This window comes from Photorhabdus tasmaniensis (assembly GCF_011189505.1).
GTDB classification, from domain to species: Bacteria; Pseudomonadota; Gammaproteobacteria; order Enterobacterales; family Enterobacteriaceae; genus Photorhabdus; species Photorhabdus tasmaniensis.
The window spans coordinates 1-57671 of record NZ_PUJU01000009.1; the positions used below are offsets into that span (position 1 = coordinate 1).

53 protein-coding genes, 1 tRNA gene, 2 other RNA genes and 1 CRISPR repeat array (1 of these 57 running past the window's edge) are annotated in these 57671 nt (G+C 42.2%); of the genes, 34 read left to right on the forward strand and 22 right to left on the reverse strand.

Features of this window, described 5'->3' with window-relative positions; translation table 11 throughout:
- The 6 genes from C5471_RS05585 to C5471_RS05610 all read right to left on the reverse strand — a co-directional run.
- A partial coding sequence (locus tag C5471_RS05585; RefSeq protein WP_278250145.1) for a contractile injection system protein, VgrG/Pvc8 family occupies positions 1-412 on the reverse strand: 412 nt, incomplete at its 3' end.
- A gap of 645 nt (positions 413-1057) precedes the next feature.
- Positions 1058-1894 (reverse strand): siderophore-interacting protein, encoded by an 837-nt coding sequence (locus tag C5471_RS05590; protein WP_339959205.1) that lies wholly within the window; start codon positions 1892-1894, stop codon positions 1058-1060.
- A 137-nt stretch (positions 1895-2031) separates the two neighbouring features.
- The gene (locus tag C5471_RS05595) at positions 2032-3081 is read right to left on the reverse strand and encodes a histidine kinase (RefSeq protein WP_339959206.1); all 1050 of its coding nucleotides are present in this window, start codon (positions 3079-3081) and stop codon (positions 2032-2034) included.
- Between the two features lie 247 nt (positions 3082-3328).
- Entirely contained in the window at positions 3329-3487 is a 159-nt protein-coding gene (locus C5471_RS05600) for a DUF2474 domain-containing protein (protein ID WP_133813203.1), read from the reverse strand.
- Positions 3468-4475 carry a cytochrome d ubiquinol oxidase subunit II gene (gene cydB / locus C5471_RS05605; protein ID WP_133813202.1) on the reverse strand — a complete coding sequence of 336 codons (1008 nt, stop codon included), beginning with the start codon at positions 4473-4475 and terminating at the stop codon, positions 3468-3470. The genes C5471_RS05600 and cydB overlap by 20 nt, the downstream gene beginning before the upstream one ends.
- Positions 4465-5802 (reverse strand): cytochrome ubiquinol oxidase subunit I, encoded by a 1338-nt coding sequence (locus C5471_RS05610; RefSeq protein WP_133813201.1) that lies wholly within the window; start codon positions 5800-5802, stop codon positions 4465-4467. The genes cydB and C5471_RS05610 overlap by 11 nt, the downstream gene beginning before the upstream one ends.
- Before the next feature lie 130 nt (positions 5803-5932).
- Here C5471_RS05610 and C5471_RS05615 point away from each other — a divergent pair, with 130 nt between their 5' ends.
- Entirely contained in the window at positions 5933-7354 is a 1422-nt protein-coding gene (locus C5471_RS05615; protein WP_133813200.1) for an aminotransferase-like domain-containing protein, read from the forward strand.
- A gap of 186 nt (positions 7355-7540) precedes the next feature.
- Here C5471_RS05615 and C5471_RS05620 read toward each other — a convergent pair whose 3' ends face one another.
- Both C5471_RS05620 and C5471_RS05625 read right to left on the reverse strand, forming a co-directional pair.
- On the reverse strand, positions 7541-8353 hold the full coding sequence (locus tag C5471_RS05620; protein WP_242688591.1) for a hypothetical protein: 813 nt from the start codon (positions 8351-8353) through the stop codon (positions 7541-7543).
- A 124-nt stretch (positions 8354-8477) separates the two neighbouring features.
- Positions 8478-9284, reverse strand: coding sequence for a hypothetical protein (locus C5471_RS05625; protein ID WP_133813199.1), 807 nt, complete (start codon positions 9282-9284; stop codon positions 8478-8480).
- Positions 9285-9762: 478 nt separating this feature from the next.
- On the opposite strand from C5471_RS05625, the gene darG reads away from it, so the two are divergent.
- Complete coding sequence (gene darG / locus C5471_RS05630; protein WP_133813198.1) at positions 9763-10830, forward strand: type II toxin-antitoxin system antitoxin DNA ADP-ribosyl glycohydrolase DarG; 1068 nt, start codon at positions 9763-9765, stop codon at positions 10828-10830.
- A 153-nt stretch (positions 10831-10983) separates the two neighbouring features.
- Here darG and ychF read toward each other — a convergent pair whose 3' ends face one another.
- Complete coding sequence (gene ychF / locus C5471_RS05635) at positions 10984-12075, reverse strand: redox-regulated ATPase YchF (RefSeq protein ID WP_133813197.1); 1092 nt, start codon at positions 12073-12075, stop codon at positions 10984-10986.
- 137 nt (positions 12076-12212) lie between these two features.
- Entirely contained in the window at positions 12213-12803 is a 591-nt protein-coding gene (pth, locus tag C5471_RS05640) for an aminoacyl-tRNA hydrolase (protein ID WP_133813196.1), read from the reverse strand.
- Between the two features lie 286 nt (positions 12804-13089).
- On the opposite strand from pth, the gene C5471_RS05645 reads away from it, so the two are divergent.
- On the forward strand, positions 13090-14799 hold the full coding sequence (locus C5471_RS05645; protein WP_133813195.1) for a phage tail protein: 1710 nt from the start codon (positions 13090-13092) through the stop codon (positions 14797-14799).
- A 142-nt stretch (positions 14800-14941) separates the two neighbouring features.
- Entirely contained in the window at positions 14942-15217 is a 276-nt protein-coding gene (gene ychH / locus C5471_RS05650) for a stress-induced protein YchH (protein WP_133813194.1), read from the forward strand.
- Positions 15218-15340: 123 nt separating this feature from the next.
- Here the strand turns inward: ychH and prs are convergent, their stop codons facing one another.
- The 3 genes from prs to lolB form a co-directional block, all read right to left on the reverse strand.
- Complete coding sequence (gene prs, locus C5471_RS05655) at positions 15341-16288, reverse strand: ribose-phosphate diphosphokinase (RefSeq protein ID WP_133813193.1); 948 nt, start codon at positions 16286-16288, stop codon at positions 15341-15343.
- Positions 16289-16362: 74 nt separating this feature from the next.
- The gene (gene ispE / locus C5471_RS05660; RefSeq protein ID WP_133813192.1) at positions 16363-17229 is read right to left on the reverse strand and encodes a 4-(cytidine 5'-diphospho)-2-C-methyl-D-erythritol kinase; all 867 of its coding nucleotides are present in this window, start codon (positions 17227-17229) and stop codon (positions 16363-16365) included.
- Entirely contained in the window at positions 17229-17852 is a 624-nt protein-coding gene (gene lolB, locus C5471_RS05665; RefSeq protein ID WP_133813191.1) for a lipoprotein insertase outer membrane protein LolB, read from the reverse strand. Before lolB ends, ispE begins: the two co-directional genes overlap by 1 nt.
- A 242-nt stretch (positions 17853-18094) precedes the next feature.
- Between lolB and hemA the strand changes: the two genes are divergently transcribed.
- From hemA to kdsA, 5 genes are read left to right on the forward strand one after another with little or no spacing between them, the layout of a single operon-like run.
- Positions 18095-19357 (forward strand): glutamyl-tRNA reductase, encoded by a 1263-nt coding sequence (gene hemA, locus C5471_RS05670; protein WP_133813190.1) that lies wholly within the window; start codon positions 18095-18097, stop codon positions 19355-19357.
- Between the two features lie 31 nt (positions 19358-19388).
- A complete protein-coding gene (gene prfA / locus C5471_RS05675) occupies positions 19389-20471 on the forward strand; it encodes a peptide chain release factor 1 (protein ID WP_133813189.1) in 1083 nt (360 codons plus the stop codon).
- On the forward strand, positions 20471-21319 hold the full coding sequence (gene prmC / locus C5471_RS05680) for a peptide chain release factor N(5)-glutamine methyltransferase (RefSeq protein ID WP_133813188.1): 849 nt from the start codon (positions 20471-20473) through the stop codon (positions 21317-21319). Before prfA ends, prmC begins: the two co-directional genes overlap by 1 nt.
- Entirely contained in the window at positions 21303-22112 is an 810-nt protein-coding gene (gene sirB1 / locus C5471_RS05685) for an invasion regulator SirB1 (RefSeq protein WP_133813187.1), read from the forward strand. The genes prmC and sirB1 overlap by 17 nt, the downstream gene beginning before the upstream one ends.
- A gap of 58 nt (positions 22113-22170) precedes the next feature.
- Positions 22171-23025 (forward strand): 3-deoxy-8-phosphooctulonate synthase, encoded by an 855-nt coding sequence (gene kdsA / locus C5471_RS05690; RefSeq protein WP_133813186.1) that lies wholly within the window; start codon positions 22171-22173, stop codon positions 23023-23025.
- Between the two features lie 89 nt (positions 23026-23114).
- On the opposite strand, the gene dauA is transcribed toward kdsA, so the two are convergent.
- Complete coding sequence (dauA, locus tag C5471_RS05695; RefSeq protein ID WP_133813185.1) at positions 23115-24830, reverse strand: C4-dicarboxylic acid transporter DauA; 1716 nt, start codon at positions 24828-24830, stop codon at positions 23115-23117.
- A 678-nt stretch (positions 24831-25508) separates the two neighbouring features.
- Between dauA and C5471_RS05700 the strand changes: the two genes are divergently transcribed.
- The 13 genes from C5471_RS05700 to luxE all read left to right on the forward strand — a co-directional run bounded on the left by C5471_RS05700 (position 25509) and on the right by luxE (position 39483).
- Complete coding sequence (locus C5471_RS05700; protein ID WP_133813184.1) at positions 25509-26201, forward strand: SDR family NAD(P)-dependent oxidoreductase; 693 nt, start codon at positions 25509-25511, stop codon at positions 26199-26201.
- 239 nt (positions 26202-26440) lie between these two features.
- Complete coding sequence (locus C5471_RS05705; RefSeq protein ID WP_133813183.1) at positions 26441-26689, forward strand: acyl carrier protein; 249 nt, start codon at positions 26441-26443, stop codon at positions 26687-26689.
- A gap of 81 nt (positions 26690-26770) precedes the next feature.
- A complete protein-coding gene (locus C5471_RS05710; protein ID WP_133813182.1) occupies positions 26771-27691 on the forward strand; it encodes a hypothetical protein in 921 nt (306 codons plus the stop codon).
- Entirely contained in the window at positions 27684-28433 is a 750-nt protein-coding gene (locus C5471_RS05715) for an ApeI family dehydratase (protein ID WP_479687633.1), read from the forward strand. The genes C5471_RS05710 and C5471_RS05715 overlap by 8 nt, the downstream gene beginning before the upstream one ends.
- A complete protein-coding gene (locus C5471_RS05720) occupies positions 28423-29607 on the forward strand; it encodes a beta-ketoacyl synthase N-terminal-like domain-containing protein (protein WP_166295708.1) in 1185 nt (394 codons plus the stop codon). Before C5471_RS05715 ends, C5471_RS05720 begins: the two co-directional genes overlap by 11 nt.
- An 86-nt stretch (positions 29608-29693) precedes the next feature.
- Positions 29694-31445, forward strand: a complete 1752-nt coding sequence (locus tag C5471_RS05725; RefSeq protein WP_133813179.1) for a carbamoyltransferase family protein — start codon at positions 29694-29696, stop codon at positions 31443-31445.
- 215 nt (positions 31446-31660) lie between these two features.
- Positions 31661-32536, forward strand: coding sequence for a class-II aminoacyl-tRNA synthetase family protein (locus C5471_RS05730; RefSeq protein WP_133813178.1), 876 nt, complete (start codon positions 31661-31663; stop codon positions 32534-32536).
- Between the two features lie 75 nt (positions 32537-32611).
- Complete coding sequence (locus C5471_RS05735) at positions 32612-33604, forward strand: hypothetical protein (RefSeq protein ID WP_133813177.1); 993 nt, start codon at positions 32612-32614, stop codon at positions 33602-33604.
- 219 nt (positions 33605-33823) lie between these two features.
- On the forward strand, positions 33824-35266 hold the full coding sequence (gene luxC / locus C5471_RS05740) for a long-chain-fatty-acyl-CoA reductase LuxC (RefSeq protein WP_133813176.1): 1443 nt from the start codon (positions 33824-33826) through the stop codon (positions 35264-35266).
- A 12-nt stretch (positions 35267-35278) separates the two neighbouring features.
- Complete coding sequence (locus tag C5471_RS05745) at positions 35279-36202, forward strand: acyl transferase (protein ID WP_133813175.1); 924 nt, start codon at positions 35279-35281, stop codon at positions 36200-36202.
- Between the two features lie 34 nt (positions 36203-36236).
- Positions 36237-37319, forward strand: a complete 1083-nt coding sequence (gene luxA, locus C5471_RS05750) for a luciferase subunit alpha (RefSeq protein WP_133813174.1) — start codon at positions 36237-36239, stop codon at positions 37317-37319.
- Between the two features lie 14 nt (positions 37320-37333).
- Complete coding sequence (gene luxB / locus C5471_RS05755; RefSeq protein WP_133813173.1) at positions 37334-38308, forward strand: luciferase subunit beta; 975 nt, start codon at positions 37334-37336, stop codon at positions 38306-38308.
- 62 nt (positions 38309-38370) lie between these two features.
- A complete protein-coding gene (gene luxE, locus C5471_RS05760; protein WP_133813172.1) occupies positions 38371-39483 on the forward strand; it encodes a long-chain-fatty-acid--protein ligase LuxE in 1113 nt (370 codons plus the stop codon).
- Between the two features lie 323 nt (positions 39484-39806).
- Here the strand turns inward: luxE and C5471_RS05765 are convergent.
- The 3 genes from C5471_RS05765 to C5471_RS05775 all read right to left on the reverse strand — a co-directional run bounded on the left by C5471_RS05765 (position 39807) and on the right by C5471_RS05775 (position 40240).
- A non-coding RNA gene (locus C5471_RS05765) (RtT sRNA) lies at positions 39807-39932 on the reverse strand.
- A 46-nt stretch (positions 39933-39978) separates the two neighbouring features.
- Positions 39979-40104, reverse strand: a non-coding RNA gene (locus tag C5471_RS05770) — RtT sRNA.
- A 46-nt stretch (positions 40105-40150) separates the two neighbouring features.
- Positions 40151-40240: transfer RNA gene (locus C5471_RS05775), tRNA-Ser, on the reverse strand.
- A 324-nt stretch (positions 40241-40564) separates the two neighbouring features.
- Between C5471_RS05775 and ghrA the strand changes: the two genes are divergently transcribed.
- Together ghrA and C5471_RS05785 are read left to right on the forward strand one after the other, a co-directional pair.
- On the forward strand, positions 40565-41506 hold the full coding sequence (gene ghrA / locus C5471_RS05780) for a glyoxylate/hydroxypyruvate reductase GhrA (protein ID WP_133813171.1): 942 nt from the start codon (positions 40565-40567) through the stop codon (positions 41504-41506).
- A 72-nt stretch (positions 41507-41578) separates the two neighbouring features.
- Positions 41579-42118, forward strand: a complete 540-nt coding sequence (locus C5471_RS05785; RefSeq protein WP_133813170.1) for a TorD/DmsD family molecular chaperone — start codon at positions 41579-41581, stop codon at positions 42116-42118.
- A gap of 66 nt (positions 42119-42184) precedes the next feature.
- On the opposite strand, the gene C5471_RS05790 is transcribed toward C5471_RS05785, so the two are convergent.
- Both C5471_RS05790 and mdtH read right to left on the reverse strand, forming a co-directional pair.
- The gene (locus C5471_RS05790) at positions 42185-42748 is read right to left on the reverse strand and encodes a lipoprotein (protein ID WP_133813169.1); all 564 of its coding nucleotides are present in this window, start codon (positions 42746-42748) and stop codon (positions 42185-42187) included.
- Positions 42749-42785: 37 nt separating this feature from the next.
- Complete coding sequence (gene mdtH, locus C5471_RS05795) at positions 42786-43991, reverse strand: multidrug efflux MFS transporter MdtH (protein WP_133813168.1); 1206 nt, start codon at positions 43989-43991, stop codon at positions 42786-42788.
- Positions 43992-44179: 188 nt separating this feature from the next.
- On the opposite strand from mdtH, the gene rimJ reads away from it, so the two are divergent.
- The 4 genes from rimJ (at position 44180) to C5471_RS05815 (ending at position 48697) form a co-directional block, all read left to right on the forward strand.
- Positions 44180-44764: a ribosomal protein S5-alanine N-acetyltransferase gene (gene rimJ, locus C5471_RS05800; protein WP_133813167.1), complete on the forward strand. Its 585-nt coding sequence runs from the start codon at positions 44180-44182 to the stop codon at positions 44762-44764.
- A gap of 283 nt (positions 44765-45047) precedes the next feature.
- Positions 45048-45495: direct repeats of the CRISPR family, unit length 28 nt; unit sequence GTTCACTGCCGTACAGGCAGCTTAGAAA.
- Positions 45496-45501: 6 nt separating this feature from the next.
- Positions 45502-45936: a DUF29 domain-containing protein gene (locus C5471_RS05805; RefSeq protein ID WP_133813166.1), complete on the forward strand. Its 435-nt coding sequence runs from the start codon at positions 45502-45504 to the stop codon at positions 45934-45936.
- 68 nt (positions 45937-46004) lie between these two features.
- Positions 46005-47543 carry a murein biosynthesis integral membrane protein MurJ gene (murJ, locus tag C5471_RS05810; RefSeq protein ID WP_133813165.1) on the forward strand — a complete coding sequence of 513 codons (1539 nt, stop codon included), beginning with the start codon at positions 46005-46007 and terminating at the stop codon, positions 47541-47543.
- A 386-nt stretch (positions 47544-47929) separates the two neighbouring features.
- A complete protein-coding gene (locus C5471_RS05815) occupies positions 47930-48697 on the forward strand; it encodes a thioesterase II family protein (protein WP_133813164.1) in 768 nt (255 codons plus the stop codon).
- A gap of 78 nt (positions 48698-48775) precedes the next feature.
- Here the strand turns inward: C5471_RS05815 and argS are convergent, their stop codons facing one another.
- Positions 48776-50506, reverse strand: coding sequence for an arginine--tRNA ligase (argS, locus tag C5471_RS05820; RefSeq protein WP_133813163.1), 1731 nt, complete (start codon positions 50504-50506; stop codon positions 48776-48778).
- Positions 50507-51289: 783 nt separating this feature from the next.
- Between argS and C5471_RS05825 the strand changes: the two genes are divergently transcribed.
- The 5 genes from C5471_RS05825 to cutC all read left to right on the forward strand — a co-directional run bounded on the left by C5471_RS05825 (position 51290) and on the right by cutC (position 55440).
- Positions 51290-51436: a hypothetical protein gene (locus tag C5471_RS05825; RefSeq protein ID WP_166295702.1), complete on the forward strand. Its 147-nt coding sequence runs from the start codon at positions 51290-51292 to the stop codon at positions 51434-51436.
- A 676-nt stretch (positions 51437-52112) separates the two neighbouring features.
- On the forward strand, positions 52113-52667 hold the full coding sequence (locus C5471_RS05830) for a cytochrome b (RefSeq protein ID WP_133813162.1): 555 nt from the start codon (positions 52113-52115) through the stop codon (positions 52665-52667).
- A gap of 24 nt (positions 52668-52691) precedes the next feature.
- Positions 52692-53270 carry a YceI family protein gene (locus C5471_RS05835; protein WP_133813161.1) on the forward strand — a complete coding sequence of 193 codons (579 nt, stop codon included), beginning with the start codon at positions 52692-52694 and terminating at the stop codon, positions 53268-53270.
- Between the two features lie 663 nt (positions 53271-53933).
- The gene (locus C5471_RS05840; protein ID WP_133814216.1) at positions 53934-54524 is read left to right on the forward strand and encodes a VOC family protein; all 591 of its coding nucleotides are present in this window, start codon (positions 53934-53936) and stop codon (positions 54522-54524) included.
- Positions 54525-54693: 169 nt separating this feature from the next.
- Positions 54694-55440, forward strand: coding sequence for a copper homeostasis protein CutC (gene cutC / locus C5471_RS05845; RefSeq protein ID WP_133813160.1), 747 nt, complete (start codon positions 54694-54696; stop codon positions 55438-55440).
- Between the two features lie 52 nt (positions 55441-55492).
- On the opposite strand, the gene cmoB is transcribed toward cutC, so the two are convergent.
- Complete coding sequence (cmoB, locus tag C5471_RS05850; RefSeq protein ID WP_133813159.1) at positions 55493-56464, reverse strand: tRNA 5-methoxyuridine(34)/uridine 5-oxyacetic acid(34) synthase CmoB; 972 nt, start codon at positions 56462-56464, stop codon at positions 55493-55495.
- The gene (gene cmoA / locus C5471_RS05855) at positions 56461-57219 is read right to left on the reverse strand and encodes a carboxy-S-adenosyl-L-methionine synthase CmoA (protein WP_133813158.1); all 759 of its coding nucleotides are present in this window, start codon (positions 57217-57219) and stop codon (positions 56461-56463) included. The genes cmoB and cmoA overlap by 4 nt, the downstream gene beginning before the upstream one ends.
- A 287-nt stretch (positions 57220-57506) precedes the next feature.
- Between cmoA and C5471_RS05860 the strand changes: the two genes are divergently transcribed.
- Positions 57507-57671, forward strand: partial view of a type II toxin-antitoxin system Phd/YefM family antitoxin gene (locus tag C5471_RS05860; RefSeq protein ID WP_133813157.1) — the 5' portion only. The gene runs 87 nt beyond the window's last position; only the first 165 of its 252 coding nucleotides appear in the window; its start codon is at positions 57507-57509; its stop codon lies beyond the right edge, outside the window.

The following is a 57671-nucleotide window of genomic DNA, read 5'->3' on the forward strand; positions in this document are numbered from 1 at the left end:
TATCCTGCTGCTGAAAAATCCGGGCATTCTGACGCAGGGTGGTGCGCCACATATCGGGGCGCACCGTCATCTCATAGCGGGTCTGATGTTTGCCCGTGTTGCCCTGTACAAAGCAGGCAACCATGCCGGTGACGGTGCGCTCGACTTTGCCGGCGCGCAGAATGGTCAGGGTGGCGCGGGTATCGAGGACGGCGGCGAAATCAATCGCCGGGTCGGCACTGGCTAAACTGACCGTCAGGCTGAAGGGGGTTGACAGGGCTTCGGTGAGTGAAAACCGGGAGACGACAAAGGTCTCAGGCGGTAATCCGCCCGCCGTGAGGGTAAATTGCAGGCCGCTGGCGCTTTGAGTCGCTAGCCGGTCGGCAATGTGTTTGGCACTGGATAGTTTGGATAGATTTTTCTGGAATGACATCACGTCCCCGTTAATTATTCATAAGGATAGATACCGCCCGGACCTTTTGCCCGGCGACGTTTTGTGTGTAGTCATAAATAATCAAGTGGTGAAATGGACCATCTTGGAAAAATTGATAAAAAAATAATTAAACCATTTAGAACAATACAGGTTGCTTAGTCTGTTGCTGAAAGTCTTATGGATAACCTGCATTGAACAGGCAACCGGGGTTGTTATGTCATCGATTACCTTAAGGGAGAGTAAAGATAAAAATAATCAATCATTTTATCTGTTTAATATCCCACTAGAAAAATATAATAAAAAATGTACGGTGTCGCGTTTGTTTGATTGGCTAATATCCGATTAATTTTAAAAATGTGACATAAATCACGAATTTTTTGTGCGGTGCGGTTGTAACGCAGTGAGCGTTTCAAGCCTAACAGGCGAGAGTGGCTTGGTAGTAAAAAGCCAAAGGACCTTTTATTAACTCGACCTAATGATGTTTATATGGCAGCCAAAACCCAAAAGTGGAAAGCGGGTATACCTGTTGCCCTATCCCAATGGTTGTAGATCATTCTCATGGTATAGATCACACCGTCAAGGTTTCTGAAAAAATCTCCCGGCGTGATCCTCTGCCTATTATGATTGGCCGAAATTATGCACTAATCATAGCGCAAAGCTATCCATCACTTCATGGCGCAGTTCGTGATAACCTTCCTCATTAAAGCCATGTCTCCAGTAAGGGATGGCATATAGCTGGTGGCGTTCATAACCTTTTTCACGGCGAACATAGCGACGAAGCGCTTTTACCATTTTATCTTCACCGGCAAGCCAGAAAGTGACATTTTCTGTTGGTAATGACCAGGATTTGAACGTGGATACCATTTTGTCAGTCACTTCAACACCGCCAGTAATCCAGTGGATTGTTATTCCCTCTGGTTTTTTTAACTCCTGAATATCCTGTTCACTTTCGATACGAATAATCACCTGCCCAGCCGCGTCTGGTTTTATGGTTCCTAGTAGCGCCGCAATTGCAGGCAGGGAGCTTGGGTCGCCGGCCATATAATAGTTGCTGACTTTTGGCAGTAATGGATCAGGGCCTCCGGGGTTAGTGATGCCAATCCAGTCACCGATTTTGGCTCTGTGAGCAAATTCCACCGCCGGACCGCCATGGTCATGCAGTGCGAACTCAATATCGATCTCTTTTTGTTCGGAACGCAGAGCCCGGACAGTGTAAGCACGGGTAACCGGGCGTAGTTCTTTTGTCGGCCATATTGGGCCTTCTGGGGATAGAGTGGGTAAGATCGGTTTTATCTGCCCCGGAAGAGGTAAGAATATTTTTACCAGCCCGCCTTCGCATTCAGTGGGATAACTGTCCAAGTTTTCACTTTCGAAAGTAATGCTGCGCATATTGGGGGTTACGTCGAAAATTTTTTTTACCTGAACAAGCCTCGGGGGTGCAGGGCGGTAAATATTTTTCTCTTCAATTGTTTTATTAGCCACGTAAAATTCCTCTGGAAAATTTATTGAAGGTAATGATCTGATAAAGCGAAATGCAGTGTAACAGTAAATAACACAAATGCTAATCATTATCATTCAATAAGTTGCGCTGATGCCAGTAATTTGATTTATCTGTCTTTTCAGTCCAGTGATAATTGAATTTCTATTTCTGTACCACCATTTTTACGGTTTTTTATCTGTAATTGTCCACCGATGAGCGTGACTCTGTCTTGGATAATCGCCAGCCCAAATCTGTTTTTATCAATTGCAGTTAGATTGATGCCCCGGCCATTGTCACTGACAACAGCAATGACTTTGTCATCAAGAGGATAAATACGGATACTGATCCAGTTTGCATTGGAATGCTTGTAGCAATTGTTTAAACATTCCCGGATGATTTGGATTAAATGTTTACAGTAACTATCAGGGATGTGTTGATGTGTCAGGCGGTAATTGAATTCAATATTGAAGCCCAGACGATGGTTAAACTCGTTAATCAACGTCTGTAAAGATTCTTGCAGATGACATTGAGGCTGCTCGTTCCTAAAGGTTGCCAATAATTCTCTTAGTTGGCGGTAAGCGATATTCAACTCATCCTTAATCATATTGAGCGAGGTTAAACTTTGCTTGGATAAGTGATCACTACCGATATACAAGCAATTAACCTGAATCTTAAGGAAAGAGAGCGATTGGGCAATTGAATCATGGAGTTCTCGGGAAATAGCCGCTCTTTCTGCCGCTAAGATACTTTGATGGTGGCACTGGATTTGGTTTTCCCGTAACAGTTTATTCGTCATTAAGGCAACCACATTCTGAACCAGGCTTTTTTCATCGGGGGTCAAGTCACTATTTCTGTGTGTTTTTATCCAGAGTGTCCCATAGTTATCAATATTATCATCCAGACTCCATCTCATAATCAGAGGCATATCGAAATAGGGGCACTGGTGAGGATTGCGGAAGAAATATTCTTGTTGCGATGGATAAAAGATGATTTTGGCTTCACAGAAAGGGATCAGGCGATTGAGATGAGAAAAAATCTCCTGTAACTTTTCAGGAAGAAGTTTACAGTTTTGTAGTTTGAAATGGCTTTGACAAAGGAAATCCAAATGGCCATTTTTTTGTTTCAGTGCGTTAATTTCTGCTTTGTATCTTGAATGTTGCCATGCTTTGACAGGAACAGAGTTATGCACTACTTTTATCAGGAAATACACATTTGTAATGTTTAACATTATCAGCAACGGTAGAATTAAATCTTGAATAGACGGTTTATTGATCAATAACAGTGTGAAAAGTAAAAATAAATTTACAATAGAGTTGATTACAAACAACTTTTGGTTTGTGAAGAGAGAGTTATTTGAACTTGTTTTCATCAGGTTAAGATTCCGTTCTGCAATACTGATGAAAACTTTAGCTCAATTTATTAAATAGTGTTAACAATTACTTTAATTTCATTCCTGCTGCTGTCATCAGAAGGCGAAATAGCGTGGAGACAGCAAAAAGAGCCATCACACTGCAAAGCCAGATTATCGCCATCCAGCCTATCCGTTTCCATACGGAAGGGCGTTGGATGTTTTGATTAGTGGTAGCCTTGTTCATGGTTCACTTTCCCCCGGAAAACGTAGTAGCTCCAATAGGTATAAACTAGGATCACTGGGATGATCAGCAGGGCACCGACCAGCATAAAACCTAAACTTTGTGGTGGTGCCGCAGCGGCTTCATAACTGATCGCTGGTGGGATCAGGTTAGGCCAGATACTGATACCCAATCCACTGTAGCCAAGGAAAACCAGCAACAGCGCTAACAGAAACGGGGTGTAATGGGTTTTGCGTTTGATGGAACGCAATAGTTTCCAGCTGGACCATACTACTAACAGTGGTACAGGAAGGAAGAATAATAAATTAGGTAAGCTGAACCAGCGTTCCGCCATTGCCGGATGGATTAATGGTGTCCACAAACTGATAACGGTGATGACAGCCAGCATCAGCAGAATAAGTGGGCGGGCTACACGGTACATCGCCTGTTGCAGATGGCCTTCGGTTTTCATAATCAGCCAGCCGCAGCCTAACAGGGCGTAAGCCACGATGAGCCCAAAGCCACAGAATAGTGGGAAGGGGGAAAACCAGTCAAAATAGCCACCCGCATAAGCCCGGTTTTCAACAGGGAATCCCTGAATAAAAGCGCCAACCACAACCCCCTGAACGAACGTGGCAATCACAGAACCACCGATAAAGGCTTTATCCCAAATGTGACGATGTTCAGGGGCAGATTTGAAACGGAATTCAAAGGCGACACCACGAAATATCAGGCCAAATAACATTAATGTCAGGGGGATGGCCAGTGCATCAAGGATAACGGCATAAGCCAGAGGAAAAGCACCGAATAAACCTGCACCTCCAAGCACTAGCCAAGTTTCGTTACCATCCCAGACAGGGGCGACACTGTTCATCATTAAGTCACGGTCGCTGTCGCTTTTAACTGTGGGATAGAGCAGCCCAATCCCAAGATCAAAACCATCCATGACAATGTACATCATGGTGCTGAACACAATGATGATGAACCAGATTAACGGCAGATCAATACCCATTTTTTAACTCCTTTTCGGGGCCTTTGCGGATAAGTTTCATCATATAGGCGTAACCCACACCAAATACCGAACTATAAACCACGATAAACAGCAACAGGCTGATGCTCATATGTATCTCACCGTGTGCGGATACCGCGTCTTTGGTGCGTAACAGACCATAAACTACCCACGGTTGACGGCCTATTTCTGTGGTAAACCAGCCGGCAAGAATGGCGATCAGGCCGGAAGGTGCCATCAAGAACATAAAACGCAGGAAGGGTTTTGATTGGTAAAGCCGTTGCTTATAGCGCAGCCAGAGTCCCCAGCAACCGGCAATTATCATCAGCATACCCAGGCCGACCATCACTCTGAATGACCAGAAAACCATCAGGGCGTTTGGTCTGTCTTCCGGTGGAAACTCTTTAAGCGCAGGAACCTGTTTATCGATGCTGTGGGTCAAAATCAGGCTGGCGAGATAAGGGATCTCCACGGCATAACGTGTCTCTTCCCGTTCCATATCAGGAATACCAAACAGGATCAGCGGAGTCGCTTCACCGGGACGATTTTCCCAATGGCCTTCCATTGCCGCGATTTTGGCGGGTTGATGCTTGAGTGTGTTAAGACCGTGGGCATCACCAATCAACGCCTGCAAAGGCGCAATAATCAGGATCATCCACATCGACATGGATAGCATTTTTTTCATTGCTGTCGAGTCATTGCCTTTTAATAAATGCCATGCCGCTGAAGCTGCAATAAAGAATGCTGAGGCAAGGAATGCCGCGGTACACATGTGAGCCAGACGGTATGGAAAGGAGGGATTAAATATCACTGCCAGCCAATCGACGGGGACAACCTGATTATTGATAATTTCATGGCCTTGTGGGGTTTGCATCCAGCTATTGGAGGCCAGTATCCAAAAGGTGGATATCAGAGTACCCAACGCAACCATACAGGTGGCGAAAAAATGTAATTTTTTACCCACTCGGTTCCAGCCAAATAACATCACACCAAGAAAGCCTGCTTCAAGAAAGAACGCGGTCAGTACTTCGTAAGTCAGCAAGGGGCCGGTGATCGAACCGGCAAACTCGGAGAAAAAACTCCAGTTGGTGCCGAACTGATAAGCCATAACCAGGCCGGAAACCACTCCCATGCCGAAGTTAACTGCAAAAATTTTCGACCAGAAGTGATATAACGCTTTGTAATCGGTATGACGGGTTTTCAGCCATAATCCTTCCAGTACCGCTAAAAAACTTGCCAGCCCAATCGTGATTGCTGGAAAGATAATGTGAAAGGAGACCGTAAAAGCGAACTGAATTCTGGCCAGTTCCACAGCACTTAAGCCAAACATAGTGACCTCTTATTGTTGTTTGAATAAAGGCAGGAAATGTGTGTGGGTAAGTAAAACATGAAAAAAATAACTATAATAGTGACAGTTTTCTTTATATTGACTATAACAGTTTCTACGGAGGTCTGAATTTATGAAGCGTTATGAACAATTTGCTAAGCAAATTCTGCAACATATTGAAGATGGTACCTGGTTGGTAGGAGATAGATTACCCTCACTGAGGGAGTCAGTGAAATTATCGGGTTTGAGTTTGATGACAGTTGTTCAGTCGTATCAGTTATTGGAAAGTCAGGGATGGATCACTTCCCGACCTCAGTCTGGTTATTATGTCACCAATCGTTTGCAACCATTTGCGGCGGCGAAAGGGGGAAAGCGATTACATCTGAGCGAAAGCGTGGAAATAAGCGCTTCTATTTTTGATGTATTACAAGCGTGCAAAGATCCTTCGATTATTCCTTTTGGTTCAGCATTCCCGGATCCATCCTTATTGATTCAGCCTAAACTGACCAAAGCGTTAGCGGCAGTCGCCAGGCGAATAGCACCGCACAGCTCTTTAGCCAACTTACCTCCGGGTAACGATAAGTTACGCCGTAACATATCGCGCCGCTATGCGATGCATGGTATTCATGTTTCTCCTGATGAAATTGTGATTACTGCGGGTGCGATGGAATCACTGAGTTTCAGTTTGCAGTCAGTAACTGAGCCGGGTGATTGGGTGGTCATTGAATCGCCGGCTTTCTATGGTGCTTTGCAGGCAATTGAGCGTTTACGCTTAAAAGCGCTGGCAATAAAAACTGATCCGCAACACGGTATTGATTTAGATGCGTTGGAGGAGGTGCTGCAAAAGTATCCGGTAAAAGCCTGTTGGTTAATGACTCACTTCCAGAATCCATTAGGCGGAACGATGTCTGCCGAAAATAAATCACGGTTGGTGAATATCCTTAACCGTCACCAGGTGGTACTGATTGAAGATGATGTGTATGGTGAACTCTATTTCGATCAGCAACGGCCTGTACCGGCGAAAGCTCTGGACAGTGAAAGCAACTTTATGCACTGTGCTTCATTTTCCAAATGCCTGGCACCGGGATTCCGGGTGGGTTGGGTGGCGGCAGGAAAGCACGCCAGAAAAATCCAGCAGTTACAAATGATGAGTACCGTTTCTGCTAGCATACCGACGCAACTGGCTATTGCCGATTATCTTGCCGAAGGGGGATACGATAAACATTTGCGCCGTCTTCGCCGTGTATTGGAGCAACGTCAACACCAAATGCTACGGGCGATTGGCGACTATATGCCTGCATCAGTGAAAGTGAACCGCCCGAAAGGCGGATATTTCCTCTGGCTGGAATTTGAGCCATTGTTCAGTGCCGAGCGGCTTTATCAACTGGCATTGGCGGAAGGGATCAGTATTGCGCCTGGCAGTATGTTTTGTACCAGTCAACAGTTTAACCATGCCTTTCGTCTTAATGTCTCTTTTGATTGGAATGAGGAAATGGAACGTGCTACGCAGACTTTAGGCCATCTTTGCCATACTTTATTGGCTGAATGTGGGTAATAACTATAACGTATTGGGGTTTATGATAACCAGATAGCAGGACATGCTAGAAGTCAAGGACTGATTATCGTTACCAACAATGAAATGTTTTACATCGGAGATATTCATCATGGTGTCCACGATGCATTTGCGGACACCATTTTGTCAGTTATTTCACCATATCAACTTATTCTATACACAGTGTCTTTACTTTTCTTTCTTCTTGGTTGTCATATTGTCAATCCAATCTTCTAATGTTTCCTTCTGTATTTTCTCGAATGCGGGCCGCGCATTTCTCCATGCTTCGTAACTCAGTTGATATTCTGCTTGCGGTAGAAGGTAAGTAGATTGGAATTCGATAGTGCCTTTATTATCTTCTAAAGCGATTATTGAAAACTCAGACCAATATAAGAAGCATGATACACCTCTTGGCGAGGTGGTAAGCACGTTTTGTACGAAATTAGATCGAGTCTGCTTCTTACCCGCATAGGATAATGCAGCGAGAGCCAATTGTCTCAAGGGGATCCTCATCTGGCCTCTCTCCAGATAAGTTAAACCTTGGAAGCTTTCCAGGAAAGAGTTGATCAAAACATCCATATTACGGCTTTTTTGAACAACATTTTGTACGCTTTTTGATATTAAGGAAAGGATCGGTACACCCGATAATTCTTTTGTAAATGCAAAGAAGTGCTCTTTATTGCCTTTGCCTTCAGGATCTAACGCATTATAATCTGAAACTGCACGACATATATTCACTATCGTTTGCAGACCTTCGGTAACGCTTACCGGATATTTATATGATGTAGCAGATTGTTTTGCAAGTAGTGCATAATTTTCTGTAGCTGCGGCGTTAGCTGGACTTTGTACTTTGGAATAATCTTCAAGATTGGAAATATCTGTGAAAATGTTATCTGAACGTTGCCAATCTTTCAGCAACCTTGTTCCTCCTTTCTCAATATGTTCTATCCATTCTTGGGATTTTTTTACTGCGTAATCAGGATTGCTTAAGATATTTTCCATGATTTTTGTCCTTTATAAGTTTATTAAACTAGATATTGAATGTTAAAATATTGTTGAAAATAGGGAACGATATTGAGTCCTATTTGCAACAATGCCTATAATCTGTTTATAAAAATATTTTAATTTATGTTTTTAGTTTGGTTGTCATACAGTCAATTAAATATTCGGTTGATATTTTATTTTCTTTCTCGAATGCCGGCTTTACATTTTCCCATGATGCTTGACTGAGATTATATTCTGCCTGTGAAAGTTTATAGTTGGATGTGAATTTTATAGTACCTTTATTATTCACTCTCTTTATTGTTAATACAGAGGAATATAATATAATTGAAGCACCATTTGGGGATTTAATAAGAACGTATTGTACGAAATTAGATTGTCTTTCTTTCTCATCCGCATATGATAAAGCAGTATTAGTCAACGCTTTTAGATAGATTTTGATTGTAATTTTATCCTGAGGGGAGAGACCTTTAAAAGCTTGAACAAAAGAATCGATTAAGATATCGGTATTATGGCTTTGTTGAGTAATAATACTTGATTCTACCCACAGTAAAGAGAGAAATGGAGTATTCGCTATTTCTTTGGTGAATGCAATGAACTTCTGCGCATTGCCATTACCTTCTGGTTCTAAAGGATCATAGCCTGAAGCTATCCGGCATAAGTTGATGATAGTTTGCAAACCCTCCGTGACGCTGACCGGGTATTTATATGATGTAGCAGATTTCTTTGTAAATATGGTGTATTCATCTGTTGCTGCTACACTGGCTGGGCTTTGCACGTCAGAAAGATTTTCAGGTGCCGGGAAATGAGAAGAAATGTTATCGGGATATTCCTGTGTTTTCAGGTATCTTAGTTCTCCTGGTTTAATATACTCCAGCCACTCTTGAGCCTTTTTAAATTCATAATCAGGGCTGGTGAATATATTCTTCATGATTATTTTCCTTATAGATTTATATAATTAACTATTGAATGTTTATTTTTGATTTAGGTTAATTATGTATTTCAGGAAATATAATTTATTTTAGATCAATAAGATATCGTTTTATTTTGTGTGATAAATATATTTTCTGAAAGCCGGTAATATCTATGCCAATTGATAGAAATTGCATCTATGATATTTCCATAATAGTTTAAAAATACAATATGTAAAGTTTATTATCATAAAATTTGTTTTTAGGGTGCTTTATAAAAATAACCCTTTGTTATACAATTTGATAATGTATTTATATCTGCTCTGCTAATGATTTGCTTTATCATCAATTATATGTTGATTTGTTTTTTGTTTATATTGAGTTGAAATGAATAATTATAAGTAGGGATTGTTGTTGATTGTATTATCTTATTGGTTAAAATGCTTTTTGTCGTTTGGTTAATATGCCCGTTTATGCCCGGGCAGGATGGTATTTCTCATGATTAAATATACACAAGGTAATTTACTGGATGCCCCTGTAGAAGCATTGGTGAATACGGTCAATACTATGGGTGTCATGGGGAAAGGCATTGCCCTCATGTTCAAAGAGCGTTTTCCACTCAATATGCAGGCCTATGCCAAAGCTTGTAAGCAGAAGCAGGTAGTGACTGGAAAGATGTTCGTCACTGAAACCGGTGAGTTGATGGGGCCACACTGGATAGTCAATTTCCCCACCAAACAGCACTGGCGTGTTGACTCCAAAATAGAATGGATTGAAACCGGATTGCAGGATTTGCGCCTGTTTCTGATTGAAAACCAGGTGCGTTCCATTGCTATTCCACCGCTAGGTGCCGGTAATGGGGGACTGAACTGGCCTGAGGTGAAAACTCGGATTGAGAAAACCCTGTCCGATCTCCACGACACAGAAATTTTGATCTATGAGCCAACGGATAAATATCAAAATGTTGTCAAAAATACTGGGGTAAAAAAGTTAACGCCAGCCAGGGCGATGATCGCAGAACTTGTGCGGCGCTACTGGGTGTTAGGTATGGAATGCAGCCTGCTGGAAATTCAAAAGCTGGGGTGGTTGCTACAGCGCGCTATTGACCAGCATCATTTGGAAGATGTGTTAACGCTACGATTTGAGGCAAATTATTATGGCCCTCATGCCGCTAATCTGAATCATCTGCTAAATGCGTTGGATGGTAGTTATCTCAAAGCAGAAAAACGCATCTCAGATAGTCAGCCATTGGATGTAATCTGGTTTAACGATAGGGAAAGGGACTATGTGAGCGCTTACCTGCACAGTGAAGCCAAAAGCTGGTTACCTGCACTTGAACAGGTGAGCCAGTTAATTGATGGCTTTGAATCACCGTTTGGTATGGAGTTACTGGCTACGGTTGATTGGTTACTGGCTCGCGAAAATTGCCAGCCAACACTGATATCCGTGAAAGAGGGATTACATCACTGGCCTGCTGGTGAAAGGTGGGCGAATCGAAAATTGAAATTATTCGATGATGATAGCCTGCAATTTGCTATTGATCGGATAGTTAAGTTTCATTCCTGAATACTTAAGGGTAACTTTTTTTGAGCACCGTCGGCTAACATAAATGTGTCGTTGTCGAAGATTGAAAATAAGAATCCACGCAGTTGCGTGGATTTGAAGTGATTTATTCAGTCTGTGAAACACCGTGCGACGTTACGAGACATGAGTAATAATTTAAACATTAAACAAGAAATTCATCACATCGCCATCTTTAACGATATATTCCTTACCTTCTGAGCGCATTTTGCCGGCCTCTTTTGCGCCTTGTTCGCCTTTATAAGTGATGAAATCTGCAAAAGCGATAGTTTGCGCACGGATAAAGCCTTTTTCGAAATCAGTGTGGATCTTACCGGCAGCCTGTGGTGCGGTTGCGCCGACAGGGATTGTCCATGCCCGGACTTCTTTCACGCCGGCAGTGAAGTAAGTTTGCAGATTCAGTAACTGATAACCAGCCCGGATAACGCGGTTTAAACCGGGTTCTTCCAGACCAAGTTCAGCCATGAACTCTTCACGTTCATCATCTTCCAGCTCTGCGATATCGGCTTCTACCGCAGCACAAACAGGTACGACAACCGATCCCTCTTTTTCTGCGATTGCACGAACAATATCCAGATGAGGATTGTTTTCAAAACCATCTTCGTTGACGTTAGCAATGTACATCGTGGGTTTCAGCGTCAGGAAGCTCAAGTAGCGGATAGCGGCTTTCTCTTCAGCACTGAGATCCAATGCCCGCAACATACCGGCTTGTTCCAGATGCGGCAGGCATTTTTCCAGCGCTTCCAGTTCGGCTTTGGCATCTTTATCGCCACCTTTGGCTTTTTTCTGGACGCGATGAATGGCTCGCTCACAAGTGTCCAGATCGGAAAGGGCCAGTTCTGTATTGATGATCTCAATATCAGAGGCTGGGTCAACCTGACCGGAAACGTGAATGATATTGTCGTTGACGAAGCAACGCACAACATGGCCGATAGCTTCCGTTTCACGAATATTAGTCAGAAACTGGTTGCCCAGACCTTCACCTTTTGATGCGCCTTTCACCAGACCGGCAATATCGACGAATTCCATTGTGGTAGGCAGGATACGTTGAGGTTTTACAATTTGCGCCAGTTGCTCAAGCCGTGGATCGGGCATCGGTACTACACCGGTATTTGGTTCAATGGTGCAGAACGGGAAGTTTGCTGCTTCGATACCTGCTTTGGTCAGCGCATTGAATAATGTTGATTTCCCGACGTTAGGCAAGCCAACGATACCGCATTTGAATCCCATAAGTTTTCACCTTAAATTACTTATAAATCAAAAGGCTGGAGTAGCCTTTGTGATGAATCAGAAAAAAATTGGCGCCATTATACACGGAATGGCGAGCTATCACGATCCCGCAAATAGGATTTATCTATTCTGTGTCGTCAGGCACTGGCTTTGAAGCTGTGCAAGCGGTTGATCGCTTTATCTATACCTTGTTTCATTAGAATATCCGTGCAGCGCAGAGCTTCATCAATCGCGTCATCAATCAGCTTTTGTTCACTGGCTGGTGGTTTTCCCAGCACAAAGCCAATAACTTTATTTTTATCGCCTGGATGACCGATACCAATACGTAAGCGATAGAAGTTAGGATTATTGCCAAATTTGTTTTGAATATCTTTCAAACCATTATGACCGCCATGACTTCCGCCCAGCTTCATTTTTGCCACTCCCGGCGGTAAATCGAGTTCATCATGTGCCACCAGAATTTCATCTGGTTGGATTCGGTAAAAGGAGGCGAGGGCCGCGACAGATTTACCGCTGAGGTTCATAAATGTTGTCGGGACTAACAGACGAACATCATGGTCGCACATATTAATCCGGGCGGTGTAACCGAAAAATTTACTCTCTTCTTTCAATGGCTGATTGTGGCTCCGCGCCAGCAGGTCGAGGTACCAGGCCCCGGCGTTGTGCCGGGTTTGGGCATATTCAGCACCAAGATTAGCCAGACCAACAATTAATTTTATGTTACTCACTATTTTTCTTCACTTTTAACAGTAAAAACAATAAAGAGGGGTAGTTTACCTGTCAGGTGCGACGAGTACAAAGTTCAGTTTGAAAGCGAAGAAGTATAACTTTGAAAATATTGAATCTTTTATTGTTGTTAATTGTACAAAAATAATTAACTGTCTGGGTGATAAGAATGTTTAATTATTGTTTTTACGAGCTAGACTATAATTTGAATAAATAGAGGAAAAATGTTTTTTACAATAATTAAACATACTGATTATGAAATGAGGTTATTTAATTTTAGGAGGATATATGAGTCAAAAAAATGATTTTAAAGCTTTTTCTAGTAGTAATAATGCCAATGTAGTGAGCCAAGAAGGATATGAAGAAAGCCGGAGTTTAAAGACCGGGTTTCCGCCAGAAAATATTACTACTCATTTGCTCAATAAGGTATTACGTCAGTCATCAACAATAGCATCTGTTGTGGCTAATTTTATCGCGACATATTCCGGTGATGATATTCTGGATGATGGCGATATTGTTAAACTCGCTACCCAATTAAATAGAGCGTTAGAACAAAAAATTGCAACCGAAGTGCCAAGTGCTTCATTAACACAAAAAGGTGTTACTCAGCTCACAGATAAAATAGGTAATAGTAATACTCTCGCGGTAACTCAGAAATTTGTTTCTGATGTAAATGATAATGCTAATAACCGATTGGCAAAAGATCAACATGGCGCAGATATTCCTGATAAAAGCGCGTTTGTAAAAAACCTCGGCTTATCGGAAACGGTGGCGTTGGCGAAAAATGCGGTATCGGCCGATGGTGGCAATTATTCAGGGTATTTTAGGTTTAAACAGGTTGAAACACTTCCCACCGAACGTAATGCAACTATGTTAGTTTCTGTGCAGGGCGCTAAACCAACAAGTGAGATGGTTGCATTTACACTTTACAATTGGTACGACAATTATATTAAAACAGGTATTGTGCGTGGTAGTAGCGTAGATACCTATGGATATACTGTAGATATTAATGGCAAACGGGTTTTCTCTGTTTCTCCTGCGGGCCAAATTGAAGCGGCGTCAGCGAATATAAAGGGGAATGCGGGTGTTTTTAACATAATACATGATACTGGTAAACATGCCTATTTTCAGTTTCTTGAGGGAGCAAAAAGAACGGCTTACGTTGGATTTCCAAGTGACGGGTCACAAAATTTTGATATTTGCAACGAAAAAAAATCTGGCAGATTGACAATTGGTGGAGAGTTGGCTGCATATATTAATAACAATCGGGTTTTTTCTGTTTCTCCTGCGGGTCAGATTGAAGCTGCATCGGCAAATTTAAAGGGGAATGCGGGTATTTTTAATATAACATACAGTACTGGTGGACATGCCTATTTGCAGTATTATGAAGGGGCGGCGAGAACAGCCTACGTTGGATTTCCAGGTGATGGGTCACAAGATTTTGATATTTGCAACGAAAAAAGATACGGCAGACTGACAATTGGCGATAAATTGAAATATAACGGTAATCCTATTGCCATCTTTAATGATAATTGCATCGCCGATACTAATGGCAATATCAGAATATCCAGCCCCGTAGTGAGTATTTATCCAGACGGAACTTATGCGTTAACTCGCGAAGCGGAGGGGGTGACTGTCGAGCGGATAGATACCGGGAAATATCGTATCAGTGGCTGCGACGGTTTTGCTAAAGACGGTGCATGGGGAATTCACGGTGGTACCATCGTCCCGGCAGACAGCAACGGGTTAAATCTTATTTGGGTTAATGAATTAGTAGACACGTCTAGCGGCGATATAACAATCGAATGTTATCATCGGCAAAATACCGATGCGCCGATATTTACTCAAAATAAGCGCGTAAAGAGCGTTAACAGTGACGGGGAAGTCATTTATTACAATGATGGTGAGCTATGCGATATCCCCGATGGACGAGTAATTAATGTTCGAATTCAACGCCAAAAAAACCACCAGAATTTAGGCGAAGAGAGGGACGGCTAGGGCGTTGCGATGAAATCTCTGTTAGTTGTGATCGCGTCCGCAATGACCTTTTGGCAAATAGGGCTATACTCTATAGTGTAAGTAAACATAAGCTTTTTGACTTTAGGTTCTTAGTATGCTCGAAGAGTGTTGGAGGTAACATATGAAACGTCAGAGTGCCTTCATAGTTGGTAATGTATTAATGGGTGTTGGTATGTTGACCATCGTTAGCAGCCTGGCTTATACATTACTGCCCCATATCTTCGGTTTTGGCTGGCCTGAGTTTTTATCTGAAGCAGCGCTATTGGGAGTTTTTGTCGGTGCTCTTGTTTGGTTAGCTGGTGCCGGTGTGGGAGGCCGGGAAGGTGTGGCAGATCGTTACTGGTGGTTGAAAAATTACGATGAGCGTTATCGTCGTGGTGATCATCGGTATCCATAACAAAAACAGTGTTAGTCAGAATTTTTGCTAATGGAGGAATATTATTATGACTCCGGATAAGCAGAAAACCCGTTGAAGTTCTTGGCAACGGGTTTTTTCTTAAGCGCGATTTATGGCTGAAACTTAGTGTTCAAACATCGCAGAGATTGACTCTTCATTACTGATGCGGCGTATCGCTTCAGCTAGCATACCGGATAAAGTCAGAGTACGAACCTTATTCAGCGCCTTGATCTCAGCAGATAATGGGATGGTGTCACAGACAATCACTTCATCAATAACCGAGTTTTTGATGTTGTCCACCGCGTTGCCGGAGAAAATCGGGTGAGTTGCATAGGCAAATACACGTTTAGCACCACGCTCTTTCAATGCTTCAGCCGCTTTGCATAATGTACCGCCGGTATCAATCATGTCATCAACCAGTACGCAGTCGCGACCTGCAACATCACCAATAATGTGCATCACCTGAGAAACGTTAGCACGTGGTCGGCGTTTATCAATGATAGCCATATCCGTGTCATTTAGCAGTTTAGCGATAGCGCGGGCGCGGACAACACCGCCAATATCCGGGGAAACAACGATAGGGTTTGCCAATTCTTGCTGCAACATATCTTCCAGCAGGATCGGGCTACCAAATACGTTATCAACCGGAACGTCAAAGAAACCCTGGATCTGTTCAGCATGCAGATCAACTGTCAGTACGCGGTCTACGCCGACACTGGACAGGAAGTCTGCGACAACTTTTGCGGTAATCGGCACACGGGCTGAACGGACCCGGCGGTCCTGACGGGCATAACCGAAGTAAGGGATTACTGCGGTAATACGTCCGGCTGAGGCACGGCGCAGTGCATCAACCATAACGACCAATTCCATCAAGTTGTCGTTAGTCGGTGCACAAGTGGACTGGATGATGAAAATATCACCACCGCGTACATTTTCGTTAATTTGTACGCTGACTTCACCGTCGCTGAAACGACCGACAGCCGCGTCTCCAAGATTGGTGTACAGGCGGTTGGCAACACGTTGTGCTAGTTCAGGAATGGCGTTACCAGCAAAAAGCTTCATATCGGGCACGAGAAAAACCTCAGGCTTGCGTCCAGAGAGATATTGTTGACCAATGCTCAAATGAACGATATCTGTTCATTGGTTCAATAACCGGGTATCCCAGAGCGAAAACTGTGCAAAGGTGAATTGTTGACGCCACGCGCAACAAAACCATGCAACCACTCAGGGGCTTGATTTAACACCTTCCGGGCCGATGCTTCTGATTCGAATTCGCCGAATACACATGCACCGGTCCCTGTCAGGCGTGACGGCGCGTATTCTAGCAGCCATGAAAGAAGCTGTTCAACCTTACGAAAACGTTTTCTTACAAGAGATTCACAATCATTTGCGTACGGAGCCTGTAATAATGCGGCCAGAGAGCGAATTGGCGTATCACGTTTTAATTCCGGATCTGTGAAGATGCGCAGAGTTGGGATTTCAATCCCAGGGTGCGCAACCAGATACCACTTCTCTTCCGGCTCTGCTATGTGCAGGATTTCACCAATACCTTCTGCAAATGCGGCGTGGCCTTTGATAAAGACTGGTACATCAGCACCAAGACTTACACCGAGGGTTGCCAGTGTCTCGTCTGTGAGGCCAGTTTGCCAGTGGTAATTCAGGGCAATCAGGACGGTAGCGGCATTCGATGAACCGCCTCCCAACCCACCGCCCATAGGCAAACGCTTGTTGATACAGATATCTGCACCTTGATGAGCAATGCCAGTGCCGTGCTGATGGCTGTAGGATTGCAACAGACGCGCCGCGCGAACAATCAGGTTGTTATCGTGCTCCACACCTTCTACCGGTGTCAGTAAGCGGATTTCATTATCCTGACGTGGGGTGATGGTAATTTCATCACCATAATCCAGAAACTGAAACAGGGTTTGCAACTGGTGATAACCATCAGCGCGGCGACCGGTGATATAGAGAAACAGGTTAAGTTTTGCCGGTGAAGGCCAGGTTAGCGTCATTATTTTGTGGTCCAGTTATCCATTTTCAGCTTAATGCGGCGGTCGCCCTGAGTCAGTTCAAGACGGTTAGGAAGAGAGGGGGTTGTTGAGCTATCGTAGGATTGATAATTAACCTGCCATGTTGCGCCATGTTTTTGATAGTTTAAGGTTTTCAACAGATAGTTAGCATCCAGCTTGAACTCTTTTGCGTCACCGGGCAGACCGGTTATCCAATGTCGCAGATTATCCAGAGGAATATCCATATCGGTGAGTTGATAAATGATCTCTTCAGGATTATCACTGAAATATTTTTTACCCTGGTTATCGGTTAATTGCGTCATGCCGGGTTGAACGACCAGTTCTAATTCAGTGCTGCCCAGAGGATTCGTTAATAATAAACGGTAGCGCTCAGGGTTATATTGTTGCCAGAAAAAGCGGGCATAAACTTTCTTTTCATTAGCCAGATAGGCAAAAGATCCACGGGTCTGGTATTGGTTCAATTGGTGTAGTTGTTGTGTGTGTGCCCGCCACTGAGGGGAGTCTGCCGAACCGGAACCACCGGGTTGTGTTAATGTACAGGCGGTCAACAGCACGCAAGAGAGTGGCAGCAGACGGAATAGTGATAATTTGTGCATTGGCTTCATCGGCAATCTCTGATTAATAACATGAAAATGTTTACACCACTTAATAATGAAGAATGGCGCATTAATCCAGTTAAATCTCAAAAAATATCCTGAATAATGAGATTAGACGTGGTTGATCGTCTTTTATTGAACGGAGGTATCAAGTAGAATGCACAGCTAATTGAGAGTCCTTATTAAGGGTGATGATTTCATCAAAACAAGATGTTTTTTACGATGAACAGCCTTCCTGCTGATAATTCAATATGACTTTGTTAGCACTTGGTATCAACCATAAAACCGCTCCTGTATCCCTGCGTGAACGGGTGACTTTTTCACCGGACACTATCAGTGAAGCACTTGGCAACCTTCTCCAGCAACCTCTGGTGAGGGGAGGCGTTGTATTGTCAACGTGTAACCGTACAGAACTTTATCTCAGTGTAGAACAGCAGGATAATCTGTATGAGCAATTAATTAACTGGTTGTGTGAATACCACCAGCTTAATCCCAGGGATCTAAAATCCAGTATTTACTGGCATCATGATAATGAAGCCGTCAGCCACTTGATGAGAGTGGCGAGTGGGCTGGATTCGTTGGTACTTGGAGAGCCTCAGATCCTTGGGCAAGTGAAGAGAGCATTTGCCGAGTCGCAGGACTGCCGTTCTTTATCGAGTGAGTTGGAGCGATTGTTTCAAAAATCATTTTCTGTTGCCAAGCGCGTCAGGACTGAAACAGAGATTGGTTCAAATGCGGTTTCCGTCGCTTTTGCGGCTTGTACCCTGGCGCGACAGATTTTTGAAACACTTTCTGAACTGAATATTTTGCTGGTTGGTGCAGGGGAAACCATTGAGCTGGTCGCTCGCCATCTGAAAGAGCATCGGGTGCACCATATGATGATTGCTAACAGAACGAGAGAAAAGGCGCAGGTATTGGCTGACGAAGTTCAGGCGGAAGTGATCACTTTGTCTGAAATTGATACACGTTTAGCCGAAGCTGATATTGTCATCAGTTCAACCGCCAGCCCTTTGCCTATTATTGGTAAAGGCATGGTTGAACGTGCATTAAAGTTACGCCGTAACCAACCCATGCTGCTCGTTGATATCGCGGTTCCCCGCGATGTAGAACCTGATGTGGAAAAATTGAACAACGTCTATCTCTACAGTGTTGATGATTTGCAGGCAATTATTCAGCGCAATCTTGCCCAGCGCAAAGCGGCGGCTGTTCAGGCTGAATATATTGTTCAGCAGGAAAGTGGTTATTTTATGGACTGGCTGCGTTCACAAGGTGCAGTCAACTCAATCCGTGAATATCGTGCTCAGGCAGAACAGATGCGGGCTGAAATGACAGACAAAGCGCTGGCTGCTATCAACCAGGGGGCTGACCTGGAACAGACAATAAATCAATTGACTCATCAATTGACGAATCGTCTGATGCATGCTCCTACCAAATCACTCCAGCAGGCTGCCAGCAATGGTGACCTGGAGCGTCTTAATTTATTACGTGACAGCTTGGGGCTGAAACATAATTAACCATATCTCGGAATAGGGTCTGAAATCACGAATGAAGCCTTCTATTGTTGCTAAATTGGAAGCATTACAAGAACGTCACGAAGAAGTTTTGGCTCACCTCAGTGATGCTAATGTGATTGCTGATCAGGAGCGTTTCCGTGCTTTGTCACGGGAATATGCTCAACTGACGGATGTGACGAATTGTTTTAAGGTCTGGTGCACGGTGCAGGATGACCTTAAGGCCGCTGAAATAATGCTTGATGACCCTGAAATGCGGGAAATGGCACAGGAAGAGATCAAGGATGCCAAGGTTCGTAATGAGGAATTAGAACAGCAGTTGCAATTGTTGCTGCTACCGAAAGATCCTGATGATGAACGCAACTGTTTTCTTGAAGTTCGCGCTGGTACCGGGGGTGATGAAGCGGCTATTTTCGCCGGGGATCTGTTTCGTATGTACAGCCGTTATGCTGAATCCCGTCGGTGGAAAGTCGAGGTGATGAGCGCCAATGACGGTGAGCATGGTGGTTATAAAGAAATTATCGCTAAAGTTTCCGGTGAACAGGTTTATGGTCATCTGAAATTTGAATCTGGTGGTCATCGAGTTCAGCGTGTACCGGAAACTGAATCGCAAGGGCGTATTCACACTTCTGCCTGTACCGTTGCGGTTTTGCCGGAGATCCCGGAAGCAGAATTGCCAGAAATCAGCCCAAGTGATTTGCGTATTGATACGTTCCGTTCGTCTGGTGCCGGTGGTCAGCACGTCAACACCACGGATTCCGCTATCCGTATCACGCATATTCCAACCGGCATTGTGGTTGAGTGTCAGGATGAGCGCTCTCAGCATAAAAACAAAGCGAAAGCGATGTCGGTATTGGCCGCGCGTATTCGTGCCGCCGAAGTACGTAAGCGCCAGGAAGCAGAAGCCTCGGAGCGCCGTAACTTGCTGGGTTCCGGTGATCGTTCAGATCGCAACCGTACTTACAACTTCCCGCAAGGGCGGGTGACGGATCACCGTATTAACCTGACCTTGTACCGCCTTGATGAAGTGATGGAAGGCAAACTGGATATGCTTGTTCAGCCGATCGTTAATGAATATCAGGCCGATCAATTATCAGCGTTGTCAGAGCAGGATTGATGGATTATCAATCCTGGCTTAAACAAGCCACAACACAGTTATCAGCCAGTGACAGCCCTAAACGGGATGCAGAGATTTTGTTGGGGCTCGTCACTCACCATTCCCGAACTTACCTATTGGCATTCGGGGAAACGCAACTCAGTTCAGCGCAGTTCAGCCAGCTTGAAACGTTACTGGCTCGCCGGGTAAAAGGTGAACCCATTGCTCACATTACCGGCGAACGCGAATTCTGGTCGTTGCCACTAAATGTTTCGCCTGCCACATTGATCCCGCGGCCTGACACGGAGTGTCTGGTTGAAAAAGCGCTTGAACGGCTTTCACCGGTACCTTGCCACATTCTGGATTTGGGAACCGGAACCGGTGCGATTGCGCTGGCGATGGCCAGTGAACGCCCTGATTGCCGGGTTACCGGGGTTGATATCAATCCTGATGCGGTCATTCTGGCGCAGGGAAATGCTGAAAAACTGAAAATACAAAATGTGGATTTTCTGCAAAGCAGTTGGTTCTCTTCGTTGGATAATCAACAATTTACTATGATTGTCAGTAATCCGCCTTACATCGATGAAGCCGATCCTCATCTGTTTCAAGGTGACGTGCGGTTTGAGCCAGAGAGTGCATTAATTGCGGCAGAACAGGGAACGGCTGATCTAAAGACAATTATCAATTTGTCACGTCATTTTCTGTTACCTGGTGGATGGTTGTTGCTGGAGCATGGTTGGCAACAGGGAGACGTTGTAAGAAGCCTGTATTCTGAGAGTGGTTATCAGCTGGTGGCGACTTTTCAGGATTATGGCGGTAATGAGCGAATAACACTGGGTCAGTGGAAAAGTGATGAAAGCCATAGCTGATTATGAATTTAATAACGCATCTTTAAGTAGCGGTATTCTGTTAATATCCGGAGCCATCCGCTCCGACTTTCCTCAGAATTCAGTGGAGAAGCAGCTTCAGGTATTAATTGATGAAGCCAGACGTGAAATATCTCCACAGATGAACAGAGAGGAACAGCTGGAAAAATTACTCAGGTTGTTTTATCAGAACTGGAAATTCGGCGGTGCCAGTGGTGTTTATTGTCTGTCAGATACATTCTGGCTGGATAAAGTACTGCAAACCCGTCAAGGTTCTCCTGTGGTTTTAGGGATCATTCTTATCCATATTGCTCAGGCTTTAGAACTGCCCTTTATGCCGGTGGTTTTTCCGACACAGTTGATTCTGCGTATTGATTGCCCGGATAAACCGGTGAGATTTATTAATCCAACCGATGGCGAAGCGCTGAGTGAATATATGCTTGATGTGTGGTTAAAAGGGAATATTGGCCAGACAGCCAAATTGACGGCGGATGATTTGCAGGAAGCTGATAATATCAGCATCGTATATAAAGTGCTGGAGACGATAAAAGTTGTATTAATGGAAGAAGGCCAGTTGGAACTGGCGCTGAAAGCCAGTGAAGCCGTTCTGATGTTTGATCCCGATGACCCATATGAAATACGTGATAGAGGGCTTATATACGCCGAACTTGATTGTCATCATATTGCGGTTTCTGATTTAAGCTATTTTGTTGAACACTGCCCGGAAGATCCGGCGGTAGAAACGATCAGAAAGCAGCTATACTCCATTGAGCAGCAATATATTGTATTGCATTGATTATGCTCTGCACTGATTCATTTGGTTAATTTATTTGCCCTTAATAGGAGGTATAAGTATGCAACAGAAAGTGGTTAATATTGGTGATATCAAGGTCGCTAACGATCTGCCGTTTGTTCTCTTTGGTGGTATGAATGTCCTTGAGTCACGGGATTTGGCCATGAGTATTTGTGAGCACTATGTGACAGTGACACAAAAACTGGGCATTCCTTATGTTTTCAAAGCTTCCTTTGATAAAGCGAACCGATCATCAATTCACTCTTACCGTGGTCCTGGGCTGGAAGAGGGAATGAAGATTTTTCAGGAGCTGAAACAAACTTTTGGTGTGAAAATTATTACTGACGTGCATGAACCAGCACAGGCGCAGGCAGTGGCGGAAGTGGTTGATGTGATCCAACTTCCGGCATTTCTGGCGCGTCAGACTGATTTGGTTGAGGCAATGGCCCGCACTGGCGCGGTGATTAACGTTAAAAAGCCACAATTTATTAGCCCAGCCCAGATGGGGAATATTGTTGAAAAATTCAAAGAAGGTGGCAACGATCAGGTGATCTTGTGTGATCGCGGCAGCAACTTTGGTTATGACAATTTGGTTGTGGATATGCTGGGTTTCAATGTCATGGTTCAGGCCACGGGGGGGCATCCGGTGATTTTTGATGTCACTCATTCACTGCAATGCCGTGATCCGTTTGGTGCCGCGTCGGGTGGCCGTCGTGCTCAGGTGGCTGAACTGGCGCGTGCGGGAATGGCCGTTGGTATTGCTGGCCTGTTCCTTGAAGCTCATCCCGATCCGGTCAATGCGAGGTGTGATGGCCCATCAGCGTTGCCGTTGGCAAAACTTGAGCCATTCCTGATCCAGATGAAAGCGATTGATGACGCAGTAAAAAGCTTCCCTCAGCTGGATACCTGTAAATAATCGGGTACATCGAGTGATGACGGTGTTTGGCGCTGGTTTACAGCGCCATTATTGGGAAAAGGCTGACCAAGCTCCTTCTTTCAATGGCTTCAATTATCCATTTTGCAATTGAAATTCAACTCTTCCATTGCCCGTGGCAATGTTGCATGGAAACTGAGATGGTTTTCAACCCATTGAACTCTGGCTCTGGCCAGTGTTTTTAAAGGCTGAAATGGAATATCGCAAACAGCAATATATTTATCCTTACCTACTTCATCGATAAAGCGCTGGAAAGCGTGCAGCCCACCGGCATCCAGCACAGGAACGGCATCCCATTGCATGAGGATCGTCTGATAACCTGCGCTTGCTTCCTTTAATTCTGTAAAGATACGTTCAGCCGCAGCGAAGAATAATGGGCCATTGATACGAACAACCAGCAGACTGTTATCCCCATTTGTTTGTGGCAACTGGCTGATACGGGTCATATTGGCAATCCGACGCATAAACAGCAGTGAGGCTAACACGATACCAATCGTAATAGCGATGACCATATCAAACAGTACCGTGAACGACATACAAAGAACCAGCACAATAATGTCATCCCTTGGTGCGCGACGGATCAGATAGATAACTTTATGTATCTCGCTCATATTCCAGGCGACCATGAGCAACAGGGCGGACATGGCGGCCAGCGGAAGATAGGAGAGCATGGGTGCCAACGCCAGTAAAGTTAATAACACCAGTAGAGAGTGAACAATTGCTGAAACCGGTGATGTTGCACCGGCTCTGATGTTTGCCGCTGATCGGGCAATCGCAGCGGTCGCGGTAATACCACCGAAGAACGGTACCGCGATATTGCCCAACCCCTGACCAATTAATTCACTGTTTGAGTGGTGCTTCTTACCTGTCATACCATCCAAAACAACGGCGCAAAGCAGTGATTCAATCGCACCTAACATCGCCATTGAAAAGGCTGCGGGCAATAAAGCTGAAACTGTTGCCCAACTTATCTCAACGTGATGAGAGTCTATATCGGGTAAACGCCAGGGTAAAACGAATTGAGGAAGGATCGGGGGGATACCTTGGCCTTGCGTACCATCATTCAATAGGTAACTGAATTCAGAACCGATAGTCGCAGCATCCTGACCCAATAAATTCATTATCCCCATCACGGCGGTTCCCGCGATCAAGGCCGGAAGATGCCCGGGTAATTTCAGCCCAAGCTTAGGCCAGTAAATCAGAACCGAAAGTGTCGCCAGCCCAATCAGCGTATCACTTAAATGCAGCGTTGGCAGCGCCTGAAACAGCGCGGCAACCTTATCAATATAACTCTCTGGTACATGTTCCAATTGCAGACCAAAAAAATCTTTTACCTGCATGGTGGCGATAGTGATGGCGATCCCCGAAGTAAAACCCAGTGTCACCGGTAGAGGAATATACTCTATCAATTTGCCAAAGCGGGCTAACCCCATTACCAGCAGGATAATCCCCGACATGAATGTCGCAATGAGCAAACCACTCAGGCCAAATTGCTGAGATACCGGATAGAGAATGACAACGAAAGCGGCTGTAGGGCCGGAAACACTATAGCGTGAGCCGCCGGTTACCGCGATAACAATACCAGCGATAGCGGCGGTGTAAAGCCCGTATTGTGGCGCGACACCACTGCCAATAGCCAGTGCCATAGCGAGTGGGATAGCGATAATACCGACCGTAATACCGGCAATAATATCTTTAATTAAACGAGTAAAAGAGTAGGGTTCTTTCCAGCAAGCATCAATTACAGCACTAAACGGCCGTATGCCGTTCATTCTACGAGTTTTCATCTGTGCATAAACCAAAAAAATAAAAGAAAAAAGCAATAAGGTCATTATAAGCCAAATTGCAGGAATAATGCTTTTAGTTCAAAACGATAGCGCCATACATCAAACTCAATGTAAATAGATTAACGCCAGGAAAGGGAAAAGTAAAAGGGAGAATAACGCTATTATCACTGAAAAATATCTTGGAACCGATTCTATTAGGTATTTAATCTTATTGGTGAATCTTATTAGGTTAATTTCATAAATAATGTTTTCAATGTTTTTGGACTTGATTGTATATATTTTTTTATTAATTATGGCATTTTGATTTTTATTTTTACAATGAATTAATCTGATTGATAATGATTTGTAATTGTTATTGTTTTGTAATTAAATGATTGTTTGTACATTTACTGCTTTTATTATTATGCATGGATTAAATTAGCCGTATCAAATGATTTCACAATTTAGGTTTTCCCCTTAATTTTGCATGTAATTTAACCAATGCTTTAATGTCGCTTAAATATTAGATTAATAATTTGACAGATATAAGAACCCACCCTATTATTTAGAGTGACTCATGGAATTAGATGGATCAAATTAACCAAAAATACTTTTTTTAACTAATATTTATTCTGAATGCTTTGCTTAAAGTAGGGTTGACTGTTGAAAATAACTTTTGGATAAGGTAGGGATGTTTAAATGCATAAATATAACAGTAAGGTACTTATTATTGGTTCATCAAGTGACATTGGCAATGCGATTTGTCAACATGCGGTAGCGGGTGGCTATGAAATACTAGGGACTTCACGTAAACCGCGTAATGAAGAGATTCATTTAGATGTTATGTCCGATAACAGCGTAAAAGAAGCAATTGAAATTGCAATTGAAAAGATGAGATGTATTGATGCTGTTATCTATACGCCAGCGATGTCATTGGATGGTTTGTTGCATGTTCAGGATATTGAGAGCTGGCACGATGTTTTTAATGTCAATTTATTCGGTGCTGCAAGAGTGGCAAAGTATTTGCTTCCGCATTTTATGAAAAATCGTGATGGTGTGATGCAATTTATCTCTTCTACAGCGAGTGTACGTGGATCACCAGGTGCCACAGCTTATTCTTGTTCTAAAGCAGCCATGAACGCATTAGTAAAAAATATCGCCAATGACTATGGGCGTTTTAATATCAGGGCCTACGCTGTGATGCCGGGATATGTTGATGGTGGCATGTTACGTCATATTTCTTCAGAAAGAAAAGTGGAATTAGCCAGAAGTATTGCATTAAAACGAATGGCGGATGTTGATGAAATTGCCCGTTTTTGTGTCGGGGCATTGAGTGCGTCAACTTATATAACAGGTACAACCCTTCGCATTGATGGAGGATTGATTGGTTAATAACAGTATTATAAATGTTGCCAATCGCTTTAATGTGAAAATGATTGCCGGTTATCATTCCTGTGTTGGTCAAACTATTTGGAATAGAGACCGAAACTAATGATTAAATATCTTTATTCTTATATCGTTTATGAATTATTTTTTTTTAATAAATCAGCTAGGATAAATTTTTGAATATATTTATATAAATAGATCTATAAACCATTAAAGCCGGATATACACATATTGGGGATGATGATATGGACAATATTGACATGGTTAATGAAGAACTAGCAAGTATTCTATTGAATGTTGCTGAGTTAGACTCTGATTTTGAAATAACGTCGAATAAATTATTGAAGAGTGATCTTGGCATTGACTCACTAAAATTAATTGATGTCATTTTATCAGTTGAACGAACCTTTGGAAAAGAAATTTCTGAAGATGCACTTGCTCGTATTCAAACCGTAGGTGAACTATGGGAAGAAATAAAGCATAACTTGTCATAGTTGGGTTCATTTTCAATGAAAAATTAAGAGCCTATCCCATTAGCGTTATTTTATGTTCATTCGAAAGGACGGTCTGCAACAATGACGTCTATTGGGATAGGCTCTGGAATTCTCTATTTATTAAACATGAGTTGGGTGAAAATGTTGACTTTTAACGTGGAAAATTTAGCTATTTATCCGAGTATATTTCGGCATGAGAGAGCGGGGGAGTTTTATCTTCCCTCTGATATTTCTGAATTTGTAAGCAATAAAGGTGATCGTTTTCGTGATGATTTCAGCCGCATTTGTACCTATCTGGCAAATAAGCTTATTGCAGAAGATAGAAATGTAGGGAATGAATCTGTCATTGTGGGGACAGAATATGGCAACCTTGACGCCATGCTGCGTTTTCAGCGGCAAATAAGGAATAATGATAAAACGGTATCCGCTCAACAATTTCCTTATGCTACTACAAGTTCCGCTTCAACCTTTATTAACATTGACAAAAAGGTGACAGGAGGAAATTGTACCCTAAATGCAGGCAGTAAAACGCCGGTTATGGTATTCATTCAAGCGTTACTTAATTTATATAATAGATCAGCAGGTATTAGCCATCTGTTTTTCGGTGATGTCTATTGTGCAGAAGCACTTGATGATATACGGAAAAAAACCAGCAACCAAAAATCAATATCTTCTGGTGTAATGTGTGTGGGTTTGTCGAGTGGAAAACAATTTACCGCAGATTTTTTCTTCGGGTCAACAGTGGAAGAGGTAAAAAGGCAGCTTGACAATTTATCACCGGAGACAAAGATTTTTATATTCAACACGTTGAATAAGAATGAAGCTTTAATTAATACGATTAAAGATTATAATATCATTGAATATCAAGAATATAACGGTGCTTTTCTATTTCATGAATTTATGAACGCTATTCAGTGTAGTCAAAAAGAAGAGGCGTTTGTATTTATCACAATCGATAACATGAATGCCTCAGGCGTAAGGGTGATACATAATGATGAGTGATCGTATTAGCCATGTTTTTTCACCTGATGATGAGATATTCAAATATCATTTTCCTGACACCCCTATTGTGCCTGGTATCTTGCCGGTAGCCGCTTTTTGTAAGGAGATGGCTGATAAATCTGTTGATTTTATCAATTTGAGAAATCTGTTCTTTTATCAATTTATACGCCCTAATGAAGACATTAAATATAGCCAGGAGAGAAATAAGATTTCTGCAACAGTATCTGAACAGCTCTGTTTTTCTTTTTTTCTGGATTATTCTGGCAAAGATGAAGGGTGTGAAATCAAAAGAGATCTTTTCTCATCTTCTCTATTATCATTGCCATTGCGTGAACCTGAATTTTGGTTTTTGCCGAAGACCGTCTATATTAATGATATATCAAATAGTGCAAATTGTCATTTGAATATTAAATTGTTGCAGGATGAATCCGCTTATTTACAAAAATTCCAATATTTTACTTTGCTTATCCTTGTTGAAGCCATGGGGAATTTGGCATTAGTTTTACAGCATCAACAACAACAAAACATTTTAACTGAAAGTGATTATGTTTTTGCCAGATTTGGTGAATTGGCTTTCAGTCCGGATATTGAACATATTAATTCCCCTGTATTTATTGAAACCAAAGTGACACGGTTTGGTTCAATAATGTGTTGGAATGCATGGGCATATAGTGAAGGGGAAAAATTACTTTGGATAAATGACGCTATATCAATTAAGAGGAAGGGGAACGATGTTGGATAAAATATATATTACCGGGCTTGGCGTCGTCACTCCAATTGGTATAGACGTCGAAAATTATTGGCAGAAGTTATGCGCTGGAGAGTCAAATTTTACCCGGTTGGCACCTGTCTATACTGCAATGAAACCAAATTTTATTGCCGGCAAAATTTCGGCTGGGCCTCGAATGGAGATAAAAGCCAGGGCACCAAAATGTACAGGGGCACAGGTTCCTGACTCTTCTCTGTATGCTGTAGATGCAGCACTCCAGGCGATAGCGGATGCAGGATTACAACCGGGATGCGCTGAATTGCGCAATGCATTAGTGTGTGTTGGTAATAATGAGGCTGAGGCGGATATTCTTGATCAATTAGTTGAAGGTATGCCCGTAAACTGGAATGCCAATATCTATTCGAGTCATGCAGTTTCCGATAATGTTGCCCGCGCAATGGGTTCCTCCGGGCCTTCCATGACGATACATAATACCTGTGCCTCAGCAAATATTGCTCTGGAAACAGCACTACGCATGATGAAAGCAGGAATTGTTTCAACATCCGTAATAGGCGGAGGAGACGCTTTTTCTAAAAAAGTGTGGTCAGGTTTTTACATGCTTAATGCATTGGGGGCGGAACAGTGCCGTCCGTTTTCGCAATTAAGGCGTTTTATTACCATATCGGAAGGCGCGGCTTTTTTAGTGTTGCAGAATAGAAAACAAGTTGGTGAACATCAATCTCCTTATGCTGAATTGATCGCGACTGCAAGTAATAATGATGCATTACATCCGACTAACCTGGATATTAGCAGTGTCACCCAATGTCATGAAAAATTATTAAATTCGGCAGGGCTGGAAGCAGAAGATATTGATGGTATCTATGCACATGGCACCGGCACAAAAGCTAATGATGCAGTAGAAGCATCCATATTCTCTGAATATTTCCCTAACTCGGCGGTTTCAGCGATTAAAGGAACTATAGGGCATATGATGGCAACGGCGGGCGCGATTGGCGCAGTCAGTGCTTGTTTATCTTTGAGAGATCAGATGATGCCACCAACGAATATCTTGCCGGAGGATTTTGAATATCAATTCAATTTAATTACTCATAGTATGGAAATGAAACATAATTTACGCTATGTACAAAATAATGCATTTGGTTTTGGTGGTAATAACGCGATTACTTTATTTGGTAGGGTGACTTAATTCTTCATGATACAAAATGAACGATGAGAATAAAGCGTATAGCCTGATTTTCATGAAACAAAAATAATAATTTTGAGGTTAATAATATGATTATATTGGGTATCAGTGGTCTTCCTAATTCTCAACGTTTCATGCGGGAGAATTACCCGGGTGTGAGTAAATTAGACGAGCGCATTTGTCAGGGAGTAGATAGTGCGGCCTGTTTGATTATTGATGGAAAAGTTGTTGCCGCCGCCGCGGAAGAACGCTTTACCGGAGAGAAAGGCACGGGACAATTTCCTGCTCATGCCATTAACTATTGTTTGGCGGAAGCGGGTGTTACGCAAGATGATATACAGGTTATTGCTCACGGTTTTAATTATGATCACTATCGTCGTTTTTTTGTATCGAACAAAAAAATGTTCGAGGGTGCTTTCAGTAACAAAACAGTGATTGATGCATTTGCTTCTGCTGGGTGGCAAAATATCGAACCGCGTTTTCAAGCGGTAGATCATCATTTAGCTCATGCGGCATCTGCCTTTTATCCCAGTGGTTTCCCGTCTGCACTTTGTGTCGTTTCAGATGGTATGGGTGAAATAGAATCCTTGAGTATTTATCTTGCTAAAGACCAGCAATTCCAAAAATTGTACAGTCAACCAATTAGTTCTTCATTAGGTGAGCTTTATTCTATCTGTACCCGGTTCCTTGGCTTTGTATTTAATAGTGATGAATATAAAGTCATGGGACTTGCCGCCTATGGTAATCCTGAGCGATACCGTCATATTTTCAATGAATTGGCCCAATTCGATGCAGATAGTGGATCAATACATATAAACTGGTCACCGCAACTGTTTGATAATGCGGAATATGGTTTTCCTGTTGCGATGACACAGCTCAGTGATATGTTCGGTCTTACACCGAGAGGTGAAGATGACATCTTGCTGGATGTTCACCAGGATTTTGCTGCGGGGTTGCAGGAAAAATTCGCACTTTTGCTGAAACAATTAGTCACGTATTGGTTGCAAAAAACCGGTGAAACATCACTTTGTCTTGCTGGCGGATCATTTTTAAACTGCAAAGCCAATCAGGTCCTTTGTCAGCTTGATCTGGTGGAAAATGTTTTTGTCCAACCTGCATCGGGTGATGATGGTACTTCTTTGGGGGCGGCGCTTTTTGTTGCCGGTAAATACCACAATAATTCAGATCGTTACTTTAATCCTTATCTCGGCCCGCGCTTCTCAACAGATGAAGTTCGTAATGCATTATTCCGGCATGGTTGTAATGCAGGAATGAAATGGCGTTATTTAGGGTTGAACGATGATTATTTTGTTTCTGCGGCTAACGATATCGCAGCAGATAAAATCATTGCCTGGTTCCATGACCGGATGGAATTTGGACCAAGAGCACTTGGCAATCGTTCGATTCTCGCGCTTCCGGCAGGTGAAGGAATAAAAGACAGAATTAATAGCACGGTGAAGTTTCGTGAGGCTTTCCGTCCATTTGCACCTGCCATTTTGGATGAGGACTGCGATATTATTTTTGAGACACGAAATCTATCGCCGACCCGATATATGCTTTGCACCGCGGGAGTAAAACCAGAAATGGCAGGGCCGGTCTCCGGTATTGTTCATGCGGATGGAACGGCACGTATTCAGCTTGTGGAACGGACTATGAATGAAACTTTTTGGCGGTTACTGAAAGCGGTACAGGAAATAACCGGTTATGGTTGTCTGGTGAATACTTCATTTAACGTTAGGGGACAGCCACTTATCATGTCACCTGATGTTGCGATAGAGACGTTTTTAAAAACTTCATTGGATAAACTTTATATTGAAGGATTTATCGTATGGAAAGAATAACGTTGAAATGCTAAAGAAAATGGCTGAATTGAATAAAGTTTCGGTTAATTGATTATTGTCGATTCTTTGGCGCAAATGTGTTTCCTTATCATCTTGGCAGAATACTTGAATATGATATTGGATGATATGGGAACACATTCTTTCAATTTGGCGAGCCGGGATTGCCTGCTGGACAACATAAGGTAACTATCGATCAGCAAAGGAAATATAAAAATATGATAAAAGAACTCCAGCAGCGTAAGCTGCTATCAATGGTGCAATCACAGAATGGTCTTATTGGGTACCGGTTTTCTGATAGTTTATATGCTGTTGCCGAACTCCTTGATAAGGCACTTTTGCAAGTTTTAAGTAAAGGAATATCGGTTACTTCACATTCGTGTACCACATTATTACCTCGATCCACCTTGGAACGTATCAGTTTCTTTGACAAATTGCCTAGCAATCCATTGCATGTTTATCCTCATTTAACTCACGATGTCATAAGTGAAAATAGCGGGGATGCATGGGTACTGAGTCCATCGACTTGCTATCATACTTTTTCTCATTTGATAGATAGTACTCATGATTGGGAATTGAAATATTTTACGGCTAAAGGACAGTGTCATCGATACGAACCGGTTAAAAATGAGCCTACTCGCATGGGGAATTTTACCATGCGTGAATTAATATTGGTGGGGATACAGGAAAAAGTAGAAACGCAATGTGAAATAATATTTGGGCAAACCGTTAAATTCTTACGACTACTGTTTCCTTCTCTTTCGGTGGAAAAAGCCAGCGATGTATTTTATGGCGAGCATTCTAAAGTGACTCGTAAAGTACAATTATCAATGGGCGTCAAGTGTGAAGTGCTTATTCCTTGGTTTGATAAATATAACGTTAGCGTTGGTTCACGAAATTTACACCGGGATTTATTTACCACAAATTTTAATATTATCAGTCGTGTCAGTGATTGCCCTATGCATTCTGCTTGTATTGCTTTTGGGATGGAGAGATTACTTTTTGCGCTGTTATCACATACTTTGAATTATGAACCTGATTTACTTATCGAAAATATATCACAAGCAGCTGAAATAATATTAAAGGAAAAATAACTGTGATTGCAGGACATAATATACTGGGTCCGCTATTCATAAATAAATCCATTGTATCGAGGTGATAAAATACTTATGGAAAATATGATGGATAAATCGAAAATAAACGTCGCTATCAATTGTTTTACCGGTAGCCTGACAAGATTACTTAATCTACAGGGTAAAAATATTTTTGAGGCGGAGATCTTTGAAGCTGGCAATGGTTATTTATTTCGTAGTGGTTATGATGAATTGAATATGCCTGAATACACTTTCTCGGTTGAAACTGTTGGACTAACTGGCGCGGTATCTTTAGGTGCAAATATGGTTTCACTACCGATAGATTACCCACATTGGTGTTGTCAATTATATGAATTATTATGTCAGAAGAAAGGTGTAGTTGCTTGGGTCAATTCGGCACATTTATCTTATTCTGAGGTTTATGCTAATAAACCAGAATACCTTCATGCTGTGCTGATCACCGCTATTACGGATGATTATTCACAAGTGCGTATCTTTGATTCTTTGGTGGTTGATCGGGAATCCTATGCTTGTGAGGCATGGATGCCCTCCGGGCAATTTTATTTAGCGCTTTCCGATAAAGTGCCCAGTGAAATTTATGATCATATGGGGAATTTTTATATTGTTGATTCGTTGAGAAATCTGGAAATAATACCTGTGAGAGAATCACTTATTCGGCAGGCTGAATTATTTAATACTTCACCTGAATGTTATGATTCGCTGAGAAATTATAGTAAATTATGCTTGGATTTATTTCAACAAGCAGAGGATAAAGCGTGTCGGGCCGCCAAAAGATTGTTTGATCATATCAGTGTGTTGTATGTGATACCCAATTTGAGTTTGTTAAAATATTCTTTAATCAGGGCAGATATTGCGCCTGCTCTGATTGAACATTGCACGGAATTGATTGGTCATTGGAAAGCTTTATCCATTTTAGCCCTCAAGTTTGAAGCCACATTATCACTTCAAGTATTGAAAAAAATAGAGGACCGTTTTAATCACATTGATCAAATGACTAACGTGATGTGGGGGGAGTTGTATAGGTATAAAGATAAATCATGTTATTGATCATTATGGCGTACTGGATAATTATATATAAATTAAGTTAATTTATAAGCATGATGATAATTTTCATAAACATTATCACGCATAAATAAAGTCGCGACGCTTTTGATTGAAATTTTTTATTAACAATTCTTGTTGATATGAAAGTTTTCGTTTATTATTTTAATAGATATTGGCAAACTGGATTAGGCAGTAATTACCCTTATTAAATGGATGGCGAATATGACTAAAAAAATTTCATTCATTATCAACGGTCAAGTCGAAATATTTCCTGAAAGTAATGAATTAGTTCAATCCATTGATTTTGGTGATAATCGTGTTTATTTACCCATATTGAATGATTCTCAAGTAAAAAACATTATTGATTATAATGAAAATAATAAATTGCAGTTGCATAACATTATCAACTTTCTCTACACAGTAGGGCAAAGATGGAAAAATGAAGAATATTCAAGACGCAGGACATATATTCGTGACCTGAAAAAATACATGGGATATTCAGAAGCAATGGCCAAGCTGGAGGCCAATTGGATATCGATGATCTTATGCTCTAAAGGTGGTCTTTATGATCTGGTAAAAAATGAACTTGGTTCTCGCCATATCATGGATGAATGGTTACCACAGGATGAAAGCTATATCAGGGCTTTCCCGAAAGGTAAGTCTATACATCTGCTGGCCGGTAATGTCCCGTTATCGGGTGTAATGTCTATATTACGTGCCATCTTAACAAAGAATCAATGTATTATAAAAACCGCATCAAGTGATCCTTTTACAGCTAATGCATTAGCGTTAAGTTTTATCGATGTAGACCCTAATCATCCAATAACGCGCTCTTTATCTGTTGTATATTGGCAACATCAGGGTGATACATCACTCGCAAAAGAAATTATGCAACATGCGGATGTCATTGCTGCTTGGGGAGGGGAAGATGCGATTAATTGGGCAGTAAAGCATGCACCTCCCTATATTGACGTGATTAAATTTGTCTCTAAGAAGAGTTTCTGCATTATTGATGACCCTGCTGACTTGACGTCCGCAGCGACAGGGGCGGCTCATGATATTTGTTTTTACGATCAGCAAGCTTGTTTTTCCACCCAAAACATATACTACATGGGAAGTCATTATGAAGAATTTAAGCTGGCGTTGATAGAAAAACTGAATTTATATGCGCATATATTACCAAACGCCAAAAAAGATTTTGATGAAAAGGCCGCCTATTCCTTGGTTCAAAAGGAGAGCTTGTTTGCAGGATTAAAAGTAGAGGTTGATGTTCATCAGCGCTGGATGATTATTGAGTCAAATGCGGGTGTGGAACTTAATCAGCCCCTTGGCAGATGTGTATACCTTCATCATGTCGATAATATTGAGCAAATATTGCCTTATATTCAAAAAAATAGGACGCAAACCATCTCTATTTTTCCTTGGGAGTCGGCATTTAAGTATCGGGACGAATTAGCCTTGAAAGGTGCTGAACGGATTGTAGAAGCAGGAATGAATAATATATTTCGAGTGGGTGGGGCTCATGACGGAATGAGACCGTTACAACGATTAGTGACATATATTTCTCATGAAAGGCCATCTCACTATACTACTAAGGATGTTGCGGTTGAAATAGAACAGACTCGATTCTTGGAAGAAGATAAGTTCCTTGTATTTGTCCCTTGATAGGTAAACAGTATGGAAAATCAATCCAGATATAAAACCATCGACCATGTTATTGGCGTTGAAGGAAATAAAGAAATTCATGTCTGGGAAACACTGCCAGAAGAAAACAGCCCAAAGAGAAAGAATGCAATTATCATCGCCTCTGGCTTTGCCCGGAGGATGGATCATTTTGCTGGACTGGCGGAATATTTGTCGTGGAATGGATTTCATGTGATCCGCTATGATTCACTTCACCATGTTGGATTGAGTTCAGGGACAATTGATGAATTTACCATGTCTATAGGAAAACAGAGTCTGTTAGCCGTAGTTGATTGGTTAAATACACGAAAAATAAATAACTGCGGTATTTTGGCTTCAAGCTTATCTGCACGGATAGTTTATGCAAGCCTGTCTGAAATCAATGCGTCGTTTTTAATCACTGCGGTTGGTGTTGTTAACTTAAGATATACTCTCGAAAGAGCTTTAGGATTTGATTATCTCAGTTTACCTATTGATGAATTACCGAATAATCTGGATTTTGAAGGCCATAAATTGGGTGCTGAAGTCTTCGCGAGAGATTGCGTTGATTTTGGCTGGGAAGATTTAACTTCCACAATTAATAGCATGATGCATCTTGATATACCGTTTATTGCTTTTACTGCAAATAGCGACGATTGGGTAAAACAAGATGAAGTCATCAAATTGTTATCAAATATTCGTAGTAATCGATGCAAGATATATTCTTTGCTAGGAGGTTCACATGATTTGGGTGAGAACTTAGTGGTCCTGCGCAATTTTTATCAATCAGTTACGAAAGCGGCTATCGCGATGGATAATGGCAGTTTGGATATCGATATTGATATTACTGAGCCGTCATTTGAACATCTGACTATTGCGACAGTCAATGAACGCCGAATGAAAATTGAGATTGAAAATCAAACAATTTCGCCGTCTTAACTCTATCACTCGGATAGAAACATAAGGACTATTTATGAAATTCGGAAATTTTTTGCTTACATACCAACCACCTCAGCTTTCTCAAACCGAGGTAATGAAACGTTTGGTTAAATTAGGCTGCGTCTCTGAGGAGTGTGGTTTTGATACTGTCTGGTTATTGGAGCATCATTTCACAGAGTTTGGTTTGCTTGGTAACCCTTATGTCGCTGCGGCATATTTACTTGGTGCAACCAAAAAACTGAATGTAGGGACTGCTGCGATTGTTCTCCCCACTGCTCATCCAGTACGCCAACTTGAAGATGTGAATTTGCTGGATCAAATGTCAAAAGGACGATTTCGGCTTGGTATTTGTCGGGGGCTTTACAACAAAGACTTTCGCGTATTTGGCACCGATATGGATAACAGTCGCGCCTTGATGGAGTGCTGGTATGGGCTGATAAAGAATGGGATGACAGAGGGCTATGTCGAAGCTGCCAATGAGCATATTCGGTTCGATAAGGTAAAAGTGGGTCCGACGGCATATAGTCGAAGTGGGGCACCTGTTTATGTGGTTGCTGAATCAGCCTCGACCACTGAGTGGGCTGCTCAATTTGGTTTGCCGATGATCTTAAGCTGGATTATCAATACTAACGAAAAGAAAGCTCAAATTGAGCTCTATAACGAGGTGGCTCAAGAATATGGACACGATATTCATAATATCGACCATTGTTTATCATATATAACCTCTGTAGATCATGACGCAATTAAAGCGAAAGAAACTTGCCGGAATTTTCTGGGGCACTGGTATGATTCCTATGTCAATGCCACGACTATTTTTGATGATTCAGACAAAACGAAAGGTTATGATTTCAATAAAGGACAGTGGCGTGACTTTGTATTAAAAGGACATAAAGATACCAATCGCCGCATTGATTACAGTTACGAAATCAATCCCGTAGGAACGCCGCAGGAATGCATTAATATCATCCAAAAAGACATTGACGCCACAGGAATATCAAATATTTGTTGTGGGTTTGAAGCTAATGGAACAGTAGACGAAATTATTACTTCCATGAAGCTTTTCCAGTCTGATGTAATGCCATTTCTCAAAGAAAAACCACGTTCGCTATTATATTAGCTAAGGAAAATGAAATGAAATTTGGATTGTTCTTCCTTAACTTCATCAATTCAACAATTGTTCAAGAACAAAGTATAGCCCGCATGCAGGAAATAACGGAGTATGTTGATAAACTGAATTTTGAACAGATTTTGGTGTATGAAAATCATTTTTCAGGTAATGGCATTGTCGGTGCTCCTCTGACTGTTTCTGGTTTTTTACTCGGTCTAACTGAAAAAATTAAAATTGGTTCATTGAACCACATCATGACAACTCATCATCCTGTCCGAATAGCGGAGGAAGCTTGCTTATTGGATCAGTTGAGCGAAGGGAGATTTATTCTAGGATTGAGTGATTGCGAAAAAAAAGAGGAAATGCATTTTTTTAATCGCCCTGATAAATACCAACAGCAACTATTTGAAGCGTGTTATGACATTATTAACGATGCTTTAACAACAGGTTATTGTAATCCAGATAACGATTTCTATAGTTTTCCCAAAATATCCGTAAACCCTCATGCTTATACGCAAGGCGGGCCTCGGAGATATGTAACGGCAACGAGTCATTATGTCGTTGAGTGGGCAGCCAAAAAAGGCATTCCTCTTATCTTTAAGTGGGATGATTCCAATGATGTCAGACATGAATATGCTGAAAGGTATAAAATTATTGCTGATAAACAGGGTATTGACCTATCAGATATAGATCATCAGTTAATGATATTGGTTAACTTTAACGAAGATAGTCAGCAAGCTAAAGAAGAGACACGCGCATTTATAAGCGATTATGTTTCTGAAATGCACCCTGATGAAAATCTCGAAAAGAAACTTGAGGACATAATCACAGAAAACGCTGTCGGAGATTATGAGGAATGTATCACGGCGGCCAAGTTGGCAATTGAAAAGTGTGGTGCAAAAGGTGTATTGCTATCCTTTGAACCGATGAATGATTTAATGCACCAGAAAAACGTCATCGATATTGTTAATGATAAGATTAAAAAGTATCACATGTAATAAGAGAGTATGGCAGCAACGCTGCCATAATTTCTAATATTATCTGTAGGGGTAAAACAGGCATGACTTCATATGTTGATCAACAAGAAATCATAGCAAGCTCAGAAATTGATGATGTGATTTTTTCGGGTGATTCATTAACTTGGTCTTACGATGAGCAGGAAAAAATCAGAAAAAAACTTGTGCTTGATGCATTTCGTCATCACTATAAACACTGTCAAGAATACCGTCACTACTGTCAGGCACATAAAGTCGATGACGGTGTTACGGAAATTGATGACATACCTGTATTCCCAACATCAGTTTTTAAGTTTACTCGTTTATTAACGTCTAAAGAGAACGAGATTGAAAGTTGGTTTACCAGTAGTGGCACGAATGGTTTAAAAAGCCAGGTGGCGCGTGACAGACTAAGTATTGAGAGACTTTTAGGCTCTGTGAATTATGGCATGAAATATGTTGGTCATTGGTTTGATCATCAAATAGAGTTGGTCAACTTAGGGCCAGACAGATTTAATGCTCATAACATTTGGTTTAAATATGTTATGAGCTTGGTAGAATTATTATATCCTACAACATTCACCGTAACAGAAGAGCGAATAGATTTTGTTAAAACATTGAATAGTCTTGAACGAATAAAAAGTCAAGGCAAAGTTATTTGTCTTATCGGTTCGCCGTACTTTATCTATTTGCTCTGCGGTTATATGAAAGAGAAAAATATCTCGTTTTCTGGAGATAAAAGCCTTTATATCATAACGGGGGGCGGCTGGAAAAGTTACGAAAAAGAATCCCTGAAACGCGACGATTTCAATCAGCTTCTATTCGATACCTTCAACCTCAGTAATATGAGTCAGATCCGCGATATATTTAATCAAGTTGAACTCAACACTTGTTTCTTTGAGGATGAGATGCAACGTAAACGTGTTCCGCCGTGGGTATATGCGCGAGCACTTGATCCTGAAACGTTGAAACCTGTCCCTGATGGAATGCCGGGTTTGATGAGTTATATGGATGCGTCATCAACGAGTTACCCGGCATTTATTGTCACCGATGATATCGGGATAATCAGCAGAGAATATGGTCAATATCCTGGTGTGCTCGTTGAAATTTTACGTCGTGTTAATACGAGGACCCAGAAAGGATGTGCTTTAAGCTTAACTCAAGCATTTGACAATTGACATCTTTCCAATTACAGGAGTTATAATGACGACAAGGTTTGATATAGAACACGGAAGACGGGTTTACACAGAAAAGTTAGTATGTCGCTTGCAAATGTAAATTTGAATAATAAATCAGAGTTAATAAAATATGTTGAAAGTATGGGTTTTGAAAAATACTTTGACAAATATTGGCATAAGGATAATGTCCTCATAAATATAAAACAGGATGATACAAAGCGTACTATTTTGTTTTTACCCGCTCGAGGGTTCTCGTCCCTCCCTGCATCGGGGAATATATAAGCAAAAAGCCCAGATACTTAATCTGAGCTCTTTTTCAAATTTGGCGGTGAGGGAGGGATTGACTCGCTAGCGCTCGCCCTACGGGCCGCCTTTGGCGGTCCAAAACGGCGTTGCCGTTTTGTCAAACCCAGTTCGAGGGTTCTCGTCCCTCCCTGCATCGGGGGATATATAAGCAAAAAGCCCAGATATTTAACCTGAGCTTTTCTTCAAATTTGGCGGTGAGGGAGGGATTGACTCGCTAGCGCTCGCCCTACGGGCCGCCTTTGGCGGTCCAAAACGGCGTTGCCGTTTTGTCAAACCCAGCTCGAGGGTTCTCGTCCCTCCCTGCATCGGGGAATATATAAGCAAAAAGCCCAGATATTTAACCTGAGCTCTTTTTCAAATCTGGCGGTGAGGGAGGGATTCGAACCCTCGATACGTTTTCACGTATACACACTTTCCAGGCGTGCTCCTTAAGCCTCTCGGACACCTCACCGTATTTTTTTGTCGCAGTCACTTTGTTTGACATCATCGCTGCAACGGGGCGCTACTATAGGGAAAAGCATTACAAGCGTCAACACTCTTCTAATACTTTTCTTTGGTTTTTTGATTGGTTAGCTAAATAATCATCAGTTAGGTGAATTGATGCCCATCTGACGTTGTTGAAGTAAACAGATGCAAGTTTTTTAATAAGAAAAAAATGAATTTGTTAACTACTTAACATTCTCAACATTTTCAAAAAGATGATTAACAAAGGGGCTTGCAACCTGATATCAATCAGATAACCCTGTACAAAAAAATAAAAGAGGATAAATAAGTCATGGATATTATCTTTTACCACCCTTTTTTTGATGCTGCTCAGTGGATTCAAGGTATGCAACAGCGACTGCCGAATATTAATATCCGTCAATGGCAACGAGGCGATAATGATCATGCAGATTATGCAATGGTTTGGCTGCCTCCCTATGAGATGTTGGCAAATCGCTCCGGATTGAAGGGGATTTTTACCCTGGGAGCAGGAGTAGAGGCCATTTTGAAGCAGGAACAACAAAGACCAGGGATGTTGCCTGCCGGTGTACCATTAATGCGGCTCCAAGACGCAGGTATGGGATTACAAATGCGGGAGTATGCGGTAGCAACGGTTTTACATTACTTACGCCGCATGGATGAATATAAGCTGCAACAAGGGCAGAAAATGTGGAAACAACTCGAGTCACATGATCGCCGGGATTTTGTGATTGGTGTGTTGGGCGCAGGGGTTTTAGGGCGCAGTGTTGCTGAGACGCTGGTTGAGTTTGGTTTTACCGTACGCTGCTGGAGCCGTACGCCAAAGCAGATTAATAAGGTAGACAGTTTTTACGGTCAAGATCAGTTGGGCGATTTTCTTTCTGGCAGCAAAATTCTGATTAATCTATTACCTGATACACCGCATACCCGTGGCATTCTGAATTTATCGCTGTTTAGTCAGTTAAAACCGAAGTCCTATCTGATTAATCTCGCACGAGGCTCCCATTTGATAGAACATGATCTATTGGTAGCGATTAATAAAGGCTATATCGCGGCGGCTTCATTGGACGTATTTACTGAGGAACCATTACCGAAAATGCACCCATTCTGGACACATCCCCGTATCACTGTTACTCCTCATATTGCTGCCATTACTATTCCCAATATCGCTATGGATAAAATCAGTGAAAATATTCAGCGGATTGAAAAGGGTGAATTACCAACGGGTGTTGTGGATATTAAATTGGGATATTAACAGCGTCTCTTTACAGTCAGGCCGGTTATTGGGGACAATAGCGGCAAAATAGCGATGTATTTGGAAAATGAGATGAATGAATTTTCAATAGTCTGCCGCATTTTAGGGACGTTGTTTAACCGCCAGCCACAAGATCCGGTTCTGCAACCCCTTCTGACAATGATTGCGGAAGGTAAACTGAAACAATCCTGGCCATTAGAGCAGGATATATTGCTGGATCGTCTGCAACAGAGTTGTGAACTGCCGGCAATGACAACGGATTATATCGCGTTGTTTGGTGGTGATGATACCCGTGTGCCAAGTCGTCGTTTTGACTATACCGGGGAGAGTGAAAACGATATTCGTCAGTTTCTGACCGAACGCGGTATGCCATTGTCAGATGGGCCGGTTGATCAGTTTGGTTCTCTGTTATTAGCGGCTTCATGGCTGGAAGATCAGGCGGCAGAAGATGAGGTTCAGGGGCAAATTGTGTTGTTTGATGAGTATCTTCTGCCGTGGTGTGGGCAATTGCTGGGAAAGGTGGAAGCCCACGCAACAACCGGTTTTTACCGGACATTGGCAATGATTACTCGTGAAGCGTTGCAGGCGTTACGGGAAGAGTTGGATTCTTAGTTTGAAATGGATGAAAAGGCAAATAATTGACGATTATTTGCCTTTTCTGCGATATCTCGATAAAAATTATTTATCGGTCAGCATGATAACAAATTTGCCAGGTTTGACTTCTAACCCTTTTGCCAATTTTTTGGCGGCGGCTTCAGCTTTACTGTGATCCGGTTTCAATACATACACGGGGTGAATATCAAAAAAAGCGCTGAGTGATTTATTCAGATAAGGAAGCAGTGCGTTAATCGACTTTTCCATTTTTTCCGGTGTGATTTGGTAATCAACGATTTCTAATTCTTTCAGAAAAATAGCGCCTTTTTCTGGATCAAACACCGGTTGCGCTTTTAGTGTCAGCTTCATATCCGCTTTAGCTGGGCCAAGCAGGGAGGCAATATTGACCTTCGCCTGGCCGGTTAATGCTATTTTATCGGGTTCTGTCCGGCCAATTTGGCTGGACAATTCTGTCAGTTCTATATCCGCGTTGGCGATACCATGTAATTCAATCTGTTTCTGGTAATGGACATGTTTCGCCAGATAGCCGTTAATCAGCTCTTCGCTGATACTGAAATCTTTGAATTGATCGCAACCGCTGACCAACCCGGCCAGCAGCAATACTGCCCCCAAGAAAAATTTTTTCATATTGACTCCTTTATTTTGAAGGACAGATTTTACATCATTAATTGCCACTAAGCATGGCGGATTCAATTTTACGCTGGTTAAACTGGCGGTGCAGTGCATACAACGTGATAAAACCAATAATGCCTAACAGGATCCAGGGCAGTTGCGGCATGTTTAGCGTATGGCCGGTATCATATAACCAACCGCCGCCGGTATAACCCAAAGCGCCACCCAGAGCCAGGCCGAGGCGGCTAAAGCCCATATAACTGCCACGGGCGCGGGGATCGGCTAGTGAAGCGCTTAATGTCTCACGGGCAGGTTCTGCGGTGATGGTACCAAGATAGAACAAGCAAATAATACCAAACAGCGTATTGATTTCACCAATCAAACCTATTGGGAACATGCTCAGGCTCATCAGGAAAAGCCCTGCCATCAGGCGTTGTTCCAGCCGGAAACGTTTTTCGCTCCAGCGGGCAATGGGATAAAGTAAAGTCAACGAAAGTGCCGCTTCAATGGCGTACATCCACTTCACCGCCGCAGGCGTCCCGGCGATTTCATTGACGATAATTGGGAACATCAGCATTACCTGTACAGACAGCATAAAGTAGCCGGTCAGTGTCAACACATAAGTGAAGAAGCGGCGGTCTTTAATGACGCGTCCCATACCTTCCCAGATTGGCGTACGGGTAGTAGAAATCCGGTATGCGGGGAGTTGCCAGGCATTCCAGATGGCGGCCAAAACGAAAATAACAGCACCTGTCCAACAGACAAGATGGAAATCATATTGCAGCAGCCAGCTACCAATCAGCGCACCGACAACGGCCCCGGCGCTATCTTGCATTAGCAGCAAGGAATAAAAACGGCCACGCTCGTGAGGGCGGGTGAGTTTGATAACCAGTGCGGTCCGTGGTGGATCAAATAAAGTGCCGCCTAATGCAGATAATATGCAGGCAAGCCATAAGATCCACGGCTCAGTGGCTAATCCGATTAAAGCAAAGCCAAGGGCGCGCAACAGCATCCCGGTGACGATCATCGGTTTTGCGCCAAAGCGGTCGGCAATTGCGCCACCGAAAATGCCCAAACCTTGTTGGACAAACTGACGCAAACCAAGAGCAAAACCGACAACCAGCGCAGCCCAGCCTAGTTGTTCAACAAAATGTATTGATATTAAAGGAAAAACGACGAAGAAGCCCAGAACAACCAGTAAGTTATCGAATAACAGGAAGTACTTGCCCAGGCTACGTGCTTGCGAAACCAGTGACATTGCTCACCATTGGAATATTAAGAAGAGGAGAATAATATAATTCTTCTATATTCTGTACTTAATTTAATCTTTAGGGTAGTGATTTATGGATAATATTTTTTTATCGTAAGCGGGTGGTTGGCAGATGTATTTTACAGATAATAACTTAAATTTTTAATGGATAAATTAGGCATAGCTAGGGAGAAATCATGTTTGGTTATCGTTCCACTTTACCGAAGGTTCGTCTGATAACAGAACGAATGGTGGTGCGTTTGGTGTACGAGCGGGATGCATATCGTTTAGCTGAGTATTATTCAGAAAATCACGAATTTCTTAAACCTTGGGAGCCGACCCGGGATAACAGCCATTGTCAGCCTTCTGGTTGGACAAACCGATTGAATTTAATCACGGAAATGCAAAGACAGAGTGCAGCTTTTCATTTCTTGCTGCTTGATTCGAATGAAAATGAAGTAATTGGTGTGGCGAATTTCAGTAATATTTTGCGGGGTGCTTTTCATGCTTGTTATTTGGGATATTCTCTTGGTGAAAAATGGCAGGGAAAAGGGCTGATGTATGAGGCGTTGCAACCCGCTATTCGCTATATGCAGCGTCAGCAGGGGATGCATCGGATTATGGCTAATTATATGCCTGATAATCATCGTAGTGGTAACTTGTTGGAACGATTGGGCTTTGAGCGTGAAGGATATGCAAAGCAATATCTGATGATAAATGGGATTTGGCAGGATCATGTATTAACTGCACTGACAGATGAAAAATGGAATGGAAAAAGTTGATTATCAGAGATTGTACTGCCAGATAAACCAGGAACTGTCTAACTTTTTGGGGCAGTTCATCTTGGGGCTTTTGCTCATTAATGAACAAATAGATGTAGAGAGAAGGAGGGAAATGTAACTTGAAAGATAGTGTTTCCTTATACCTTATTTTTGACCCTTTTTTTTCAGCTAATTTTAATATATTGTTTTTTAAAGAAATATTATTTCTCTTGTAAAAAAGGGTTTTGTTAATTTTTATCACTCTACTCTTTAAAAGTCAGCAGGTTAAGGTTAGTATCTAACAGTTCACTGCCGTACAGGCAGCTTAGAAAAAGAGTTGCTTGCCGCAAAGAATGCTTTGAATGTTCACTGCCGTACAGGCAGCTTAGAAACAGAAACTCACGCAGAGAAACAGCATTACTGGGTTCACTGCCGTACAGGCAGCTTAGAAATGAATATTGGCAGCTTGGTTTCAGCATCTTTTGTTCACTGCCGTACAGGCAGCTTAGAAAGTATCAACGCAACTGGGTCAATCTACGGAAACGTTCACTGCCGTACAGGCAGCTTAGAAATCTTCAGTGAAGATGCAGCTAAAATATTAACAGTTCACTGCCGTACAGGCAGCTTAGAAACTTTTATTATCATTTTTGGTTGCTTAAAAACGGTTCACTGCCGTACAGGCAGCTTAGAAATGATCAGTTAACGGCACATACGGATTACTTTCGTTCACTGCCGTACAGGCAACTTAGGAGGCAATCATGGGTTATACCCGTTACGAAACTGATGTGGTCGCTTGGGCGAATGAGCAAGCAGCATTATTACGTGCAGGTAAATTCTCTGAGATCGATATAGCCAATATTGCTGAGGAGATTGAGGACGTGGGCAAGAGTGAAAAACGTGAACTGGCAAATCGTATGGCGGTTTTGCTGGCCCACCTTCTAAAATGGCAATTCCAGCCTGGGCGTCGTGGTCCAAGTTGGCAGCGAACTATCAAGGAACAGAGAAAAGCATTGGAATTGCATATAAAAGAGACATCTAGCCTGAAAAGTACAATGGCTGATGAAAACTGGTTGGCTAAAGTTTGGGCTGATGCCGTTTCTTCCGCTGCCGACGAAACAGGGCTGGATATGTTCCCGGATGAATGTATCTGGAATATAAATCAGATCTTTTCCCAAGAATTCTATCCTGATTAAGCTTTAGTGAGCTGACTTATTTGACGCACTGACTTCGGTTGGTGCGTTTTTTTGTTGAGATAAATACAATGAATTTATTGAAATCGCTGGCTGCGGTCAGTTCTATGACCATGTTTTCCCGGGTTTTGGGCTTTATCCGTGATGCCATTATTGCCCGTATATTTGGGGCAGGGGCAACAACGGATGCCTTTTTTGTTGCATTTAAATTACCTAATCTGTTGCGCCGTATTTTTGCAGAGGGCGCATTTTCTCAGGCATTTGTACCGATTCTGGCTGAATATAAAAATCAGCAGGGAGATGAAGCGACCCGGACGTTTATTGCCTATGTTTCCGGTATGCTGACGTTAATTCTGGCGGTTGTTACGGTGCTGGGTATTTTAGCTGCACCGTGGGTGATTTATATTACTGCGCCGGGTTTTACTGATACTGCGGATAAATTTGCTCTGACGACAAATCTGTTAAGAATAACTTTTCCTTATATTTTTCTGATATCGCTGGCCTCGTTGGCAGGGGCGATATTAAATACCTGGAATCGGTTTTCTGTACCGGCTTTCGCCCCGACATTGCTTAATATCAGCATGATTGTATTTGCGCTGTTTGTCGCCCCTTATTGCAATCCACCGGTGATGGCGTTGGGTTGGGCGGTTGTTGCCGGTGGTATTTTGCAACTTGTCTATCAACTTCCCCACCTGAAAAAAATTGGCATGCTGGTATTACCCCGCATTTCTTTCCGTGACAGTGGTGTATGGCGGGTTATCCGACAGATGGGACCGGCGATCCTTGGGGTTTCAGTCAGCCAGATTTCATTAATTATTAATACAATTTTCGCCTCATTTCTGATATCAGGTTCCGTGTCCTGGATGTATTATGCTGACCGTTTGATGGAATTACCTTCTGGTGTATTGGGCGTTGCCCTTGGAACCATTCTTTTGCCTTCGCTGGCGAAAAGTTTTTCCAGTGGCAATCATGAGGAATACACTAAACTGATGGATTGGGGGCTTCGGCTCTGTTTCCTATTAGCACTGCCTTGTGCTATCGCGTTGGGTATTCTGGCAGAACCTCTGACGGTTTCTCTTTTCCAGTATGGTAATTTCACTGCATTTGATGCGGCAATGACTCAGAAGGCATTAATTGCTTACTGTTTCGGCCTGATGGGGATAATTATTGTCAAAGTGTTGGCACCGGGTTTTTATTCCCGTAGAGATATCAAAACCCCAGTGAAAATTGCAATTATGACTTTAATTCTGACTCAGCTAATGAATCTGGCTTTTGTTGGTCCACTGAAACATGCCGGGTTGGCGCTTTCTATCGGTCTGGCAGCCTGTTTCAACGCCAGTATGCTTTATTGGCAATTACGGAAGAAAAATATTTTTAAACCGCTGGCAGGTTGGGGCATTTTCTTATTTAAACTGATTGTGGCAATTGTAGCAATGGTTGTCGTGTTAGCGGTGACTTTATGGTTGATGCCAGCATGGGAACAGGGAAATATGGCTATGCGTCTGTTGCGGTTAATGATGGTGGTTATCGCTGGGGCTGGCAGTTATTTCGCTGCATTGATGCTGATGGGCTTCCGGTTGAAAGATTTTGCCCACCGCGGTTTATCATAACTTTAGGTGTCCCGGCGGTTATTCTCGGATCAAGCCGCGTTGTTGATCTTTCGAAGACTGCTGGGATATCAATTTCCATAAAATTGTTGTAAACAACTAATTGATTTATGAGTATATTTTCATTATTGAAATATTCATAATTAAGTGATGTCTCAGAATTTTATAGTCACTTAACTTAATAATGTTTGAATGAAAAGTTAATTGTGCGTGCCAGGTCGTATTTTTTCATGAAAATATAAGGGATTCTGCTATAAATCACAATTATCATATGGGCTATATTTGTTATGCTAACTCACTGATCCGAATGTGATTTGGAACAGCTATTAGATTAAGTTTGTCAGGTAAATAATAACAAGATGAACATTTAACTGAGTGGGGAAGAGTTCATGTGGTTTGAAAAATTAAGTCATATTCAATCAGGTAAAACTGATCATATCTTATTTTGTTTTCCTTATGCAGGTGGCTCGGCAGAAGTTTTTCGTAGCCTGAGTACTTGCCTGGAGAAAAATATCGCGGTATATGCATTACAATTGCCGGGTAGCGGCAGTCGTTTTGATGAAGCGTTAAATCGGGATATGGAAAATATTTTGCAGGCAGTACATGAAGAAATGAGACATCTGATTAACGGTAGCCGGTTTTCTTTATTTGGGCACAGCAACGGTGGTTTATTTGCTTATGAATTAGCTAACCGGTTAAACAATGAGAACCAATCTCCGGCAAATGTATTTATTTCCGCAGAAGCGGCTCCGCATATTACCAGTTTTAAACAAGATCCGTTTGATTTGTCTGATGCACAACTGGGTGAGCTATTGGTCAGATATGGTGGAACCCATGATGAGGCCCTCAATAATGAAGATTTCAAAGCGATATTCTTTCCTGTTATTCGTAATGATTTATCGCTTAATTACCATATGAAGCATTATTTGCGACAAGGGCAAAGTGTCTCTGAACTCGTTTTGATTCATGGGCGAGAGGATAAAACGATGTCAAAAGAGGATATGCTGGCGTGGGAAAACTACACTTGTGGTGGTATTGATATTCATTTCGTCGATGCTGATCACTTCTTTATCCAGCATATACCGAAAGTGGTTGCTAATATTATTCATACCAGAATTGCATTGAGTACCAGACAAAAGCGGATGATGACTATGTAGTATAAATATTAACCGGCGTGATAAGACAATGTATGCCTATATCACGCCAATTTTCCAGAGAAAACAGCGATTGTACGGTTACATCCGTTCTACCGTCTCAATGCCCAAGGTATTCAGACCTTGCTTCAGCGTCTTGGCGGTCAGCAGAGCCAGTTTCAGGCGGCTCTGGCGTAATTCTTCGCTTTCAGCATTCAGGATCTGACAGTGTTCATAGAAACTGGAGAACAAACCGGCTAAATCGTACAGATAAGCACACATAACATGTGGCGTACCTTCACGGGCGACGGTAGTGATAGTCTCTTCAAATTGTAACAAACGGGTCGCCAGAGCTTGTTCACGATCCTCATTTAGGATAACCGGTAAAGTCAGGCTGCTTTCATCAATATCAGCACGTTTGAAGATCGAGGCCACGCGGGTATAGGCATATTGCATATAAGGTGCGGTGTTACCTTCAAAGGCGAGCATATTATCCCAATCGAAGATGTAATCTGTCGTACGGCTCTTGGAGAGATCGGCATATTTCACTGCGCCGATACCCACAGTTTCAACCACTTTTTTCAGTTCATCTTCTGGCATATCCGGGTTTTTCTCACGGATAAGTTTATCGGCACGTTCAATGGCTTCATCCAGCAGATCGGTCAACCTGACAGTGCCGCCGGCACGGGTTTTGAACGGTTTGCCATCTTTACCCAGCATCATGCCGAACATATGGTGTTCCAGCGACATGGTTTCCGGTATATAGGCCGCCTTACGAACGATGGCCCATGCTTGCATCAAATGCTGATGTTGACGGGTATCGATGTAATAAAGAACCCGTTCAGCGTGCAGGGTTTCATAACGATATTTTGCACAGGCGATATCCGTTGTCGTGTAAAGATAGCCGCCATCCTTTTTCTGGATAATCACGCCCATCGGTTCACCTTCTTTGTTTTTAAACTCATCAAGGTAAACCACGGTTGCGCCATCACTTTCTACCGCCAGACCTTTCTGTTTCAGATCAGCAACAATACCGGGCAGCAGATCGTTGTACAGACTCTCCCCCATCACAGCATCTTGAGTCAAAGTGACATTCAAACGGTCATAGGTTTGCTGGTTCTGGGCCATAGTAATATCCACCAGCTTGCGCCACATAGTACGGCAATACTCATCACCGCCTTGCAGCTTCACCACATAGCCACGGGCGCGGGCCGCAAACTCCTCATCTTCATCATAGTTCTTTTTTGCTTCACGATAGAACGCTTCCAGATCGGCCAGTGCCATATTGCCGGCATTTTCGTTCTGTATTTTCTCCAGATAGGCAATCAACATACCGAACTGGGTTCCCCAGTCACCAACGTGGTTAGCGCGGATAACCTTATGGCCGAGGAATTCAAGAGTACGCACCGCAGCATCACCAATAATGGTGGAACGCAGATGACCAACATGCATCTGTTTAGCGACATTGGGTGCGGAATAATCGACAACGATAGTTTGCGGTTCGACTGAGGTAACGCCCAATTTCTCATCTTTCAGTGCAGTTTCGATATTCGCTGCAATCCAGGTTTTATCAAGAAAAATATTAATAAAACCGGGGCCGGCGATTTCAACTTTACTGGCGATACCTTGCAGATCCAGCAGGCTAACAACTTTTTCTGCCAGTTGTCGGGGCGGCATACCCACTTTTTTCGCGGCGGCCATCACACCATTGGCCTGATAGTCACCAAATTGTGCTTTCGCGGATTGACGGACGTGAGCTTCGCTGTCGGCTGGAGCACCTGCTGCAATCAGCGCCTGGCTGACTTTTTCTGAAAGAATCGCCTGAATATTCACCTGGTTACCTTAAATTACGATTAGGAAAGAAAATAAGCATAATACCACACGAGTTCGGATAAAAAGACGAGAATATGGATAAAATTCGGATAAACAGACGAAAAATGTATAGCAAATATAATGATTAAATAAAGCCCTGCTGTTGCTATTGTTCAGCTATAGGATGAGAAGACAAAGAACGTGTTTTCTTAAAAAATCGTTAATAATTTTAGCGAAAGAGCAGAAAAAATAAGAACTAGTTTGCAAGATAAAGGTCAAAGCATTGCTTGTGTGTGATGTGTTCCCCGTGTTTACGGGGATGAACCATATAATACGGATTTGGCTATTAAATAGGGAATATGTTCCTTGCATTGGCGGGGATAAAACGGTGATATTTGCTGTGATGAGCAGGAAACATGGTATGGATTATTCAGCTGTGTAGCTATGATTAGAGTTAGTCGAATCGTTAATAAATAATGGCAAAATGGGTTTTAAATTGTCATGTTTTGAAAAGAAATGTCAGCGTGAATGCAGTAATAACATGATGATGAGTTGCATTATAATCGTGGAATATGAGTATGTTGTGATTAATCTATTTGTTTTTTGTCTGGAAGGAATGCAATTCAATGATGAATTGCATTGCCAGGTATATAAATCATAATTTCACGATTGGCAATGAGGTAATCACTTTATTTACTTAATGTGAGCATTCGTCAGTTTTAAATGAGAAAGCCTTATGGGGTTTTCACTGCGTTATATCTGGGCCGTGTGTTGTATTCACGTTAAAAGAAGGAAATAAAACCAATGGGTATATCCGATCCGCGTCTGTGTTTCGATTGTAAGAAGTATTTGAAAAACTGGGTAGAATTTCAGTTGGTGGATGAACAGGATAAGCCCTTGGCTAGTTCAGCCCAAGTCAGGCTATCTGTCAGTTATCGGTCATCTGCTTGATAGCAAAACCCTGAGCCCCAGATTTATTACCGCCCTGAAAATTGTGGTCAAAGTGAGAGTGAAAAGCCCTTTGTCCTGGGCCATCATTTATTTGAGGCTTGGTTCCATTCTGATTACGCCTTGCAAGGGCAGGTATTTTCGCTTATTAGCGATTTATGGGAAAACCACGGTAAGCAGGTTGAGAAACTGGATGAACCCGTAGGGCAATTACGGAAGTGGCTCACTCATTGGTTGAAAGTGCGTTTAGAAAACGGCGGTTTTAAATAACAAGAAATGCAGTTAAGTTTTCTTTATTTTTCAATAAGATAAATTTCTTGTTGTGAAATATTAAATTGAAAATGATATTTTGTCTTTATTATAGCTGTTTGTTTTTCAGGTAATTATGTTTCTTATAAACAGAAAAGAAGATAATTGATTATTTCATTAGCTAAAATCCTAAAAACAATATAACAAAAAAATATATATTATGTGTTTTTTTGCATTATTTTTGATGTAATTCATTTCTATTTCGTTGTTATTTAATGTTTTTTTATTTTAAGTTGATCTCATTGATTAAAATTGAGAATCTTTTGCAAATTATTTGTTGAAATTTTTAATAAAAAATAAATTAATATCGTTTATGATTTAATAAATCCAAAAGAATAGCTCACCAGCATTGACCTAAAAAGGAACTACTATGCTTTGGAAGAATACTTCTAACCAATTTGGTCATTTATCCGTCCTTTTACACTGGCTGGTTGCATTGACCGTATATGGCATGTTTGCACTGGGGCTGTGGATGGTGACATTAGGGTATTACGATACGTGGTATCACGGAGCACCTGAAATTCATAAAAGCATCGGAATCCTGCTGCTGATAGCGATGGTTGTGCGTGTTATCTGGCGTTTTGCTTCTCCGCCACCAAAACCTTTAGCCAGTTATAGTCGCCTGACCAGAATCAGCTCTGTTTTAGTACATATTTTGTTGTATACTTTACTGTTTAGCATTCTGATTAGTGGTTATTTAATTTCGACGGCTGATGGGCAGCCGATTTCTGTCTTTGACTGGTTTACTGTGCCAGCCACATTAACCGGTCAGGGCAAACAGGCAGATACTGCGGGAATGATTCATCTTTACCTTGCCTGGACTGTGGTGATTTTATCGCTATTACATGCTGTTGCTGCGTTAAAACATCATTTTATTGACCGTGATGCAACCCTGAAACGTATGCTGGGTTTCCGTCCTGAATAATACAAAACGATTATGGAGAATAATATGTTGAAGAAGACGTTACTTGGCCTGACTGCGGGTGCATTGTTATTGAATGCAAGTTCTGCGTTAGCCGCCAATTATAAAATTGATATACCGGGTCAGCACGCCTTTATTGAATTCCGCATTCAACATTTGGGTTATAGCTGGTTATATGGCTCATTTAAAGATTTTGATGGTTCTTTCACATTTGATGAGAAAAATCCGGCTGCGGATAAAGTTGATGTGACGATTAAAATAGCCAGTTTGGATACTAACCACGCCGAACGTGATAAGCACCTGCGCAGTAAAGATTATTTTAATACGGAGAAATACCCTGAAGCAAAATTCACTTCAACCGAAGTGAAAAAAGATGGGAATAAATATGCTATTACAGGTGATCTGACTTTAAACGGTGTGACAAAACCAGTGGTATTGAATGCAGTACTGATGGGGGAAGGTAAAGATCCATGGGGTGGTTACCGCGCAGGTTTTGAAGCTTACGGTAAGATCAAATTGAAAGACTTTAATTTCAAAGCAGATTTGGGTCCTAAATCACAGGAAGCGGATTTACTGATTTCTGTCGAAGGCGTTCGGGAAAAGTAATACCTTGATTATTTAATGCAAACTGAATAAATAAAAACCTGGCTAATGCCAGGTTTCAGGGTTGATTAACCCATTATCCTTTTTATATTGCATTATTTTTATGGTTTGCAATTGACTATCATTTTGAAAATCACGTTTATTGATTTAAATCAGACTGTTATATAAAAGCTTTAATACCTCTGTTTTCGCGCTTTTAAATGGTTGTGGCAGGACAGGTAAATGTAAAAGAAGCGAAGGATAACATCGTTGATAAATACATTAAACATGATAGGGGATAAGCCGTTTTATTAACGATGTTGTTCTTACTATGTGAATCCACCATCCCATATGCTGAACTTACAGTGTGTAAAGATAAGGTAAGATATCTTGTAAATCCGACACATCAATACCCTGACTTGGAAGATAGATTGCCTTCAATAAATACCAGTATTGAAAAAACTATCTGTGATTTTATTCAGAAGTATAGTCCTGTTGCTAATGTGTAGTTGAGATAAAGATGGCCCCTGACCTGAATGATTCATACACATATATATCCTCAAAGCACAGCCCCTGATTTCAATTGTTACAAACCGGGAGTATTATCTGAGGCTTGAAACAGCGGAGGCTCCTCGGCGTTCAGGTCTGGAGGAGATACCCATTTATTACATGTTAATCCGGGATGATATGACACCTTTTTCTTCTGTTGTTGAATTACAGAACATTGTTGAATTACAGAATATCGCTGAATTACAGGATTTAGTTGCTGATCTGGCAATGTTTACACATAAACTAGCCCAATTCGGGCAGCGGCTTAACCTGGATTTTGATAAATATCAGGCCGATCATATCTCTTTACGTTGTAATGATATGGCCGTAGCGGAACGCTGGCGTAAAGGTTTTTTGCAGTGTGGCAGTCTGATGTCGGAAAGTATTATTAATGGGCGTCCAATCTGTTTGTTTGATTTGGCACAGCCAATGATGGTGCTTAACTGGCAAATTGATTGTGTTGAATTGCCATACCCCGGCAAGAAAGCCTATGCACATCAGGGATGGGAGCATGTGGAGCTGGTGCTGCCCGTGGTGCCGGAAATGTTGTCGGCAAAAGCATGGGCATTATTACCGCAGCCTTTGCCAGCCGGTTTTTCTGTTAAAGAGAGTCAGCCCAAAGGGGAGCGGGAGCGGCTGCCTAATCCTACCTTAGCCATCACTGATGGTGAGATCACCGTCAAATTTCACCCGTTTACATTGCGTGACATCGTTAAAAGTGAGCACTAGTCAGCAAAATTAACTTTTTCATCCCTGTGATCCAGATAAAAATTCTGACCTTGTGATTTCCTACAAATCATTGGGAATAATTAAATGTCATAGTTAGTGAATTGAGTTACTGAATCGTTTTGGTTCATTAATTGCTTGTTATATTGACTGGGTGTCCAAGGAACTTCTGATGACAAAGTTAGAAATTTGTTGTTTTAGCGTAGGTTGCGCATTAATCGCACAACAGGCTGGGGCTGACCGGATAGAGTTGTGTGCCAGTCCGATGGAAGGGGGATTAACACCGAGTTTTGGTACATTGAAGCAGGCTATTGAGCAATTAACTATTCCTGTACATCCAATTGTACGTCCAAGAGGCGGTGATTTTTGCTACAGCCATTCAGATTTTGAGGTGATGAAAAATGATGTCGCCCAGATCCGTGATATGGGATTTATGGGCGTCGTTTTTGGTGTGTTGGATCAAGAAGGGCATATTGATTTGCTGCGGATGCAACAATTGATGGCGTTGTCCGGCGATATGGCTGTCACTTTTCACCGTGCGTTTGATATGTGTTTTAATCCCAATGTAGCACTGGATCAGCTAACTCAGCTTGGTGTTAAACGAATATTGACTTCCGGCCAGCAACAGAATGCTGAATTGGGATTACCTTTATTGAAAGAACTTCATCAGGCCAGTCAGGGGCCAATTATTATGGCGGGCGCGGGTGTTCGTCTGAGTAATATCCATAAATTTATGGATATAGGGCTAACGGAAGTTCACAGCTCTGCCAGCCGGGTGATGCCTTCCACCATGACCTACCGCAAAGCGGGGGTGACAATGAGTTCTGACCGTGAAGTAGATGAATTCTCACATTACTGCGTTGATGGTAGTGTGGTAGAGGTCATGAAAGGGATGCTGAGTCTGACTTTATTTGAATAAATCTTGCTGTTAAGCAAATGTTGAACTGGCCCTGTTGGGCCAGCTCTCAAACTCAGGGTTTACGGGCAATCAGTACCGCACGCAGCGGAGCTGGATAACCCTCAATGGTTTTACCGCTATCCTCAGGATCGAGAAAATCAGATAACGATTCCGTTTTCATCCAGTCTGTACGGTGCTGTTCTGCCGTGGTGGTTATTGCCTGATCAACAATCCTGACATCAACAAAACCGCATTTTTCCAACCAGACTTTCAGCATTTTCGCTGATGGGATGAAATAAACATTACGCATCTGGGCATAGCGTTCACCAGGAATTAAACAGGTGTGTTCATCACCTTCAACAACCAAACTTTCCAGCACCAATTCGCCATCGGACACCAGCTGGTTTTTTAACTGCCAAAGATGGTCGAGTGGGGAACGGCGGTGATAGAGGACGCCCATTGAAAAAACGGTATCAAAAGCAGCCAGTGCCGGTAATTGTTCGATTCCCAGAGGTAAAAGGTGGGCGCGTTGATCGCTGCCAAGCAACTTTCTGACCGCTTCAAACTGGCAGAGAAAAAGTTGAGTCGGATCGATACCAACCGCAAGTTCAGCCCCTTCACCAACCATTCGCCACAGGTGATAGCCGCTGCCACAGCCAACATCAAGAATTGTCCGGCCCGCTAAGGGCGAAATATGGGGCAGTACCCGATCCCATTTCCAATCTGAACGCCATTCAGTGTCGATATTCACACTATAAAGTGAGAATGGCCCTTTGCGCCACGGCATAAATATTTTCAATATATTGGTAATACAGACTTTTTCACCGGCGGATAGCGGTGGATCCTGTTCTGCGATCACCCCATTTTTCAGATCTAATTTGGTCGGTGAAATTTCGGGTAGGTTTTCCAGGGTTTTGACCCACGATTTAAAACTGCCATGCAGGGCTGCTTTTTGCCATTCATCCAGTTGTGCCGGAAGACCATGCAGCCAGTGTTGGAGGTTGTTCTTGGCGATAAGCTGATAAAAATTACCGAAATCGATCATTTATCGACTCCTTTTATCGCCAGTAATGAGCCAAAATTGAAACACTGAAACCAGACTTCAACATGTTTAAAACCAGACTGATGAAGGCGGGATTTATGTGTTTCGACAGAATCAGTCAGCATCACATTTTCAAGCATACTGCGTTTCTGGCTGATCTCTAGCTCGCTGTAGCCGTTAGCACGCTTAAAATCGTGGTGCATATTGAACAGTAATTCACCAATTTGTTGATCTGCAAAGCTGAATTTCTCTGATAAAACTAACACACCGCCCGGACGTAATCCCTGATAAATCCGGTTAAGCAAACCTTGCCGATCTTGCGGGTCGAGAAATTGTAAGGTGAAATTCAGTACAACCATTGAGGCATTCTGAATATCAATATCGAGAATATCGGCTTCAATAACGTCAACGGGTGTGTGCGCCCGGAAAGCATCAATATGGCGACGGCAGCGTTCTACCATAGCCAGAGAATTATCAACTGCGATGATCTTACAATTTTCCGCTGTAATATTACGGCGCATTGCCAGGGTTGATGCGCCAAGGGAACAACCCAGGTCATAAATCTGACTGTTTGATGTCACGAAACGACTGGCCAGCATACCAATCATGGAAACGATATTTGCATAACCTGGCACAGAGCGTTGGATCATATCAGGGAAAACTTCTGCAACCCGTTCATCGAAACGCCAGTCACCCAGATTGGCAATGGGGGCGGCAAACAGGCTATCCCTTTGATTGTGAGGATCTTGATTTGACATAACAGCATTGATTATTAGAAAAAATAGAAGGCGGCATTCTAACAGATGTAAAGCTTGACCTTGAACCAATTTTCTCTGATTTAAAAATGGTGAGTAATGGAAATATTTGAGGAATACGAGTGTCGCACAAAAAATCATGTCATGGTGTTATTATCCTTTGATTTCATTGGTGAGTAGTGTAGAGGATTTTCTGGTTCTATATAAAATAAAAAAGTGAAGATGCATTGAAAAGCACCTTTAAATGACCTATTGTTTGCTTCTTATAGATATAAAGAGTGAGGTGGTGTATGGCATATCAGATCTTAACAAATGTAGCGGCAAGTATTACCGATTTGAAACGTAACCCAATGGGGACATATTTGCAGGGGGAAGGTGAAGCTGTTGCAATCCTGAATCGGAATGAACCTGCGTTTTATTGTGTGCCGCCTGAATTATTTTCTTACTATCAGGAA

What these genes read in the sequence shown, in the direction of transcription:
- C5471_RS05745 (WP_133813175.1), top strand. Translation starts at nt 35,279, where the DNA reads ATGGAAAATCAATCCAGATATAAAACCATCGACCATGTTATTGGCGTT.
- luxB (WP_133813173.1), top strand. Translation starts at nt 37,334, where the DNA reads ATGAAATTTGGATTGTTCTTCCTTAACTTCATCAATTCAACAATTGTT.
- C5471_RS05785 (WP_133813170.1), top strand. Translation starts at nt 41,579, where the DNA reads ATGAATGAATTTTCAATAGTCTGCCGCATTTTAGGGACGTTGTTTAAC.
- C5471_RS05610 (WP_133813201.1), bottom strand. Translation starts at nt 5,802, where the DNA reads ATGTTTGGCTTAAGTGCTGTGGAACTGGCCAGAATTCAGTTCGCTTTT.
- C5471_RS05715 (WP_479687633.1), top strand. Translation starts at nt 27,684, where the DNA reads ATGAGTGATCGTATTAGCCATGTTTTTTCACCTGATGATGAGATATTC.
- prmC (WP_133813188.1), top strand. Translation starts at nt 20,471, where the DNA reads ATGGATTATCAATCCTGGCTTAAACAAGCCACAACACAGTTATCAGCC.
- C5471_RS05620 (WP_242688591.1), bottom strand. Translation starts at nt 8,353, where the DNA reads ATGGAAAATATCTTAAGCAATCCTGATTACGCAGTAAAAAAATCCCAA.
- lolB (WP_133813191.1), bottom strand. Translation starts at nt 17,852, where the DNA reads ATGAAGCCAATGCACAAATTATCACTATTCCGTCTGCTGCCACTCTCT.
- rimJ (WP_133813167.1), top strand. Translation starts at nt 44,180, where the DNA reads ATGTTTGGTTATCGTTCCACTTTACCGAAGGTTCGTCTGATAACAGAA.
- C5471_RS05815 (WP_133813164.1), top strand. Translation starts at nt 47,930, where the DNA reads ATGTGGTTTGAAAAATTAAGTCATATTCAATCAGGTAAAACTGATCAT.
- murJ (WP_133813165.1), top strand. Translation starts at nt 46,005, where the DNA reads ATGAATTTATTGAAATCGCTGGCTGCGGTCAGTTCTATGACCATGTTT.
- C5471_RS05710 (WP_133813182.1), top strand. Translation starts at nt 26,771, where the DNA reads ATGACGTCTATTGGGATAGGCTCTGGAATTCTCTATTTATTAAACATG.
- hemA (WP_133813190.1), top strand. Translation starts at nt 18,095, where the DNA reads ATGACTTTGTTAGCACTTGGTATCAACCATAAAACCGCTCCTGTATCC.
- C5471_RS05720 (WP_166295708.1), top strand. Translation starts at nt 28,423, where the DNA reads ATGTTGGATAAAATATATATTACCGGGCTTGGCGTCGTCACTCCAATT.
- C5471_RS05835 (WP_133813161.1), top strand. Translation starts at nt 52,692, where the DNA reads ATGTTGAAGAAGACGTTACTTGGCCTGACTGCGGGTGCATTGTTATTG.
- C5471_RS05730 (WP_133813178.1), top strand. Translation starts at nt 31,661, where the DNA reads ATGATAAAAGAACTCCAGCAGCGTAAGCTGCTATCAATGGTGCAATCA.
- C5471_RS05830 (WP_133813162.1), top strand. Translation starts at nt 52,113, where the DNA reads ATGCTTTGGAAGAATACTTCTAACCAATTTGGTCATTTATCCGTCCTT.
- C5471_RS05725 (WP_133813179.1), top strand. Translation starts at nt 29,694, where the DNA reads ATGATTATATTGGGTATCAGTGGTCTTCCTAATTCTCAACGTTTCATG.
- ghrA (WP_133813171.1), top strand. Translation starts at nt 40,565, where the DNA reads ATGGATATTATCTTTTACCACCCTTTTTTTGATGCTGCTCAGTGGATT.
- C5471_RS05825 (WP_166295702.1), top strand. Translation starts at nt 51,290, where the DNA reads ATGGGTATATCCGATCCGCGTCTGTGTTTCGATTGTAAGAAGTATTTG.
- C5471_RS05600 (WP_133813203.1), bottom strand. Translation starts at nt 3,487, where the DNA reads ATGAACAAGGCTACCACTAATCAAAACATCCAACGCCCTTCCGTATGG.
- sirB1 (WP_133813187.1), top strand. Translation starts at nt 21,303, where the DNA reads ATGAAAGCCATAGCTGATTATGAATTTAATAACGCATCTTTAAGTAGC.
- luxA (WP_133813174.1), top strand. Translation starts at nt 36,237, where the DNA reads ATGAAATTCGGAAATTTTTTGCTTACATACCAACCACCTCAGCTTTCT.
- dauA (WP_133813185.1), bottom strand. Translation starts at nt 24,830, where the DNA reads ATGAAAACTCGTAGAATGAACGGCATACGGCCGTTTAGTGCTGTAATT.
- C5471_RS05805 (WP_133813166.1), top strand. Translation starts at nt 45,502, where the DNA reads ATGGGTTATACCCGTTACGAAACTGATGTGGTCGCTTGGGCGAATGAG.
- kdsA (WP_133813186.1), top strand. Translation starts at nt 22,171, where the DNA reads ATGCAACAGAAAGTGGTTAATATTGGTGATATCAAGGTCGCTAACGAT.
- cydB (WP_133813202.1), bottom strand. Translation starts at nt 4,475, where the DNA reads ATGGGTATTGATCTGCCGTTAATCTGGTTCATCATCATTGTGTTCAGC.
- cmoB (WP_133813159.1), bottom strand. Translation starts at nt 56,464, where the DNA reads ATGATCGATTTCGGTAATTTTTATCAGCTTATCGCCAAGAACAACCTC.
- C5471_RS05645 (WP_133813195.1), top strand. Translation starts at nt 13,090, where the DNA reads ATGAGTCAAAAAAATGATTTTAAAGCTTTTTCTAGTAGTAATAATGCC.
- cmoA (WP_133813158.1), bottom strand. Translation starts at nt 57,219, where the DNA reads ATGTCAAATCAAGATCCTCACAATCAAAGGGATAGCCTGTTTGCCGCC.
- darG (WP_133813198.1), top strand. Translation starts at nt 9,763, where the DNA reads ATGATTAAATATACACAAGGTAATTTACTGGATGCCCCTGTAGAAGCA.
- C5471_RS05700 (WP_133813184.1), top strand. Translation starts at nt 25,509, where the DNA reads ATGCATAAATATAACAGTAAGGTACTTATTATTGGTTCATCAAGTGAC.
- C5471_RS05615 (WP_133813200.1), top strand. Translation starts at nt 5,933, where the DNA reads ATGAAGCGTTATGAACAATTTGCTAAGCAAATTCTGCAACATATTGAA.
- luxE (WP_133813172.1), top strand. Translation starts at nt 38,371, where the DNA reads ATGACTTCATATGTTGATCAACAAGAAATCATAGCAAGCTCAGAAATT.
- ispE (WP_133813192.1), bottom strand. Translation starts at nt 17,229, where the DNA reads ATGACGCTAACCTGGCCTTCACCGGCAAAACTTAACCTGTTTCTCTAT.
- C5471_RS05840 (WP_133814216.1), top strand. Translation starts at nt 53,934, where the DNA reads ATGACACCTTTTTCTTCTGTTGTTGAATTACAGAACATTGTTGAATTA.
- cutC (WP_133813160.1), top strand. Translation starts at nt 54,694, where the DNA reads ATGACAAAGTTAGAAATTTGTTGTTTTAGCGTAGGTTGCGCATTAATC.
- C5471_RS05790 (WP_133813169.1), bottom strand. Translation starts at nt 42,748, where the DNA reads ATGAAAAAATTTTTCTTGGGGGCAGTATTGCTGCTGGCCGGGTTGGTC.
- C5471_RS05705 (WP_133813183.1), top strand. Translation starts at nt 26,441, where the DNA reads ATGGACAATATTGACATGGTTAATGAAGAACTAGCAAGTATTCTATTG.
- C5471_RS05625 (WP_133813199.1), bottom strand. Translation starts at nt 9,284, where the DNA reads ATGAAGAATATATTCACCAGCCCTGATTATGAATTTAAAAAGGCTCAA.
- ychH (WP_133813194.1), top strand. Translation starts at nt 14,942, where the DNA reads ATGAAACGTCAGAGTGCCTTCATAGTTGGTAATGTATTAATGGGTGTT.
- C5471_RS05735 (WP_133813177.1), top strand. Translation starts at nt 32,612, where the DNA reads ATGGAAAATATGATGGATAAATCGAAAATAAACGTCGCTATCAATTGT.
- ychF (WP_133813197.1), bottom strand. Translation starts at nt 12,075, where the DNA reads ATGGGATTCAAATGCGGTATCGTTGGCTTGCCTAACGTCGGGAAATCA.
- mdtH (WP_133813168.1), bottom strand. Translation starts at nt 43,991, where the DNA reads ATGTCACTGGTTTCGCAAGCACGTAGCCTGGGCAAGTACTTCCTGTTA.
- luxC (WP_133813176.1), top strand. Translation starts at nt 33,824, where the DNA reads ATGACTAAAAAAATTTCATTCATTATCAACGGTCAAGTCGAAATATTT.
- prfA (WP_133813189.1), top strand. Translation starts at nt 19,389, where the DNA reads ATGAAGCCTTCTATTGTTGCTAAATTGGAAGCATTACAAGAACGTCAC.